This window comes from Shewanella electrodiphila, from assembly GCF_023283985.1.
Lineage (GTDB): Bacteria > Pseudomonadota > Gammaproteobacteria > Enterobacterales > Shewanellaceae > Shewanella > Shewanella electrodiphila.
The window spans coordinates 1-57,671 of the sequence record NZ_JAKIKU010000015.1; the positions used below are offsets into that span (position 1 = coordinate 1).

The 57,671-nt window shown below is 41.3% G+C and carries 44 protein-coding genes (1 of these 44 running past the window's edge); 20 read left to right on the forward strand and 24 right to left on the reverse strand.

What is annotated here, in order from left to right:
• The first annotated feature begins 30 nt into the window (after positions 1–30).
• From L2737_RS19505 to L2737_RS19530, 6 genes are all read left to right on the forward strand, one after another.
• A complete protein-coding gene (locus L2737_RS19505; RefSeq protein ID WP_248956831.1) occupies positions 31–10,107 on the forward strand; it encodes a T1SS-143 repeat domain-containing protein in 10,077 nt (3,358 codons plus the stop codon).
• A 93-nt stretch (positions 10,108–10,200) separates the two neighbouring features.
• Entirely contained in the window at positions 10,201–12,432 is a 2,232-nt protein-coding gene (locus tag L2737_RS19510; protein ID WP_248956832.1) for a type I secretion system permease/ATPase, read from the forward strand.
• Positions 12,429–13,742, forward strand: coding sequence for an HlyD family type I secretion periplasmic adaptor subunit (locus L2737_RS19515; protein ID WP_102529361.1), 1,314 nt, complete (start codon positions 12,429–12,431; stop codon positions 13,740–13,742). The genes L2737_RS19510 and L2737_RS19515 overlap by 4 nt, the downstream gene beginning before the upstream one ends.
• Before the next feature lie 18 nt (positions 13,743–13,760).
• Positions 13,761–15,056 (forward strand): TolC family outer membrane protein, encoded by a 1,296-nt coding sequence (locus L2737_RS19520; protein ID WP_102529362.1) that lies wholly within the window; start codon positions 13,761–13,763, stop codon positions 15,054–15,056.
• A gap of 1 nt (position 15,057) precedes the next feature.
• The gene (locus L2737_RS19525; RefSeq protein WP_248956833.1) at positions 15,058–15,678 is read left to right on the forward strand and encodes an OmpA family protein; all 621 of its coding nucleotides are present in this window, start codon (positions 15,058–15,060) and stop codon (positions 15,676–15,678) included.
• Positions 15,679–15,865: 187 nt separating this feature from the next.
• Positions 15,866–16,417, forward strand: coding sequence for a thioredoxin family protein (locus tag L2737_RS19530; RefSeq protein WP_248956834.1), 552 nt, complete (start codon positions 15,866–15,868; stop codon positions 16,415–16,417).
• A gap of 115 nt (positions 16,418–16,532) precedes the next feature.
• On the opposite strand, the gene L2737_RS19535 is transcribed toward L2737_RS19530, so the two are convergent.
• Both L2737_RS19535 and rhlB read right to left on the reverse strand, forming a co-directional pair.
• On the reverse strand, positions 16,533–17,468 hold the full coding sequence (locus L2737_RS19535) for a Ppx/GppA phosphatase family protein (RefSeq protein WP_248956835.1): 936 nt from the start codon (positions 17,466–17,468) through the stop codon (positions 16,533–16,535).
• Positions 17,469–18,767: an ATP-dependent RNA helicase RhlB gene (gene rhlB, locus L2737_RS19540; RefSeq protein WP_102529366.1), complete on the reverse strand. Its 1,299-nt coding sequence runs from the start codon at positions 18,765–18,767 to the stop codon at positions 17,469–17,471.
• Between the two features lie 144 nt (positions 18,768–18,911).
• Between rhlB and trxA the strand changes: the two genes are divergently transcribed.
• Both trxA and rho read left to right on the forward strand, forming a co-directional pair.
• Positions 18,912–19,238 (forward strand): thioredoxin TrxA, encoded by a 327-nt coding sequence (trxA, locus tag L2737_RS19545; protein ID WP_102529367.1) that lies wholly within the window; start codon positions 18,912–18,914, stop codon positions 19,236–19,238.
• Positions 19,239–19,591: 353 nt separating this feature from the next.
• Positions 19,592–20,857 carry a transcription termination factor Rho gene (rho, locus tag L2737_RS19550; RefSeq protein ID WP_102529368.1) on the forward strand — a complete coding sequence of 422 codons (1,266 nt, stop codon included), beginning with the start codon at positions 19,592–19,594 and terminating at the stop codon, positions 20,855–20,857.
• A 238-nt stretch (positions 20,858–21,095) separates the two neighbouring features.
• On the opposite strand, the gene nrfD is transcribed toward rho, so the two are convergent.
• The 4 genes from nrfD to L2737_RS19570 all read right to left on the reverse strand — a co-directional run bounded on the left by nrfD (position 21,096) and on the right by L2737_RS19570 (position 27,053).
• Positions 21,096–22,043, reverse strand: a complete 948-nt coding sequence (nrfD, locus tag L2737_RS19555; protein ID WP_229371494.1) for an NrfD/PsrC family molybdoenzyme membrane anchor subunit — start codon at positions 22,041–22,043, stop codon at positions 21,096–21,098.
• Complete coding sequence (locus L2737_RS19560; protein ID WP_102529371.1) at positions 22,040–22,612, reverse strand: 4Fe-4S dicluster domain-containing protein; 573 nt, start codon at positions 22,610–22,612, stop codon at positions 22,040–22,042. The genes nrfD and L2737_RS19560 overlap by 4 nt, the downstream gene beginning before the upstream one ends.
• Before the next feature lie 12 nt (positions 22,613–22,624).
• Positions 22,625–24,901, reverse strand: a complete 2,277-nt coding sequence (gene phsA / locus L2737_RS19565; RefSeq protein WP_248956836.1) for a thiosulfate reductase PhsA — start codon at positions 24,899–24,901, stop codon at positions 22,625–22,627.
• Positions 24,902–25,253: 352 nt separating this feature from the next.
• Complete coding sequence (locus L2737_RS19570) at positions 25,254–27,053, reverse strand: sensor histidine kinase (RefSeq protein ID WP_248956837.1); 1,800 nt, start codon at positions 27,051–27,053, stop codon at positions 25,254–25,256.
• A gap of 205 nt (positions 27,054–27,258) precedes the next feature.
• Here L2737_RS19570 and L2737_RS19575 point away from each other — a divergent pair, with 205 nt between their 5' ends.
• Positions 27,259–27,855, forward strand: coding sequence for a response regulator transcription factor (locus tag L2737_RS19575; protein WP_102529374.1), 597 nt, complete (start codon positions 27,259–27,261; stop codon positions 27,853–27,855).
• Positions 27,856–28,067: 212 nt separating this feature from the next.
• Here the strand turns inward: L2737_RS19575 and L2737_RS19580 are convergent, their stop codons facing one another.
• Together L2737_RS19580 and L2737_RS19585 are read right to left on the reverse strand one after the other, a co-directional pair.
• Positions 28,068–29,471, reverse strand: a complete 1,404-nt coding sequence (locus tag L2737_RS19580) for a DUF3644 domain-containing protein (RefSeq protein ID WP_248956838.1) — start codon at positions 29,469–29,471, stop codon at positions 28,068–28,070.
• On the reverse strand, positions 29,431–29,811 hold the full coding sequence (locus tag L2737_RS19585) for a hypothetical protein (protein WP_248956839.1): 381 nt from the start codon (positions 29,809–29,811) through the stop codon (positions 29,431–29,433). Before L2737_RS19585 ends, L2737_RS19580 begins: the two co-directional genes overlap by 41 nt.
• A 1,072-nt stretch (positions 29,812–30,883) precedes the next feature.
• On the opposite strand from L2737_RS19585, the gene L2737_RS19590 reads away from it, so the two are divergent.
• Positions 30,884–31,222, forward strand: a complete 339-nt coding sequence (locus tag L2737_RS19590) for a cytosolic protein (RefSeq protein ID WP_248956840.1) — start codon at positions 30,884–30,886, stop codon at positions 31,220–31,222.
• Positions 31,223–31,888: 666 nt separating this feature from the next.
• On the opposite strand, the gene L2737_RS19595 is transcribed toward L2737_RS19590, so the two are convergent.
• From L2737_RS19595 to L2737_RS19605, 3 genes are all read right to left on the reverse strand, one after another.
• Positions 31,889–32,626 (reverse strand): fumarate reductase iron-sulfur subunit, encoded by a 738-nt coding sequence (locus tag L2737_RS19595; protein ID WP_248956841.1) that lies wholly within the window; start codon positions 32,624–32,626, stop codon positions 31,889–31,891.
• Positions 32,626–34,614, reverse strand: coding sequence for a fumarate reductase flavoprotein subunit (locus L2737_RS19600; protein WP_248956842.1), 1,989 nt, complete (start codon positions 34,612–34,614; stop codon positions 32,626–32,628). Before L2737_RS19600 ends, L2737_RS19595 begins: the two co-directional genes overlap by 1 nt.
• 69 nt (positions 34,615–34,683) lie before the next feature.
• On the reverse strand, positions 34,684–35,424 hold the full coding sequence (locus L2737_RS19605) for a fumarate reductase cytochrome b subunit (RefSeq protein ID WP_153914164.1): 741 nt from the start codon (positions 35,422–35,424) through the stop codon (positions 34,684–34,686).
• 383 nt (positions 35,425–35,807) lie between these two features.
• Between L2737_RS19605 and prmA the strand changes: the two genes are divergently transcribed.
• The 3 genes from prmA to fis all read left to right on the forward strand — a co-directional run bounded on the left by prmA (position 35,808) and on the right by fis (position 38,158).
• Positions 35,808–36,689 (forward strand): 50S ribosomal protein L11 methyltransferase, encoded by an 882-nt coding sequence (gene prmA / locus L2737_RS19610; RefSeq protein ID WP_102529535.1) that lies wholly within the window; start codon positions 35,808–35,810, stop codon positions 36,687–36,689.
• Positions 36,690–36,862: 173 nt separating this feature from the next.
• Positions 36,863–37,831 carry a tRNA dihydrouridine synthase DusB gene (gene dusB / locus L2737_RS19615; RefSeq protein ID WP_102529534.1) on the forward strand — a complete coding sequence of 323 codons (969 nt, stop codon included), beginning with the start codon at positions 36,863–36,865 and terminating at the stop codon, positions 37,829–37,831.
• An 18-nt stretch (positions 37,832–37,849) separates the two neighbouring features.
• Positions 37,850–38,158: a DNA-binding transcriptional regulator Fis gene (gene fis / locus L2737_RS19620; protein WP_055023591.1), complete on the forward strand. Its 309-nt coding sequence runs from the start codon at positions 37,850–37,852 to the stop codon at positions 38,156–38,158.
• 472 nt (positions 38,159–38,630) lie between these two features.
• Here fis and L2737_RS19625 read toward each other — a convergent pair whose 3' ends face one another.
• Genes L2737_RS19625 through L2737_RS19640 form a run of 4 tightly spaced genes read right to left on the reverse strand, consistent with a single transcriptional unit; the run spans position 38,631 to position 44,042 of the window.
• Complete coding sequence (locus tag L2737_RS19625; protein WP_248956843.1) at positions 38,631–39,344, reverse strand: M48 family metallopeptidase; 714 nt, start codon at positions 39,342–39,344, stop codon at positions 38,631–38,633.
• A 2-nt stretch (positions 39,345–39,346) separates the two neighbouring features.
• Positions 39,347–42,595 (reverse strand): type I restriction endonuclease subunit R, encoded by a 3,249-nt coding sequence (locus L2737_RS19630; protein WP_248956844.1) that lies wholly within the window; start codon positions 42,593–42,595, stop codon positions 39,347–39,349.
• A 7-nt stretch (positions 42,596–42,602) separates the two neighbouring features.
• Entirely contained in the window at positions 42,603–43,253 is a 651-nt protein-coding gene (locus L2737_RS19635; RefSeq protein WP_248956845.1) for a hypothetical protein, read from the reverse strand.
• A 45-nt stretch (positions 43,254–43,298) separates the two neighbouring features.
• Positions 43,299–44,042 (reverse strand): hypothetical protein, encoded by a 744-nt coding sequence (locus tag L2737_RS19640; protein WP_248956846.1) that lies wholly within the window; start codon positions 44,040–44,042, stop codon positions 43,299–43,301.
• A gap of 217 nt (positions 44,043–44,259) precedes the next feature.
• Here L2737_RS19640 and L2737_RS19645 point away from each other — a divergent pair, with 217 nt between their 5' ends.
• Positions 44,260–44,415, forward strand: a complete 156-nt coding sequence (locus L2737_RS19645; RefSeq protein WP_248956847.1) for a hypothetical protein — start codon at positions 44,260–44,262, stop codon at positions 44,413–44,415.
• A gap of 164 nt (positions 44,416–44,579) precedes the next feature.
• Here the strand turns inward: L2737_RS19645 and L2737_RS19650 are convergent, their stop codons facing one another.
• From L2737_RS19650 to L2737_RS19685, 8 genes are all read right to left on the reverse strand, one after another.
• Complete coding sequence (locus L2737_RS19650) at positions 44,580–45,536, reverse strand: HNH endonuclease (RefSeq protein ID WP_248956848.1); 957 nt, start codon at positions 45,534–45,536, stop codon at positions 44,580–44,582.
• Positions 45,537–45,666: 130 nt separating this feature from the next.
• A complete protein-coding gene (locus L2737_RS19655; RefSeq protein ID WP_248956849.1) occupies positions 45,667–47,031 on the reverse strand; it encodes a hypothetical protein in 1,365 nt (454 codons plus the stop codon).
• Positions 47,032–47,092: 61 nt separating this feature from the next.
• On the reverse strand, positions 47,093–48,418 hold the full coding sequence (locus tag L2737_RS19660; protein ID WP_248956850.1) for a restriction endonuclease subunit S: 1,326 nt from the start codon (positions 48,416–48,418) through the stop codon (positions 47,093–47,095).
• Entirely contained in the window at positions 48,411–50,192 is a 1,782-nt protein-coding gene (locus L2737_RS19665; RefSeq protein ID WP_248956851.1) for a type I restriction-modification system subunit M, read from the reverse strand. The genes L2737_RS19660 and L2737_RS19665 overlap by 8 nt, the downstream gene beginning before the upstream one ends.
• A gap of 132 nt (positions 50,193–50,324) precedes the next feature.
• On the reverse strand, positions 50,325–50,966 hold the full coding sequence (locus tag L2737_RS19670) for a hypothetical protein (RefSeq protein WP_248956852.1): 642 nt from the start codon (positions 50,964–50,966) through the stop codon (positions 50,325–50,327).
• A 248-nt stretch (positions 50,967–51,214) separates the two neighbouring features.
• Positions 51,215–51,787: a YagK/YfjJ domain-containing protein gene (locus tag L2737_RS19675; protein WP_248956853.1), complete on the reverse strand. Its 573-nt coding sequence runs from the start codon at positions 51,785–51,787 to the stop codon at positions 51,215–51,217.
• Positions 51,788–52,281: 494 nt separating this feature from the next.
• The gene (locus L2737_RS19680) at positions 52,282–52,491 is read right to left on the reverse strand and encodes a helix-turn-helix transcriptional regulator (RefSeq protein WP_248956854.1); all 210 of its coding nucleotides are present in this window, start codon (positions 52,489–52,491) and stop codon (positions 52,282–52,284) included.
• A gap of 82 nt (positions 52,492–52,573) precedes the next feature.
• The gene (locus L2737_RS19685) at positions 52,574–53,332 is read right to left on the reverse strand and encodes a hypothetical protein (protein WP_248956855.1); all 759 of its coding nucleotides are present in this window, start codon (positions 53,330–53,332) and stop codon (positions 52,574–52,576) included.
• Positions 53,333–53,791: 459 nt separating this feature from the next.
• Here L2737_RS19685 and L2737_RS19690 point away from each other — a divergent pair, with 459 nt between their 5' ends.
• Positions 53,792–54,334 (forward strand): hypothetical protein, encoded by a 543-nt coding sequence (locus L2737_RS19690; protein WP_248956856.1) that lies wholly within the window; start codon positions 53,792–53,794, stop codon positions 54,332–54,334.
• A gap of 24 nt (positions 54,335–54,358) precedes the next feature.
• Here the strand turns inward: L2737_RS19690 and L2737_RS19695 are convergent, their stop codons facing one another.
• Complete coding sequence (locus L2737_RS19695; RefSeq protein WP_248956857.1) at positions 54,359–55,579, reverse strand: tyrosine-type recombinase/integrase; 1,221 nt, start codon at positions 55,577–55,579, stop codon at positions 54,359–54,361.
• Positions 55,580–56,030: 451 nt separating this feature from the next.
• Between L2737_RS19695 and L2737_RS19700 the strand changes: the two genes are divergently transcribed.
• The 5 genes from L2737_RS19700 to L2737_RS19720 form a co-directional block, all read left to right on the forward strand.
• Positions 56,031–56,291 (forward strand): helix-turn-helix transcriptional regulator, encoded by a 261-nt coding sequence (locus L2737_RS19700; protein WP_248956858.1) that lies wholly within the window; start codon positions 56,031–56,033, stop codon positions 56,289–56,291.
• Entirely contained in the window at positions 56,288–56,494 is a 207-nt protein-coding gene (locus L2737_RS19705; protein WP_248956859.1) for a helix-turn-helix transcriptional regulator, read from the forward strand. The genes L2737_RS19700 and L2737_RS19705 overlap by 4 nt, the downstream gene beginning before the upstream one ends.
• Before the next feature lie 172 nt (positions 56,495–56,666).
• Entirely contained in the window at positions 56,667–56,921 is a 255-nt protein-coding gene (locus L2737_RS19710) for a helix-turn-helix transcriptional regulator (protein ID WP_248956860.1), read from the forward strand.
• The gene (locus L2737_RS19715; protein ID WP_248956861.1) at positions 56,905–57,153 is read left to right on the forward strand and encodes a helix-turn-helix domain-containing protein; all 249 of its coding nucleotides are present in this window, start codon (positions 56,905–56,907) and stop codon (positions 57,151–57,153) included. Before L2737_RS19710 ends, L2737_RS19715 begins: the two co-directional genes overlap by 17 nt.
• Positions 57,154–57,188: 35 nt before the next feature.
• On the forward strand, positions 57,189–57,671 hold the 5' portion of the coding sequence (locus L2737_RS19720; RefSeq protein WP_248956862.1) for a YagK/YfjJ domain-containing protein. Its footprint extends 324 nt past the window's final position; only the first 483 of its 807 coding nucleotides appear in the window; its start codon is at positions 57,189–57,191; its stop codon lies off the right edge, out of view.

Here is a 57,671-nt window from a genome sequence, read left to right on the forward strand (position 1 = left end):
CAAGGGAATTCATTAACCCTTAACGCCATTGTGACTGGCGGACTATGGACGTTAGCTCCCCAAGATTTATCCACTTTTGATGATGGCTCGTTACTTGTCACTGCTGAAGTCTCTGATATCGCAGGCAACCCTGCATCAGCTGCTGCACAAATGCCTGTTGATATATTGGCTGATATTACTATTGATGTGGACACGGGTAGAGACTCTGTCATTAACCGCTTTGAAATGCTGCGCCTTGATTTCTCGGGTCAAGTTGATGATGTTGAAGACGGTCAAACCATTACTATTACCCTAACCGATAGCCTCAATAACCAACTCACTTTCAATACCACTGTCGTCGCAGGAGTTTGGCAAATTAGCGATGCTGATGTTTCATCACTCATCGATGGCAATATTAGCTTTACAGCGAATACTGTCGATATCGCTGGTAATCCCACTTCTGTCACAGCCATTGTCAGCAAAGATTCTCAAGCATCTGTGACCATTGAAGCGGTAGATGATGACAATACGCTTAATGCAGTTGAAGTCCCCAGCACAACTTTGCGCGGTGAGGCACTTAATATTGAAGATGGTCAAAATGTACTAATTTGGGTGACAGATTCAAATGGCACTAGATTGATATTTAATACCAGTGTTGTTGATGGTCAGTGGCAACTTGATAACCTTGATTTGTCATCATTACTTGATGGTGAACTCACGCTACGTGCATTAGCTGTCGATATAGAAGGTAATCCGAGCATTGGCAACAACACAGTAGCTAAAGATACAGCTGCCGATATCACTGTGGAAATTGTTGATAACGACGGCGTTATCAATGCCACTGAAATGACTCAAGTGGTTATTCAAGGTAGCGTCTCAAACGTTGAAGATGGCCAAATAGTTACCGTCAATCTCACCGATAGCCAAGGCCATTCATTGACTGTAACCGCTATCGTTACTGGTGGTGTTTGGACACTCCCAGCACAAGATCTATCAACCTTTGATGATGGATCTTTAGCAGTCACTGCTGAGGTCAGTGATGTAGCGGGTAACCCTGCATCAGCCACCACACAAATGCCTGTGGATATTATCGCTGATATCACAGTCGAGATTATTGACAATGATGGCGTTATCAATGCCGTTGAAATGACTCAAGTGGTCATTCAAGGTAGCGTCTCAAACGTAGAAGATGGCCAAACGGTTTCAGTGAACCTCACCGATAGCCAAGGCCACTCTCTGACCCTAACCGCCATCGTCACTGGTGGTGTTTGGATTCTCCCAGCACAAGATTTATCAAGCTTTGATGATGGCTCATTACTTGTCACTGCAGAGGTTAACGATGTCGCAGGTAACCTTGCATCAGCATCCGCACAAATGCCTGTGGATACTACCGCAACCATCACTGTCGAAATTGTCGATAGTGATAGTCTCATTAACCAAACTGAGCTTAGTGCAGTCATTGTCAGCGGTACTGTGACTAATATTGAAACTGGTCAGCAAGTCAAAATCACATTAACCGACGCCAACAATGTATCAACTGCCGTAACGACCACGGTCAATACTGACGGTACTTATAGTATTACAGCTCAAGACCTTGCAGCGATAGGATTTGTTGATGGCACCCTTACGGCAACCGCCACTGCAATAGATATTGCAGGCAATAGCGCAACAGCATCTGATCAAGTGCTCATTGATACTCAGGTGACTATCGATATTGATACTGGAGTTGATGGTTTTGATGTCGGTTTATTCACCTACGGAAGAGAATCGTCTCTTGCTGGAACCACCACAGGCGTAGAACAAGGCCAAACTGTCACACTAACGTTAACCGACGGTATTACTACCAAGACGTTTACCACTACAGTCAAAGCAGATGGCAGCTGGCTGTTTGACGACACTTTACATGTTGATGGTTTAAATCAGCGTTTAAGTTGGAAAATGGATGTCAGTGTTACTGACTTAGCTGGTAATACTGCGGTTGATGAAATGCCACAATTAGATATCCCTACTGATGGATATTTATATGAACTAGCACTCAACCTTTATAACCAAACCAATGCTGACTTCAGCTTCGATATTCCTGATGCAGAACTAAGCTTATCTGCAAACCAAGAATTTTTGTTGCGTAGCCAATCTAATGGCCAAGAATTAACCTTGGTTTTAGCTGCGGATGGTCAATCTTTCCAAGTATTCAGAAGCGGTGACAATGAATTAGTATTACAAGCCACATTAACAGGACAAGATCTCAACATTGCCTTATATCAACCGCTGGACAAAGTAACAGCAAATAACATATCCACATTGATTAGACTAGAAGGTCTGCAAACTGATCTTGACGGCACAACAGAACAAATCATTACTTATGCCATATTACACGTAAAAGATACTCCTGAGCTCGCCATAGATGATCACTTCACAACGGTTGAAGACACAACAATGACGGGGTCTATAACAGGTAATGATTACACCATTGAAGGTCCTCTAAATGTTGAAAACATCAACTTTAATGGTATGGATTACGTCATAGCTATTAATGCGCCTGCCGTGATTGATACAGGTAAAGGCGTCTTAACAGTCAACGCCAATGGTTTCTGGCAGTTTGTGGCTAGTGATAATTTGGATAATACAGTAGAGCAATCCATTAGTTTTGATTATACCGTCACCGACTTTGACGGTAGCATCGCTTATGCCACCAGCACAATTACGATTAATGATGGTGCTATCGGCACCATGGCTGATGCAAACTTTGCAACAGCAGAATCAACCATTAATGGTGTCAATACTGACAGCCAGTCATTTTCTATCACAGCAGGATCTGACTCACTAATTGCTTCAACTGTGGTTTTTAGTACTTTATCCCTAGTCCCCTTAAACTCATTAGGGTTAACCTCAAATGGGGACGCATTAAGCTACACATTGGCTGCCGATGCTAAAACCATTACAGCCACCGCCAATGGGGTAACCATATTTACCTTATCACTCTCTGCATCAAGTAATAGCGATGACCTCGATGTCACAGCGGTGATGGATTTAAAGCGCCCATTAGATCATGTTTTTACAGATAATTTAACTTTACAAACCTTAATCGATGCTACTGACTTAGACGGCAGTCATATAGATATAGGTAAACTGAGTTGGACTATTAATGATGGTAATTCAGCACTGATTGATAATATCGACACTCTGACTTTTGATGAAACCAATCTGGCAGGAACGCCTTTAATTCAAACAGGACAATTTGATATTAATGTCGGAGCTGATGCGATTAGTAGCTTAGGTTTTAATATCGATCAAATACCAAACTTAACAGCCGGTGGCGTCGCGGTAATTTTTGAACTATCGAATGATGGCTTAACTTTAACAGCTCATACAGGTGATATTTCAAATCCAATTTTAACGATTGTTATCGACAACGGTTGGAATATTGAAAGTGACACACTCTCTCATACATATACCACCACACTGAGCCGCCCTTTTGATCAAATAAACACCGACGAAGTTAATTTTGGGCTCATTATTACTGACTTTGATGGTGATACAACTCAAGCTCAGATGACACTAATTGTCAGTGATGATGACCCAGGGCAAATCAGCGTCATTGATATCGATATCAGCGAATTACCAAGCGTTACCGCTGGTGTTGATAATCGCACCACTGGTTTTATAAATATCAGCACAACAGGCGATCCTATCGTCAACATTAAGTTTGGTCTTGTGGATGGCGATTATGTAGTCGATGCTGATGGCAATAACCTGACCCAAAATGGCACTAATATATTCTGGGTACTGTCTGATGATGGCGCAGTCGCAGAAGGGCAAACACCTGATGGTAATGTCGTCTTTCGGATGAACTTACCTAGCGATATTTTTATTGATGCTGAAAGTAGCTCTGCGGTCGAATTTGATATGCATATGCTAGGCCCAATAGATAACAACACTGCTACAGGTACATTCACAACGATCAAAGTCGATGTTATTGCGATTGATAGTGATGAAACTGAAATCACCGGCCGTGTTGATATAGATATATTTGATGGAGAAACACCTTCTTTACCTTCCTCAATTACGTTAACTGTTAACGAAGGAGAGCTTGTCGACAACGCCAGCATTCTCAGTAGTGCGCAATTGAGCATGACCAGTGGCAGCGATGATATTGTATCGATTGAACTGACTGAGAGCTATAGCTTTGATGGCTACACCAGTAACGGCCAAGCCATTGTCTTAAGCGATAACGCCAATAGTAATGGTTGGTATGAAGCCATCCGTTCAGGAGATAACACAACCGTATTTAGAGTGCGCTTTAATGCTAATGGTAAAATTGAGTTTGAACAATTTGCAGCTATCGATCATCCGCTTGGTAACGGCGAAAATATTCAAACGTTAAGTTTTGATGTATTTGCAACTGACGCCGATGGTGATGAGTCAAATCAGCAAACGATTAATATTGACATAACCGATGACACCCCTGTTCAACATGACTCTGAATTGACCTTTACAGAGCAAGATAATACCGACTTCAGCGTACAATTATTCAATCAAAAACAGCAAGGCGCAGATGGCGCAACTGTCAGTAAGTTCATTTATGATGGCCAAGAATACGCTGCAGGTGACTCAGTCGACCTCTTTACTGATACCGGAGTCAAATACGGTACATTATTAATCACAGCCAATGGCCAAGCGGTAGTGTCGAGTAAAGTATTTGAATATGAGCAACCAATATATAGCGAAGTTGTTCAGGTATATGTTACTGATGCAGATGGCGATACTGTTATCGATAATTTAACCATTACAGCTAAAGACCAAACTGGCTCTGTTCGAATACTGAACCCCAATTTTGTTGAAGATACCCCCGCTAATCTACTGGTATTTGGATACCCAGGCGATATCGATGAAGGTGAGTTGATTCAAAGTATAGTCTTCAATACAGCATCATTAGCCGGAGGCACGTTAACATTAGATGGCATTCCAGTGCCTACAGATGGCGATGGTAATTACATTCTCGAAGGCATCAACTTATATATTAATGACTTTGGTGTTGCTATCCCTAGTGGCAACCTGCTTTACCACCCTGCAGAAGATGCTTCAGATGCTACCCTAAATGTTGAATTTGAAGTCACGGTTAACATCAACAATAAACCATCAATCACCACCCTAATCCCTGTTTCGATTGAATCCGTAGCCGATATTCCACAATGGGATGATACTAGCCAATTTGTCTACGATATCAAAGAAGATGCAGGAGCAATTGATATTAATGTTGAAGCCAGTACAAAAGATATCGTTGGAGCTGACAGCCAAGGCTCAGAAGTCATGACGTATGTCATAACTAATATCTCTTCAGGCTTAACCCTTAGCAGTATCAACAGTGATGGTAATAGCTTTTCTATCGCCAATGGACAAACCATCTCCGCAGATGAGTTAGCTCAACTTCAAGCTTTAGTCGGTGATGATTTAGCAGGGCAATTTAGCTTTGATATACAAGCAATATCTACTGAACCAGACAATAATGCGACTATTGATATTGCAGCTGAAACCATCATTTTCAATGTTAGTCCTGTCGCAGATTTACCTAGCCTAACAACAAGAGATATCTCCAGTGATGAAGATGTATCAATTGCTTTATACGACTTTCTTTTTGGTGAGCTTTCGGACAATTCTGGCTCAGAGAGTTTAGGATTTGAATTAACCCTACCTGATGGCTGGATAATCGATGCCCCTTCTGCGGTCAATTTAGGCAATGGAGTTTGGACGGTCGAATTTGACGATATCCTCCCAACCCCTCCTTATCTAGGAGCTATGCTAATTCCATTAGCTGATGCAAGCTCAGCCAATTTAGGTGAATTTGACATTACAGTCCGGAGCTTTTCAACAGAAACGGCACAAGATGGTATAGCCCCTATAGATTCAGTTCTGCAACCCAACCCGCATTACAGTGAGCCACAAACGCTTACCATTAGTTTAACTGGTGTCGCAAATGATGCACCGACAATTACGTCTGATGCCAGTGTTTGGCAAATGACTAATGATGGTAGTATTAATTCGGTCGTTCCATTCAACGAAGACAGTGACATTCCATTAAGCTTTACCTTAGTAAGCTCTGATGATGACGGTTCAGAAACTCTGAGTATTCGCCTGGTTGGTCTGCCTGAAGGGGCGTCACTTGTGGATGCGAATGGCCAAATCATCTATTTACCTGTTGTGGGATTTGAGTCAGGTCAGCCAGCGTATAGTGTGACAGCGGAAGTATTATCAACCTTATCCTTAAGGCCACCTGAAGACTTTAGCGGTCAAATAAATCTGACTTTATTCGTTGAAAGCACCGAGTTAGATGGTGATACAGCTGAGTATGAACTCAATCTTAATATTGATATCGCACCTGTTATTGATGAAACAGTCCAGTCACTAACCACAGTAAGTAGTGGTAAAGAAGATCAGCCTATCGTTCTCAATTTATCACCTGCGTTACTGGCTGATATGGATGGCAGTGAAACCATTACTGAGTTAACCCTCTTCCCATCAAGTGACGGCATCATTTTCCTCTTCGATGGCGCTGAGATTGTTGTCGGTAGTGCAGGCTTATTACTGTCAGAATTAACAGATGCAGCTAGCCCGACGTTAACTGATTTACTCAACTCTGGTCGTTTAGCAGTGCTGCCACCACAAGACGCTGACGGACCATTTACCTTAGATGTTAATTACCAAATCACTGACACTTCAGAAACCGGTCAGACCCTAATACAAGATATTTCAACTCAACTGTCCGTTCAGGTTGATGCCGTAGTTGAGATCATTACCCGTCTGCAAACTGATAATACTGTGCTGCATAGCACCGATGGGACACCTATTACCCTGACTGATGACATTGTATTTTTTGATGGTGATATAGACGGTTCTGAAGTTTTGGATTATATCGTTATCGTTATGCCCAGTGACGACGGTTGGTTTGTTACTCACCCGAATGGAGCGATCCATGATGGTGATGGTCTCTGGCTAATACCAACTAACGGTATGACAAGTGACACAATTCAGGAGCAATCCCAAGCCATTCTTGATGGCATGACGATATCAAGCGATCATGTCACTGGCCTTGAAACAATCACTGTTGAAGCAAGAGTGCTAGATAGAGACGATCCTGAGATCATTTCAACCAACATTTTTGTGCTATTTGAACAACCCACATCTGCATCAACCGCATCCGTAGCCACTGACCTACAATCCTCCACAATTGATGCTATTGAAGATAATGCGATTAGCTTTAGTGGTCATCTCAACTTATCCATCACCAGTGATAATAATGATGTCATAAGCTTTAGAGTGCTAGCCAGCGACTTACCTCAGGGCGGTTATTTTACCGGTAGTGACGTTATCGCCCTCTATGACAGTAGTGGCGAAAACATCATCGAATATGTCTTTACTACAGCATCCTTAAGTAACTTAGCATTACATAATATTTCTGAGGATTTTTCCGGTGATTTGACTATTCCTATTCGCATCATTGCCACAGACTCATTAAGTGGTGATACCAAAATAGATGATTCTCAGAATTTGGAAATTAATATTACCCCAGTGGCTGATGGTGTCACTCTGGAGTCATTAATTGATACCATGGATGAAGATGACCCTAAGGCCTTAGGGTTATTTTTAGCCTTCGCTGACACAGATGCCACCGCTAACACTGGTGGTGAAGAAAAAATCATTTTGGACGACCCTGCACAGCTATTTACCATTACCCTGCTCGATGGCGGCCAGCTCATTGATAACACTGGTTTGTTCCAGCTAAAATCTGGCACTGATGATACTTGGGAATTTACAGGTAACACCAATGTAGCATTAAACAATGCCCTAGCTTTATTGCAATTTTCACCACCAGAACACCTAAGTGGTGACTTTAGACTACTGATTTCAGGCACTGTCAGTGACACTGCAGATATTGATGGTGCTAATGTTATCGACAACGCAAACTTCAGCGATACTATAACGATTCAAGTCACCCCTGTTACTGATGCTGCAGAGGTGCCAGCAGATCTGATTATCATTAACGGTACTGAAGATACCAATATTGCCTTAACTGGTATCAATAGTTCTATTATCGGTCTGATTGATACCGACGGCTCCGAAGTGCAATACATCACCATTCAAGGAGTCCCAGAAGGCGCCACTGTTTATTACCAAGATGCTGGCGGTAATTTACAGCTTTTACCCAACAATGGTGCTGATGGAGGTCAGTTTAATGGCTCTCCTACAAGCTACTGGACCATTACCCCAGACCAACTCGATAGCATTGTCATCAAGCCACCACAAAATTTTAATGGCGATATGCCATTGTCACTTTCAATCATCACTCAAGAGTTAGGTACTGATGACTTCGTCACAACCTCTATGGACTTTTTAGTGGGTGTCAGTCCCGTCGCAGATGGTGTCCAAATAATCTCAGTTCCAGATGACTACAGCGCCATAGAAGGCGATGCTATCAAAGTCGAGCTAGGGGCTGAGCTAATTGACCTTGAAGGGCATGAATCCATTAGAGTCGAAGTGACGATTACTTCAGCAGAAGCGACTGCCCTCATCGATTTAGCAGGTATTGAAATTGATGGTCAATTTGCTGCATTAATTTCTGACGGGAATGGCGGATTTACAGCATCGCTGCTGGTCAATGAAACCAGTTTAGAGGAAATAAAAATCTTACCTGGTGAACTTGCATTCGGTACGTTACAAGTTGAGTTGGCACTTTCCAGTATTGATACTGCTGAAGTACTAGGCTCAAATGAAACAGATCAAAGCGCTGCACAAATAGTCAATTTCGAGATTGAAATACCCCCAGAAGTCGACCCACCGATTTGGACACAATTTGGCGATATTAATGCTTTAACTACCAACGATATCCCACTCAACCTTGGGCTTGAATTACAAAATCCAGCCCCAGGAGAGACTGCAAGCCTCACTATTTTAGGCGTGCCTGACGGGGCAACGTTATCAGCTGGGACCCAACAAGGTAATCAATGGATAGTCCCAATTGAGAGTGTTGCTGGCCTAATGATAAGCGGTGTAACGGCAGGTACCACTTTTGAATTAAGCCTAGACCCAACAGCAACACTTGATGGCGAATCTGCAGAAGGCGATCTAGAAACCATCACAATTACCGTTGATGATAACGCAGTAATGAACAGTCCAGCTGCCATGGCCAACTTTGCTTTCAATGATGCGAATACCGATGTAAATCCTAATAACCTTGAACCTATGACACAAAGCGCAGCCGTTTATGGTGTACAACTTGAAGATTTCCAACAGCAAGTCATGGAAGAAATGTATCAAAGGATGCAATTTGAATACATGAGGCAATATGACACGCCTTACCGTTATGTGTCGCCAATGGACCCTATTGACTCAATTATGCCAATCAATCCTGTCATTAATGATACAAGTACTCATATAAGTACTCATGCAAATACTAATGTAATTTCTAATGAAAATGCTTATGCGCAAGATTTCAGTACCCCAGCATCGCAGCAAAGCCTGTCAGCAAATGTCGAAGCTGCACCTATAGAGATTCAGCCTTTTAGTATTGATTTTAATCCCAACACAAAACCTGAGTATGGCTATCAAGATCCTATTGGCAGTGAGCTTATTGATCGTGAGCTTATTAGAATTGAGTTAAGCCCAAATAATCCTGTCGACGACATTACCCCGATTGAATTTACACTCAATCAAATCATGCCAATATCAGCACAACCAACAAGCTTAATTGCTACGAATGACATCATCTCAGTAGCCCAAAATTCAGCGTTATCCCTGATCAGTGTTGATACTCATTGGGGGGATAAACTTATTGAACAACCAGGATTTGGTTACATACAACCTATTCCTGATAGTTCACCGACTAGATTCTCACAAACAGATGCATCACACACAGATTTATCTCACACCAATAGTGCCTTTAATACTGAACTTAGCAATCAACCTAATGATGAAATCAATTCGCTAAATTCACTTACATCGGCCATTAAAGATTCCTTATCAAAACAAGAAACGTTAACCACCAGTTTTGAAAGTGAAAGTTATTTAAATCAATCAGAACTAGATGAAATCAATCAACTAACTCAACAGCAAACGCTGCTAAACCAAAGTTAAATATTTAAGTAACAATAGTGATAAAAACAATATAAACAGAGACATAAAAGCTAGATAAACAATAACAAAGATGCAAAGGATGAGCCGTCTATAATGTCAGCAAATGAAAGCGCTAAACAACAAGCTAATCATCAAGCCTTAATCAGTTTACTGACACTGATTAAGGCTCATTTTGGCCTGCCTATCTCCTCAGAAAGTCTTTCTAAAATCTTATCCGCCCATCCTATTAACAGCGGCGAAGAACAACGGGCACTTCAGCTAAGTGATTTACTCAAACAAATTAATGTTGATAGCGCGCCCCAAGCATTAAGCTTTAATCATTTAGCTTTGCCCGCAATCATATTTGATCAACACAACCAGGCCTACTTTGCATCAGAAAAACAGCAAGGCGCATTAATGCTTGTTGATATGCAAGGTCAACACACTCAAATAAATGAAAAACAGTTCGCAGCGCAATTTAAGTCCAAGTCAGCCCATTGCTGGTACATCAAGCCCATAGAACAACTTGATGAGCGCGGTACTGAACACCATAAAGACACTAAAAGGCATTGGCTTTTAGCGGCATTTGATGAAGTAAAACCCTTTTATGGCAGCTTTTTAATCGGCTCGTTAGCGATTAACTTGCTGGCATTAGTCACCCCGCTATTTACCATGAATGTTTATGACCGCGTCGTACCCAACCAAGCTATCGATACTCTATGGGTACTCGCCAGTGGCGCGTCAATTGCCATTGTATTTGACTGGCTATTACGCCAAGCCAGAACACGTTTAGCAGACGTTGCTGGTAAACAAGTCGATATCAAACTGTCATCAACCTTATTTGAAAAAGTCATCGGCATGCGATTAGAAAACCGTCCAGCTTCTTCAGGTGCTTTTGCTAAGCAACTGCAAGAATTTGACAGCATTCGTGATTTCATCACCTCAGTCACTCTCGTCACTGCAGTGGATTTACCCTTCACCTTATTATTTCTGGTGTTAATTGCTTGGCTTGGTGGTGTCATGGTGTTTGTGCCACTGACCTGCATGGTCGTGCTCATTTTGCTGAGTGTTTTCATGCAAAAGCGCTTATCAGTAACCATCGAAGAATCATCAAAGCTATCAACTCAGCGCCAAGCTCATCTTGTTGAAAGCTTAAATATGCTGGCAGAAATAAAACAAAATAACGGTCAAGCAAAAGCCTCGAGAGTCTGGAATGAAACCGTCAGCAGTCTAGCTGACTGGCAAAATGAATCTCGTATTAGCTCTAATACCCTTAGTCATAGCGTGATGAATTGCCAACAGTTAGTGTCAATTGGCTTAATCATCACTGGGGTATATCAGATCCACCAAGGCAACTTAAGTATGGGGGGCTTAATCGCCATCGTAATGTTAAGCGGCAGAGCTTCCAGCGCCATTAATCAAATCGCCATGTTGTTACTTAAATATCAGCAAACTCGATCTGCGATTACCTCCGTTGAATCTATTTTAGAGTTACCGCAAGAGAACCAACAGCAATCATTAAATGTGGCGCAATTCCCTTTCAATGGCAGCCTTAATCTTCGTGGTGCAAGCTTTAGTTACCCTGAACAACCCCTGTCAGCATTTAACGATGTATCTCTTGATATTAAAGCGGGTGAAAAGGTCGGATTTTATGGTCCTGCTGGTGCAGGAAAATCAACGCTCATGGCGCTGATAGCAGGCCAATATCAACTCAGTGAAGGTCAACTGTTTTATAACCAATTGGAAGCTCAACAATGGTCTGTCGGCAGGCTCCGTGACCATATTGGTTATATGAGCCAACAACCTAACTTAGTCTATGGCACAGTGCTTGATAATTTGCTTTACGGTATCGGCCAAGTGGATGAAACCTTGCTAGCACAAACCATGATGAGTACAGGCATTGATAAGCTCATGGATCGGCTTGGAAGCGGCCTTAATAGCCAAGTAGGTGAATTTGGTCGTCAGCTATCAGGTGGCCAACGTCAAGCTATAGCCCTTTGCCGTACCCTACTTCGCCAGCCGACTTTATTGATCCTTGATGAACCCACCAGCGCCATGGATGAACGCAGTGAAACCCAAATTATTAGCAGTTTAAAAATGAATACTCAAAACTGCACTATGCTCATTTCGTCACACAATCCAAAAGTGCTTAGCCTTTGCGACCGTATTATTGTGATGGATAAAGGTGCCATTATTGGCGAGAAATCTGCTGCCGAGTTACTTGAACCTAATAAACGTCGTATCAAAGCGGTTAACGTTCGCAACACCAGCAACACAAAGGCTCACACTTCAAATACAAGTGCTTCAAAAACGAATACCTCAAAGATAAGTGAGGTGAAATCATGAGTGCAAACTTACATATCAAACACCTTGAAGGAGCTAAACGAGCCAACCGAGTCATATTACTCACATTTGGTTTACTCTGTTTCACACTCATTTGGGCAGCTTTTGCGACATTAGAAGAAGTTGTCGTCGGTGAAGGCAAAGTGGTTCCCGCCTCTGCAGTGCAACAAATTGAGAGTTTAGACGGTGGCAGTTTAAAAGAGATCCTTGTTAAAGAAGGCGATACCGTCATCGCAGGACAAACCCTATTAGTTATCGATGAACTCAGATTTGCTTCAGCATTTCATGAAGCCAGATTAAATAGTGTGGCGCTTAAAAACCAACTAACTCGACTCGAAGCCTTACTCGATAGTGTCCTTATTGATGACACCCAAGCATTATGGTTTTCACAAGTACAAATTACCCCACAACAGTTTGATATTGCCGACAGCTCAGCAAACAGACGATCACAGGCAATATATAACTCGCAGCTATCTCAATTAATTTCACAGCTAGATCAAACCGCCCAAATAGTTGAGCAAAAACGCCAAGCAAAAGAAGAAGTGAACATTAATATCAATGCTCAGCGCAGTGGGCTTACGATGGCAAAGCAAGAAATTCGCATGACCCGTGAGGCTGTTGGTGAAGGCGCTGTAGCAGAGTTAGAGTTATTAAAACTTGAGCGTGATGCAGTAAGACTGCAAGGAGAATTATCAGCATCACAAGCCAGTGAAAGGCAACTTAAAGCCGCCATTAGTCAAGCAGTGGCAGAGCGCCGAAATGTCGCACTCGATTTTGTTAACCGCACCACTGATGAGCGCAATAAAACCAGTAATGAATTATCTGCATTAACCGAAAATATGAAAGCCCTAGCCGACAGGCTGGAACGCACCCAAATTACCAGTCCTGTTTCGGGCAGCGTGTCTAATATTGTCGTGCGATCAGCAGGGCAAGTGGTAGAACCTGGCCAAGTACTCATGGAAGTCGTCCCTCAAGATGACCAACTCATTATCGAAAGTCATATCGCGCCAAAGGACATTGCTTTTGTTCATAAAGGCTTAAAAGCAATGGTGAAATTTACGGCTTATGACTTTGTGATATACGGTGGTATTAAAGGTGAGGTCATATACGTCAGCCCTGATGCACAACAACTTGAAGATGGCACAACTTACTATGAAGCCCATATTCAAACTGATGAAAACCAACTGAACGGCTGGCCAATTATTTCAGGCATGCAAGCCTCAACCGATATTTTAACTGGCAATAAAACCGTCTTAAATTACTGGCTAAAACCGCTATTGCGGGCCAGAGCAAATGCGCTACGAGAACCGTAAGGTAAAGGTAAGGATACTATGCAAAAACTGTTATTCATTTCTGCTTTAGTAATATCAACACAGGCACAAGCACTGACGTTGGAACAATCAGTAGCAGAAGCGATAAATCACCATCCAAGGTTGCAGCAAAAATATGCCAGCTTTGAAGCCGCAGTTCGTTATAAAAAAGCCGCTGTGGGTGATTATCTTCCTCAAGTTAAACTCTACGGTGGTGTCGGTTACGAAGAAGTTCGATATAACAGCGGCCAACGAGTTGATACTGATCTAAATCGCACCGAACTCGGCGTTAAAGTATCGCAATTATTGTTTGATGGGTTTAGAACAACCTCTGAAATTGACCGCCTTGAATTTGAACAAGAAGCCGAGCGATTTGGCTTGATTTCAGAAGCTGAAAACTTGTCACTAGAAGTCGCCACCGTTTACTTAAACCTAGTCGAAGCAAACCGTATTGTCGGCCTCGCTGAGCGCAATATTGAAGAACATAAAGATATCCTTAAGGATATCATTTTACGTCAAAATAAAGGCTTAAGCAGTGAATCTGATGTCGCTCAAGTTAAAGCGCGCGTGGCAACCAGTCAATCGGGTTATCTCGCAGCACGCAATCAGCAAATGGATTTACAAGCTAAGTATTATGATCTTGTCGGGCAACTTCCGGTAGATTTATATAATGCTAAACCTGACTTTAATTATGTGCCTACCTCATTAAAATTAGCGCTTGAACAAGCAGTTAAGAATCACCCTGAAATCGATGCAGCAATCAATGACACTCAAGCAGCCTCATCTCAATATGAGCGCGAAAAAAGTGATTACTGGCCTAAGCTATCAATCGAGTTACAAGCCAACAAAAATGACAATATTGGCGGAATTGAAGGCCCTGATGAAGACGCCAGAGCCATGTTAATGCTGAGCTATGATTTGTATAACGGCGGCTCAACCAATGACCGAGCAGAAGCCGCAGCTTGGCAAGTTCAGCAAGCTAAATCCATTCGTCAGCAAACCGAAAAGCAAGTGATAGAAGGCACTCGTCTAGCTTGGAATTCATACGAATTTGTCGGTCAGCAACGTAAATTCTATCAAGTAAATGTCGATCAGGCTGTGCAGGCAGAACAAGGCTATCAACGCCAGTTTGAACTTGGCAGACGTTCATTGCTTGATGTCCTCGATGCCAAAGTCGAAGTGTATCTTGCGCGCAAAAACTATCTTAGTGCTTATTACAATTATCACATTGCGGCCTATCGCTTAATTAACGCGACAGGGCAACTGATCGAATCATTTAGGGTCGACACCCCTAACCAATGGCAAGAGGAGAAGTAACATGAAATCAATTAACTTACTGCCACTTTGCCTACTTGCCCTAACACTCAGCGCTTGTATAGAAACACCGCGCCCAGCCCTTGTTGAACAACAAAGTCGTGATTTATACGATTTGGATACAGATGGTGTGATTACCGCACGCGATCTGTGCCTAACTACTCCTGATGGTTCAGTTATCAATAATGATGGCTGTGAAAGCTCAACCACAGTAGAAAAACAAGCCAGTAGAGTGGTGATGTTTGAGTTTGATAAGCACACGTTAACCACTTACGAATCAGAACGATTGGCAAAAATGGTCAATGCTGTTAAACATTATCAAGATGCAAGAATATACTTAATCGGTGACACCAGCCCTGAAGGCAGTGATGCCTATAACCATGAACTCGCTAAAAAACGCGCCGCTGAAATCACGCGAATAATCGTAGCCCAAGGCATTAATGAGCAACAAATTACCTCGCAAGTATATTTTGAATCTAACATGATCCCAAATGCCATCAGAGGTCGCGAGCATCGCTTAGTTGCAGTTGCTAAATGGCAGGAGTCAGGTATTGAAAAAGCTTGGCATATTTTTTCAACAGAAAAAGTAGCTAAACCTAAGCCAAGTAAAGCTACTGGCATATAATATAAATAAAAAATATTATTAAAAATGCTGCCATGCTGGGTCTTTTTTTGATTACAGGGCAAGTTCAAAGTTATGTTTGAATTATTGCCCTTATCAGTGATCTAGCTAACACGCCGAGCATATTCGACTTCACTAACTTACGCCGAAATGATTGAATTATTGTATTCTTCATTCATGAGGCCTTATCATGCATAAAAGCGTTAAAACATTACTAGCCACAACGGCTCTATTTTTCAGTAGTCATTTGATTACAGGTACAGCAGTAGCAAACAGCGGCTGTGCATTTGATGAAGAGCAATCAGGCTTCATGGCGACATGCAGCGAGGAGAAACAAGAAGTGATTATCACTGGCATTGTTGAAATTTCAGCACTTGAAAAAGATTTACCAGGTTACGCAGCAGAGTACGAAAACTACCAAACTAATGCAGATGCCATTTCAGCATTAAAAGCAATCGACACGCCAACTAATGTTGTCGTTATTATCGGTACTTGGTGCCCAGATTGTCACCGTGAAACACCAAGATTCATGCGCCTTATTGAAGAAGTTGCCAATCCAAATATCACCGTCACATACATCGGTGTAGATCGCAGCAAATTAGATCCAGAAGGCTTAGCTGCTAACTATGAGTTCAGCCGTATACCAACCTTCATCGTAGAGCAAGACGATAAAGAAATTGGCCGCATCATTGAAAGACCTGAAGTGACTTTAGAGCAAGATTTACTGAACATCATTAAATAATCAGTATTTAAATATCTGATTTATTGATCATCAAAAAGGGACGCTAACGTAAGTTAGCGTCCCTTTTTTGTATTCTTTTACTGCTGTTTTTGGGTAATGAAAACGATGAAATAGCTTATTCAGTTTGCTCAACTCGTTCAGCTAACATGGTCAATACGCCTTCTCGCAGCGCACCGCCAGAAAGGTTAAGCGACTCGATATCCAGCAGTTCAAACAAGGCGATTAAAATAGCAATACCTGATGCAAACGTTGGTGCTTTTTCTACAGATAAACCCTGAATATGATGCAGTGACTCATTTTTTTGCGCTAAAACCTCATCACGAAAACGGTATAACACCTTTAAGGTAATGATTTCTGATAATTCACGATGATTAAGCACAGATACAACCGACTGTACTGCGCCAGAGGCGCCTACAACGCCTTGCCAACCTAATTCCCTCAATAACTCGCTATGCGGTTCAAGAGCCTTTGATACGGCTAATTTGGCTTGTTCGAAATGATGAAGTTGATAAGGGACTTGATTGAAAAACTGCTGATTAAAGCGAACACAGCCAAAGTCTAAACTGGTTTTAAATAGCACCTGATTGCCATTACCGATAATAAACTCAGTGCTAGCACCACCAATATCAATCACCAAACGTTGACCATCACCTTCAGTGGTGGCTGCCATACCTTGATAAATGAGTTCAGCTTCACGCAGGCCGCTAATCACCTCAATAGGATGACCTAAAATCGGTAACGAGCGTTGATGGAATTCTTGGGCATTTGAGATAACACGAAGGGTTGCTGTTGCAAAAACAGCGACATGTTGCTGAGCGACTTGATGCTTTTCAAGCATCTCAGCGAACATGGATAAGCAATCCAAACCACGTTGTAATACTGCTTCAGCTAAGCGATTATCCTCGCCAATACCTTCTGCCAAACGCACTTTCTGCTTATATTTAGCAATAATTGTTGGCTGGCCATCCAATGTTTGGGCAACCAACATATTAAAGCTATTTGAGCCAAGCGTTATCGCGGCGTAACAAGGTAATGTAGCTGAACCAGTCATTTACGAGTGTCTGCGATTCCTTTGAGGTGGACGACCACCACTGCGATGTGCACCATTACGATTGCCACCGTCACGACCACGCGTCGTAGGGTGCTTACGATGAATACGCACAGGAGGCGGTAAATCATCAAGTAATGCTTCACGATCGTAATTCGTCACAGGAATTGAATGTGATATATACGTTTCAATTGCAGGCAGGTTCAGTGCATATTCTTCACATGCAAAACTCACCGAAACGCCTTTTTGACCCGCACGACCGGTACGGCCAATACGGTGAACATAATCTTCACAATCATCTGGTAAATCATAGTTATACACATGAGATACATCAGAAATATGTAGACCACGAGCAGCAACATCCGTCGCCACTAATAAATCAAGTGCACCTGAAGTAAATTGCTCAAGAATACGGATACGTTTCTTTTGCGGCACATCACCTGTTAGTAAACCTACGCGATGTCCATCACCTTCTAACCATGACCATACCTTTTCACAGCTGTGCTTGGTATTTGAGAAAATGATCGCTTTTTCAGGCCAATCTTCTTCTAGCAAGGTTAATAACAGACGCATTTTGTCATCTGTTGAAGGGTAGAAAATTTCTTCTTTAATGTTCTTAGATGTTTTTTGCTCAGGGGCAATTTCAACTTTCTCAGGATCATTCATATGATCATAAGCCAGTTCTTGCACCTTCATTGATAATGTTGCTGAATACAACATGTTCAAGCGAGACTTGGCATCAGGCATACGTCTAAACAAGAAACGAATGTCCTTAATAAAGCCTAAATCGAACATACGATCAGCTTCATCAAGTACAACCGCTTGAATTGAATTCAAACTGATCACACCTTGACGAACATAATCGATAATACGGCCAGTGGTACCGATAAGAATATCAACACCAGCATCAAGTACTTGACGTTGAACATCGTAACTTTCGCCACCGTAGACAATACCGACCTTTAAGCCAGTATGTTTTTCTAATAATTTGGCATCTTTTGCAATCTGAATCGCTAATTCGCGAGTCGGCGCCATAATAATTGAACGTGGCTGATTAATTTGTCGCCCTTCTGGTATGGCAACCGATAAAAGATGGTTAAATGTGGCAACCAAAAAAGCCATTGTTTTGCCAGTACCTGTTTGTGCCTGACCTGCAATATCTTTTTGTTGCAATAAAATGGGAAGAGATAACGCCTGAATTGGCGTACAAAATTCAAAGCCATTTTCGTTTAAAGCCTGAATTACCTCTGGTTTCAAAGGGAAGTCAGCAAACTTTTGGGTAGATAAATGTGTTTCGCTCATAGCTCAAGCATACTCGTTAGTGTTGCAAAAAAAGACTTAATCGTTTGAAATAGCCCACACGTTTACTTGAAAACTATTTAACCGCCCCAATATACATGGTAAGCCATTAATAAACTAGCAATGGTGCCAAATCTGGAGATTTACATGAGCGATAAAATTGTATACCTAAGCGATGACAGCTTCGAAAATGACGTCATTAACTCAGAATTGCCTGTATTGGTAGACTTCTGGGCTGAATGGTGTGGTCCTTGTAAAATGATTGCGCCAATCTTAGACGACGTAGCTGAAGAGTACGCGGGTAAGATCACTGTAGCTAAACTTAACGTTGACCAAAATAATGTATCACCTGCTAAGTACGGTGTACGTGGCATCCCGACATTATTAATGTTCAAAGGCGGCGAGTTAGTTGCCACTAAAGTAGGTGCATTATCAAAGACTCAATTAAAAGAGTTTATTGACGCACAAGCTTAATCAAGCCTCTCATTAAAATGACAGCTGTTGATTGAAAGTTGAATATTATTCATAACGAGCTAACACGGTTAGTTCGCTATTGTTTAAAAACTAACAATATTTAGTTAACTCAACCGATACACCTTATGACATTGCTGCGCATTTTAAGCTTGAAAAGTGATAATCGGCACAATATGTGAACAATTTGTGCCGATTTTTCGCTAAAATTCTGGACGTCATGCAGATATAGTGCTAATTTATTCATCAGATTTTTTCAACTAAACTCCTACTCGCTTTTCAATCACACATTTCTACATTGTTCTACCCTTTGATTGATTGCGGTAAGCATCGTCGCGTAATACAAGACCCCCAACATGAATTTAACTGAATTAAAAGACACGTCTATATCAGACCTAGTTTCACTAGCAGAAAGCATGAAATTAGAAAATATGGCCCGTGCTCGCAAGCAGGACATCATTTTCTCCATTCTGAAAGCCCACGCCAAAAGCGGTGAAGATATCTTTGGTGGCGGCGTATTAGAAATCCTCCAAGATGGCTTTGGATTTTTAAGAAGTTCGGATGGTTCTTACCTAGCTGGCCCAGATGACATTTATGTCTCACCAAGCCAGATCAGACGCTTCAATATGCGTACCGGTGATACCATTTTTGGTAAAATCCGCCCACCAAAAGACGGTGAACGCTATTTTGCTCTGCTAAAAGTCAACGAAGTTAACTTCGACAAACCTGAAAATTCTCGCTCTAAAATCTTATTCGAAAACCTTACCCCACTGCATGCTGAAGATCGTCTACGTATGGAACGCGGTAACGGTTCTACTGAAGACATCACTTCACGAATTCTTGATTTATGTTCTCCGATTGGTAAAGGTCAGCGTGGTTTGATCGTTGCACCGCCAAAAGCAGGTAAAACCTTACTGCTACAGAACATGGCGCAAAGCATTACCCATAACAACCCAGAAGTGGTGTTAATGGTATTGCTAATCGACGAACGTCCTGAAGAAGTAACCGAAATGCAGCGCATGGTTAAAGGTGAAGTTATTGCTTCTACTTTCGATGAGCCAGCATCACGTCACGTTCAAGTGGCAGAAATGGTTATCGAGAAAGCCAAACGTTTAGTTGAGCATAAGAAAGATGTCGTTATCTTATTAGACTCAATCACGCGTCTTGCTCGTGCTTACAACACGGTTATCCCATCATCAGGTAAAGTACTTACCGGTGGTGTTGATGCCAACGCACTTCATCGTCCAAAGCGTTTCTTTGGTGCTGCTCGTAACATCGAACACGGTGGCAGCTTAACCATTATCGCAACAGCGCTAGTTGATACTGGCTCTAAGATGGATGAAGTTATTTACGAAGAATTTAAAGGTACAGGTAACCAAGAGTTACACCTTTCTCGTAAAGCAGCTGAAAAACGTGTTTTCCCTGCAATCGACTTTAACCGTTCAGGTACACGTCGCGAAGAAAAACTCACTACGCCAGATGAACTGCAGAAGATGTGGATTTTACGTAAAATCCTTAATCCTATGGATGAAGTATCAGGTATGGAATTCCTTATCGATAAATTGGCTATGACCAAAACAAACGATGAGTTCTTCACTGCAATGAAGCGCGCTAAAAGCTAACGCACTTTTTGCTTTCAAAAAAACCACCTTCACGGTGGTTTTTTTATGTCTATTTTCTGCCATTTTAAAACATCGATAATCTAGCTCATTAGTTTTGACAGCCATTGTGAGTAACGATTACTAAGGTCACTTGTGATTGTCAGTTGCAAAGGTCGCTTGTAATTGTCACTTGTAAATAGCAACAAAAATGCCGCTGTCTCTATAAAGCCAGCGGCATTGTCATTTTAGTTTTACCAATCTAACTAATATAACTTTGGCCTGCATACACCACGAAATGTCGTAGTGCTAACACTCCTAAAATCGTGCTACAAGAAACCGTAATTAAAAAGCCCTTAGTATGACGCCATGACTTAGGTGCTAATGTACTAGCAAGTACAGGGACCACCAGACCAAGTCCGACAACACCTAGCCAGAATACGCTAGCCCAAGTCCCAGTCGTAATAGCCGCTGTTGCCGCCTGAGCTGCTGGACCTGAAAAGTTAAGGCCAACAAACAGCAAGACTAAACATAAGGCTTCATTGAATGCGACAGGGTATTCAATGCGGTGTACTTGCTCAATACAGTCAGACTCTTTTTTACTGAAGAACAAGGTGGCCACTAAGATATTACCCGCCGACCCCACAGACAGCGCCGATGCTAAAAATAACGCAGGTAACACAGCGGTATTTAAAATCGGGTAGCTAATTAACGCAGAGAGTAAGAAACCAGTGTAAATCCCAACTCCTATCGCCAGTACAAAAATCAGCTTATTCAGACTATTTTCAAGCTTGCGACACACCTTTACCACACCCGATAACCATGGCGCATATTGCAGTAACGGTTTTTCAAAAACTAAACCTGCAAATACAAATACCAGCGGGATATAAAATAATAACGCTAATACCCCCCAAGCCATTACTGAAGTAAAGTTGTAGTTGAGTAAAATATGATAAAACTCAAATGGCTTAGTCAAGTCAAGCATTAACAACGCCATACCGACACAAATAGAGATCGGTCCAACAACAGCTGCAGCCTTGATAACTGGTAAGCCTTCAGTGGGTAAGCCACGACTTTGCCTGTACCATTTAAGCCCTATTGCCACCAGCATTGAACCCGCTGATAACCCTGCCATAAATAAGTAAACTGCGATTATCCAGTTCCAAACGACTGGATCATATTGCTCCATTGAGCCCCAGATATTATTCATGCTTTGATCCCTCCTTTACGGCTAGGAATGCGATAAACCCTTGGCTCTGTGCCTAGATTCACTTTTTGTTGATAATGATTTTTAGTGTCTAATAACTGACTGACTTCAGAAGTTAAATCATTGGCATCACCAAAAGTCAGTGCTTGAGTAGGACAAACCGTGACACAAGCTGGCTCTTCACCGCGAGCTAAGCGGGTTTCTTTACAAAAGTCGCACTTGTCTGGCACTCGGGTTTCAGGGTTAATAAAGCGCACTTTGTAAGGGCAAGCAGCAACGCAATACAAGCAACCAACACACTTGCCTTCATTGATAGACACAATGCCATCATCATTGACGTAGGCTGCGCCAGTTGGGCAGACTTTCACACACGGAGCATTCTCACACTGCTCACATGAAACGCGATTATATTTAAAATGAAGGTGAGGAAAGTTGCCATAAGGCCCCTCAACGCGAACCTGAATACGAGTCACTGACTCAGGGACATTATTTTCACTGCGACAAGCGACATTACACGCTTGGCAGCCAATGCACTTGTTTTCATCGTGCACAAGGACATAACGTTTAGTCATAATGAACTCCGATTAAATCTTGGCTATTTTGACGCCGGTAGTGTGCAAGTTCATGCCAGTAACCGGAGACGTAACGTGAGGAAGTAAGTTGCCGCAATGAATACCTTTACCGGTAGCACGTGCAAGCTCTTTGTTTTTAGAACCGCAGCCCATATAAGCAAATACGGTGTCTGGGCGAATACCAGGCGTGACCAGAGCATGACCCTCTTCACTGCCAGTGTCGTTGAAAATTCGAATCTTATCACCGCTAGAAATGCCCATGTGTCCGGCTGTAATTGGATGGATCCAAAGGGCGTTATCAGACATCAAATTCGCTAAGATAGGTACATTTTGAGTCGCACCATTGGTGTGAACGGCCACTTTACCTTGAATGAAAAACAGCTCATCAGCTTTTTTCATAGTCACTTCGCGATATTTAATCACCCCGCGGCCAGGCGCCATTTTTTCGACCTTATTAGAGCTCAATTCAATCTTGCCTGAAGGCGTTTTGAAGCTCAGATGACTGGCATAAGTGGAATCTTCATCAGGTGTAATGGCATTGGGATATTCAGACACAAACGTATTTACCATGCTTGGTTCACGCAGCATTAACGGTTTACCGTAGCTGACCCAACCATCACGCTTAATCTTGTCTAATAATTTAACGTCTTTGTTCACTTGGAACATCTGTAAGGTCTGCATATTTTCCCAAGGGAAGTATTCACCTTGACCTAATTTGTCAGCCACCTCTTTCCAGATCTGCCAGCTTGGTTTGGTATCACCAATGGTATCTACCACTCGTTGACGCACGTAATAAGCAGGGTTTTTACCTGACTTATCTTTAATTTCTTCATCACGTTCAAGATAGGTTGATTCTGGCAGGAATACATCGGCGTAAGCTGCGCTCTCAGTAATGTACAAGTCACAAGCCACCACAAAATCTAACTTCTGCATTGATTCAACAATGCGCGCTCTATCTGTCATGGTTTGCATTGGATTAGTACGGCTCATTACCCAGCCATGAAGCTGATACGGCACAGCATCAAGGGTTGCATCCAGAATTGTTTGATAAATTCCGCCTGATGACCACAACATGGAATATTGCTCATCCACCATATCGATACGCTTCGCTTCGATTTTAGGCAGGTTTTTAACCCCTGGCTTAGATAAGGTTGGTGCAACCGTTTCACCAGCAAACTTATTATAATTCGACGCTTTTTTACCGAAGTACAAACCACCTTTACGTTCAATGTTACCCACCAGTACATTGGCAGCGTATAACGCACGGCGCATTTCAAACTCTTCTGTTGTGAATGACGAACGATGCCCGAAATCCACTAATACATGTGGCGCTGCAGCTGCGTATTCATGGGTTATACGGCGAATATCTTCTGCGGGTACATCACTGATCGCTTCAGCCCACTCTGGAGTGTAGTTTTTAACTTCTTTAGCAAATTCATCGAAGCCTTCGACGTATTTTGCGACAAAATCTTTATCGTACAAATCATCATGAATAAGCGTATGACACATGGCCAACGCAACCGCGACATCAGTGCCTGGCTTAATCGCGTACCACTCATCAGCTTTGTCTGCCACGATAGAAAAGCGCGGTTCAAATACGACTAGCTTTGCGCCCTTTTCCATTTGGGCATTCATCATTCCTCGAGTTTCAGACATGTTGATGCCTTCATACAAGTTATGACCAAAATTGATGATGTACTTTGAATTACTTAAATCACGCTTGATTTTGCCACCAAAAATGGCTTTAGCCGCAACCACATAACCCGCAGGACACGTTGAGGCATGGGTGAAAGTATTAGGACTACCAAAGGATTTTGCTAGATGGAAAAGATGGCCTTCAAGTGAGCCTGATTTAGACGAAAAAGCAACTGACTCAGCACCGTGTTTGACTTTAATTTTATTGAGGTTTTCAGCAATCAGACTATAGGCTTCATCCCACTCGATTTCTGCCCATTTACCTTCACCACGTTCACCCACTCGCTTCAGCGGTTTAACAATACGTTGCTTATCGTAAAGTAAACTATGACCAGCACCACCGCGAGCACAAACTGCACCACCAAATGATTTGGCTTTTTTATTACCGAGAATGGATACGTTTTTGCCGTTAACCACTCTGGCTGATATTGGACAGCGTGTAGAACACATTTCGCAACTACTTGCGATAGACTCTTCACTGCCTTGAACTGTGACACTGCCTAAGGCGGCAATCGAGCCGGGCAAAGCAGCAAGGGCACAACCTGCGGTACCTGCGCCTGCGCCTTTGATAAAGGTTCGCCGATCTAGTTTCATGGTGTATCTCCCAAATGACAATAATGACCAAGAACATAAAACGGCATACGCATTATCCAAAAAACTGGATTGCCAAGCTGTTAAGCTGTTCTAAGGTTTTCATCATTCTCACTCAAGGAAATCACCTTGAATATTGTGGTAAACCACATACTCACTCGTCTACATCGTGCATTGTGATTGGGTTCACGGTTTAAAAAACCGCCTACTGCAATCACAAAATAACGCTATTGTGGTTAACCACATATTGCTAAAAAATATGAATTAATGCACAAAACTAGCGTTTATCGGCTATCAATCAGCGTATTTACGATCTCTTATTACGCATTTATATTTAGCGCTCAAATTCACTCAGTTAACTCACAACTTTTTGCTGACTGCCCCTCTTCTTTAATCCCAACGTGGCCACACAACCTGTTATCTCATCTTCACGATTATCTAATCTAAAAGTACCTTCGTGTTCCTTCATCACCTCATTACAAATTGCTAGCCCTAAACCTAAACCATTTTCTTTAGTAGTAAAAAAGGTCGCCATTAATGCGTCAGAGTTTTGTGGTAGCCCTGGTCCATTATCAATAATCTGCACATCTACTTGATGCTCTTTAAAATGCATCGAAATAACAATTTTACCTTGTGCTGGCTTTGATTGAACTGGCTGGGTTTGTTCACTGATGGCATCAATACTGTTTTTGATTAAATTAATCAGCACTTGCATTAAACCAACACGATCAGCGGTAATAAAGAATGGTTCGCCTTGGGTATTGGTATCAATGCGAATATCGTTTCTCGCTAACTCAAGCTTTAATAACGAAATACTTTCGTCCACTAAGGTCAAAATATTCACATCAACCATCACGGCTTCTTTACGCTTTAATAACCCCCTGATTCGATGCACCACTTCACCCGCTCGCGTAGATTGTTGATGGATCTTACCGAGTAATTCGATGGCGGTGTCTTTATCCATTTGGTGTTTATTCTCAAGGCGCATTAATGCTCCTTCGCTATAGCTGGTGATGGCCGCGATAGGCTGATTTATTTCATGGGCAAGCCCTGCACCAATCTCGCCAATCATGGCAGCACTTTGTAACTTCTCTAGCGCAATTTCTTGTTGTTTTAATTGCCTTTCTGATGCCACTAACGATTCACTTTTTTGATGAAAACGATACTCAATCCATAAGTGATAAACCGTCGCGACCACAAATAAGAAAACAGCCAATATGCCCCAATGTCGATTATCTTTAAGCCATTTTAATAACGTATCCCAACGATTAACGTCAGAGTTTTCCACATGCAGTTCGCTAAATAATTGAATCACTGCTAACTGGCTGATAGGCGACGTCCAGCCTTTCAGCTGAGCCGTAATGGCTGCGGGATGTTCTGAAGGCAACTTCATCAAAGCTTGGGTTATAGCTTTGCTAAGCTCATTATCAACACTCTCATTGGCTGCAAACGACCAATTAGGATAGAGGTGTGTACTGCATTGGCAATCAAAGCCTTTGGGCTTACTTGGGTTTAATATTCTATATTCTTCGGACTTAATTAACCCACGCGCCACCATATCTTCAAAGGTACATAAAGGCGTGATTGCAGCATCTACGTTACCATCACGGACCTGATACAAAAGTGGGTCTAGCGGAAAACCTAAAAAGTGTATTTCTTTAAAATAGTTTTTAGAATCCATACCTAATTTGTGCATTAAACCAATAGTGGCTTGATAGCCGCCTAATGCATGAGGATCGCTCGCTGCAACCGATTTGTTTTTCAAGTCATACAAAGTACGGTATTCACTATCAGCTTTGACGATAACAGCAGATCCAATCGCAGAAGTCGCACCGTTATGACGACGAGAGCGCATAGTGGCGAGCCAAGATAGCGGGAACTGATTAGAAAGATAAAGGTATTGCCCAGGGTTGGTGATAATGAACTGAATCTCCCCCGACTCCATCGCTTGGTTTAGCGCGACAAAGTTACCAGGATAGACGTTAAAATGCGTGTCTGGCACTTGTTCATTAAGATAGTCCATCATCGGAGTCCAACGCGCGATAGCTTGTTGGTCTCCCCAATTAGCTAACACGCCCACATGTAGCTCTTGGGGTTTTGCCCATGCAGAAGAAATATAGCTCAATAGTAAAAAGCACACGATAATTCGTAGCACAGTAAACGCCTTAATTAGAGAAGTTTAATAAGCTTACGATAGAGCAACAACAATGCAACGTGATGCAATTCATGCTTTATATAAAATTAGTTCGCTTATCGATTCAAACTGAGATATCTATCAATAATACATCTACTTTTCGCAAAGAATGACTCTGATGAGCAATGGCGAAAGCCATTGTAAAAAACCACATTGAGGAACGGTTATGCTAAATGACATTAACGGCCCTGTATATCTCGTCGATGATGATGAAGCCATTATTGATTCCATTACTTTTTTGATGGAAGGTTACGGCTATAAGCTGATTAGCTTTAACTCAGGAGATTTGTTCTTATCCTCGGTCGATCTTGCTACTGCTGGTTGCGTGATTTTAGATGCCAGAATGCCCGGCCTTTCTGGCCCAGAAGTGCAGCAATTGCTGACTGAAGCCAACAGCCCGTTGGCTGTGATTTTTCTGACGGGACACGGCGATGTCCCGATGGCTGTCGATGCATTTAAACAAGGCGCATTTGATTTCTTTCAAAAGCCTGTACAAGGAAAAGTGCTATCCAACTCCATCGAAAAAGGACTGCTATACAGTATTCGCCAACACTGGAAAATGCATCACTTAGCCTTGATAGATGGACTGTCTGAACGTGAGAAACAAATTTTTAAACTGGTTATTGCAGGCAATACCAACAAACAAATGTCCAATGAATTATGCGTTGCGGTCAGAACCATCGAAGTTCATCGTTCAAAACTAATGGATAAACTTGGGGTGCAGAATATTGCTGAATTAATGAAGCTAGCGCCTTTGGTTTAGCGATATCTACCGAGGTCTTCAATCAATAAAGTTTGAAGCTTATTTTTTGACAGAAATTGGATAGAGTCAAAGCCCTTAAAGTGATGAGTCTCAGTAGTGAAAATATGGCAAGCGGATATTCGGTAACGCTTTGCTAAGCGGCAAAAAATTGTTGGCTAAAATAGCGACGCAGGAGTAAAAGCCAACTGTTTTTTGTCCTTTTGAAAGACTTGTTAAATGGCTTGTCTGCGTACCCTAGCAAGCTCTTCTTTGTTTCTTAATTGCCTAATTAAAAAGTCAGCCCAACGCCGTGAATACAAGTAACCGTCAAATCCTTCAACATATGCAGCATACTCACCCTTGTAGGTAGTGACAAGTTCACGCGGTCTAGCGTTATAAAACTTCCAACACTTTGTATGTAACGTAGGATTAAAGTCTTTTATCTTTTCTTTTACTATCGGAACTACTTTACTTGGTTTTAATTTAAATGGTGACTCAATACCCTTAATAAAAGCTACACCTTGTTCATAGTTTTCCATTTCATCATCGTTGAGTTTATTTACATTTATAAACTCAACTGCTAAATCAGCCGATTTAGCATGATTTCCGAGTTTTGGGACTAGGAAAGCTCTTATTCTATATTTTTGACTCTCTAAAACTTCATCTGACAAATCATTTTTATATGTTTCCATATACTCACGTACAACGCGATAATTTTCAGTTTGAAATTGTTTTAATGCTTCCAATTGCGCTTGTTCCGATGTTCGTGTTAGCTGCATAGCTATGGCTAGTCTTGCCATTAGTGCATGGCTATCCCCGAACTCTTCAACCAGTAAATTCTCAAAATTATTTAGCGCTGATTGGCATTCACCGCTAGTAGCAAGATCAACCGCAGGCAGACTTCTATGCTCAATCTTATTTCTTAGTCCAATTAGAAAATTCAAATTTTTGGTTTCTGGGTTATCTTGCCCTCCCCAATATTCAGTGCAACAACGAGATAACTCCCAAGCTTTTTCTTCGCCATCAATGAATGTAGGGTTTCCTTCTTCATCGAGATAAAAATAGTTTTCTGATTTTTTCTCGAAAATAGCATGAAAGAGTGCTGTGTAAGCTATAACAATATTGACTATGAAGCCATATGTCTTAAATTCTGTATAAGGGTTGTTGTATGTTGATACAGCTAATAGTGCAAATTCTCTTGCCTTGTGAAGAAGTATACTCTTTGAAGATTGATTATTAGGATCTTGTAGTTTTTGCGAGTGTATAAGACTAAACTCGTCTTTACTCAAATAGATCAGCCCTGTAGATGTATATTGACTACCATCTCTTTGAACGAATTGATGCCACCTTTTAGTAGGATATGTTCGACAACTACTAAGTGCCCAGCCTGATGCTTCAACAAGCTCAGCCATTGTGAAAGCTTCTCCTGCTTTCTCTTTTGCTAACATAAAATCAAAAGCTAGCTCTACTCTTTGATTCCGATTCAACGACATACTCCCTGAGCCATTTAACGCCTTACTAAGCTGCGCGAAATTGTTGGCTAAAATTGCGAGGAACGAAGCTAGCCAACTGTTTAGCGTCCGTTTGAGTAACTTGTTAGTTGCCTTTTGCAAACTGCCAAAAGTCTCTGTTTGCATATAAAACCCAATTTAAACTTTTTGGCACCATATAGAAATAAAGAATTTCGGTATCGCTTTGAAAAGAATTAAAGTTAGCCCAGTTTAAATCTAGCTGTTCAGTTAACCTTTTAGTTAAACCTGAATCTTTGTATATCCGTTCGAAAGACTCAAAGACAAACACTGTATCGTTATTTTGATACTCTAATAGGTTTGAGAAAACCTGATTAAATTGATCTTCAGATAACCAAGGCTTCAATTCTGAATTGGAGTTTTTAGTGATTTCCCAAAAATTAGAAGTAAGCTTTAATTCTTGGTCATTTTCAGTATCGATAATCGATTTCAAACCATCAAAATTCAACTGTGACTCCTAAGCCAACTAACATTTGTATAGTGCGCATGCGCGTTTATTTGGCAAAGCGCGCATGCACATTTAATAAACCTATTATTTAAGCCTTACTAAAGTAAAGCTATTGATTTATAAGCACTCTACCAGAGTGGTATTGGATAAACGAGCACAAATATGTGCAAAGTGAGCATTGAAATTGATGCCTTATCAGAAGTAATCAGCAGTAGTCACTTATCGATTAGAAAAAGTTGGTCTACTGGCTGTTACTTATCTTTACTACCTATCATTTGAAACACGTTTTGGGGCATAAACGAGTTACCCGTTTATGTGTTGCACTTCATCTATATTGGCTCAATTACTTAAGACCATCACTTCAATCTAATCCATTGCCTGCCGCAGGCTATCGTGCAAGCACGACTGTGACACGCTGCAAGTTCATCCCTGAAAGCTCGGCCATGACGTCCATGTCATGGACGGTCACAGCCGTGCTTACACCCGAATTTTCATCTCTTCGATTTAACTGTATTCATGACAATTTAAAGAGCTAAAAAGCTCAAGTTTTATAGGTGTTTCGATCTTCTAAGAATGCACAATTTGAATTGAGGTAAGCAAGAAAATTACGTGAGTCCAGACATGGATGTCTGGCTAGCTTTCAAGGGGAAGGGACGCCCCATCGTAAGCGTTAGTGATTTTTGTAGCTTGCCGAAGCGGACTCAAAATGAAGTTAAAAGCTGGATGATTCTCCGTTGGAAATTTTGCTGTTTAAATTTCGCCGGAGCTGCGGGGTGTTCTAAGAGGGAGTCGCAGTTCACTCCCTTTTAGTCTGGTGTGGGCGAAGCGCCACGACTTTGATTTAGACGTTGACCTAGACTTTGATTTAGATGTTTATTCGAATCTAGAAATCAGTAGCTAACGAAAGCTGCTAACAAGTATTGAGGCAAAAACGTGTTTCAAGTAGACCGAGTGAATGTCTAAAAATTTCACCGAATTACTACCTTTAGCAACTAAACCTCTACTACGTTCTCCCATGATAGTGATAAAATCTCTGCATCAGAATTATCCAGAAACTAGGTATTTATAAACAATGTTTATCCATCATGTTAACGACATCGACTGGCTAGTGATTACAGCTTTTGAAGAACTGAAAACGATGTTTATCGAGGAGGCTGGTGCTATCCCATCTTGCTTCTCTAGCGCCAGTGAATTGAGCCTAATTGATCAAGCCAAGCGCACTTATGGATATTTGCCTACACTCAGCGGCGTAATCACCGATACTGGTACATTTCAAAGTCAGGATAACGAAGAAGATTTAAGCCCACAGCTTGCCTGCCTAGTTGAGGGACGTGGTCGGGTGTTTATCTATCATGACGGTTTTGTGGCATTTGTGGATGACGAACAAACCTTTATAACCCGAATGGACTGAAATTATTCAATAAGCTGAAACTCGCATCCCTAGCAAGAAAAAGAGTAAAAGCGAGTTACAACCTCTAACTTTATACTTCATTTATTTTAGCTTTATTACAGAAAGGCATGGCTCAATCTAATCCATTACCTGCCGCAGCGTTTTATGCAGATACATCCATATTTTCGAGGGTATTAACGCATCTACGCTGGGATTAGTGTCTCTTCGATTTAACTGTATTCGCCACTAATAGACACAGAACAAAACCTTTCAGAATCAATTTGAATTGAGGTCATCGAGAAAAGGACGTGAGCTTGGCATGGATGCCAAGTTAGCTTTCGTTAGGCCACGGACGGCCTATCGGAAGCGTTAGGCCTTTTCGGCAACGGCCGAAGCAGGCACACATGAAGTTTGAAGCTGGATCGAACCCCATCGAAAATTATGCGTTTTTCAGCATTTTTCGTCTGGGGCGCTGAGGGTTTCCAAAGGGGCGCAAGCGCTTTGCCCCTTTGGTCTGGTGTGGGCGAAGCGCCACGACTTTGGTTTGTTCAAATAGCAGTCAAGGAATAAGGCAAAGCTTATTCCAAATGCCAACCGCTATTTAATCAAATAGTTAATAACCAAGCCCATCAACAAAAAAGCCGCTGAACATTGCTGTTTAGCGGCTTTAAAATGTTTAGCTGTTAATTAACAGCTAACAATCGTTTGCGCCATTTTACGGCGTAGGTAAGCAATTTGCTGCATATGCGGTAAATCTTTCGGGCACGCATCCTGACAACCTAGTAAGGTCATACAACCAAACACGCCATCTTGATTACCAATGACATGATAGAAATCTTCAGCGCTACGGGTATCACGGCTGTCCATTTCAAAGCGGGCGATTTTCATCATACCAACCGCGCCAACAAAGCTGTCTTTCATTTGCTTAGTTGCACAAGCAGATACACAGACCCCGCACTCAACACAACGTTCTAACTCATACAGTTTAGCTGCTTCAGCAGGATCCATTGGAGACTCTAAGCGATGGATATCAATATCATTCGCATCAGGTTGTAGCCACAACTGTAAACGCTCAGCAAGCTCGCGCATAAACTTGCCAGTGTTAACCGATAAGTCGCCAATCAGCTCAAAACCTGGCAATGGCATCAGCTTAATTTTTCCATCAGGGAAATTAGCCGTTAGCGTGCGACAAGCCAAGGTGGGTTTGCCATTAATCACCATAGCACAACTGCCACAAATACCCGCACGACAAACAAAATCAAATTGCAACGATGGATCTTGCTGCTCACGTAACAAGTTCAATGCAATAAACACCGTCATGCCTGGGGCTTCGGTGATCTCGTAAGTCACCATTTTTGGTTTGTCGTTTGGATCTTGCGGATCATAACGAAAAATTTCAAAACTAATCGTACGTGGGCTAGTCATTACTTCTCTCCCGACACAGCAATCGTGTCACTTAATCTTTCATTACGAGGACGTAATGTTTCAGGTAAATCAAATGGCATAATGGCCGCTTGTTTATCATAACGATCTGCGTCATCACCCAGCTCTGCAAGGATGTCAGCGATTTGAGTTTCACGTTTTGCAGTATCAGGGTGCGCTACGGCATTATCATTACCGTAACCACGATAACCTGGTGGTAATTCCATTTTCATCACATCAAGCTGCTCGTAACTTAACGTCGGCTCCAATGCATTTTCATTAGGCCAAGTGGATAGCGTTCGGTTAAGCCACTCTTTGTCGTTACGTTGTGGGTAATCTTCACGGGCATGGGCACCGCGGCTTTCTGTACGCGCGTTAGCGCCACAGGCAACGGTTAAAGCAACACGTAACATACGCGGTACGCGCAATGCTTCCACTAGCTCAGGGTTGGCATGACGTTTCTTACACTTAAGGCCGATATTCTTGCTGCGCTGCAGTAAGTCCTTTAACTCGGTAATGGCTTTTTCTAGCTCAATACCATTACGGAAAATGCCTACGTAATCCATCATAATGCGTTGCATGGCAAGCTTAATTTCAAACACATTTTCAGTGCCGTCGCCTACGAGTAAGTCATCAATTTCAGCTTGTAACTTGCTCATGCTGTTATCAATCACTTGAGTGTTTATTTCAAGCGTATTTTTCTCACAATAATCGGCCACATATTTTCCGATAATCATGCCACCCACAACGGTTTCAGCCAGTGAATTACCACCTAAGCGGTTAAAACCGTGCATATCCCAACAGGCTGCTTCACCGACACTGAATAAGCCTGCCAGTTGCGGGCTTTCACCAGTTGCATTAGTGCGGATACCACCCATAGAATAATGCTGTGTTGGCCTAACTGGGATCCAATCTTTTGCAGGATCAATCCCTAAGAAGTTTTCACAAATCTCTTTCACTTCACGTAAGTTGGTTTCAACGTGTTTGCGGCCAAGCAAAGTAATATCGAGCCATAAATGTGGCCCATAAGGGCTATCAACCCCTTTGCCTTTTCGCATATGTTCGGTCATGCGACGAGAAACCACATCACGTGATGCGAGTTCTTTCTTTTCAGGTTCATAATCTGGCATAAAGCGATGACCATCTTTGTCACGCAACAAGCCACCATCACCACGACAGCCCTCTGTGGTTAAAATCCCCACAGGCACAATCGCTGTTGGATGGAACTGCACCGCTTCCATGTTCCCTAACGTCGCAACGCCGGTATCCAATGCCAATGCTTGGCCGATACCTTCACAGATAATTGCGTTAGTAGACACTTCATAAATACGGCCATAGCCGCCCGTAGCAATCGTGGTCGATTTACCAATATAGGCACGTAGCTCACCCGTCACTAAACAGCGTGCAATCACACCGTGACAGCGTTTGCCATCATGGATAAGCGATAGTGCTTCAATGCGCTCATGAACAGGAATGTCCATTTCAATGGCTTTGTTATCAACGGCATATAACAGTGAATGTCCGGTGCCATCAGCGGTATAACAGGTACGCCACTTTTTAGTGCCGCCAAAATCACGTGCATTGATTAAACCATGGGCTTTTTCAGCTTCAGTAATGGTCACCTTTTCAGCATTCACCACCACTTGGCGATCGCCCGCGGTAATACGCGACCAAGGTACGCCCCAATTAGCCAGTTCACGCACAGCTTTGGGCGCACAATGAGCAAACATGCGCGCTACGTCTTGATCGCAGCCCCAGTCAGACCCTTTTACGGTATCTTGGAAATGAACATCTTCATCGTCGCCCATCCCTTTAACCGTATTGCCAAGGCTGGCTTGCATGCCACCTTGTGCTGCAGCTGAGTGAGAACGCTTCGCAGGAATTAGCGATAGCACGACTGTGTCTAAACCACGCTCTTTTGAAGCAATAGCCACACGTAAACCAGCAAGGCCTGCGCCGACGACTAATGAGTCTGTATATATAATTTTCACGGATACTCCTTAAATACGTTATGAGCCATGAATGCAATGCACTCTGGTTCATCTACAACTCGTTAGTCTTTAGCTCGGCACAAATGGAGTCACAGGTAACTCCAATGATTGACCGATAAAAATATAAGTAAGCAAACTAGCGATACCAATAATCATCAAGTACACCACCATTACTTTGGCAAGCTTTAATGCCGCCATGCGTTTAGTGGTAATGCCCCATTTAATGGCAACGCGATACAAACCAAACATGGCATGAATGACCACTGCAGGAAGCAGCAATACATAAAGCATCCACACATCTTGGTGATAAACCCGCTCAGCGGATAAATGCGGTCCGATTTCAGGGTTGGTGATCATGTCAAATAAGTGCACTGGCGCGAGGAAGAATAAAAGAAAGCCAGTGATCAACTGCCAAAACCAAATTTTAGTATCTTGGTGAGGCATAATCGTCATTTGGCTGCGCAGTGCTCGCCATTGTTGAATTTGGGCAGGGAATCGTCTTAATGCAAACAGAGCATGCACTAATACGACGATTAACATAAATGCCGAGACGAATTTAGTCGTTACAGGAAAACCTTGTCCGTTGTCACTGAACATACTGCCTTCAAGAAAATGCGCCACATGATAAAAGGCATCTTTGCTGATCAAAATGCTCGATTCAAAATGCAAATGCATAATAATGAAAAAGCCTAACAACAACCCGGTAGCACTTTGTAATTTATCGGCTCTGGCTGCCCAAATCGGGTTCAAATACCCTTTTGACGAGACGTCATGAATCTTTTGTGTTTGAGTTTGCGATGAAGCAGTCATAGTTTCCATGCCTGTTAATGACACATTTCTGGTAAATTTAGCTTATCAGCTATCCCTATTTCTCCTTGGCCATAAAAATTAAATCGTGATCAAGCTCACTTACCATTGATCGTCTTTTAGAACTTGATCACAATCACAAATTGTTCAAATTTAAGAACTCAAAATTTTGCTTATCTTTCATTAATTTATAGTGACATTCAAACAAAAGTGCGAGTTACACTGATTTCGTTATGAATATTAATAGGTTAATCATTAACCAGTCGTTAAAAGTGCTAAAACAAGCCTTTCGATGCAAATATGTAATATTTCACTATCAAATGCTGCTGTTTTAGCCTTCAAGCAGGTACAATACGCGATTAAATTATTCTCATAGGAAAAACTCCATGCCTTGGATTCAACTTCGCATTAGCACTAACAGCGACCACGCCGACGCACTCGGTGATCTTTTAATGGAGCAAGGTTCTGTATCAATTACCTATGAAGATGGTAAAGACACCCCTATTTTTGAGCCTAAGTTAGGTGAAACGCCACTTTGGCAAGACACCATAGTGATTGCATTATTTGATGCGGGCACTGACTTAAGTCCAACAGTGAGTTTTTTAGAAACTCTGCCTTATTTAGGTAAAGGGTTTAAACATAAAATTGAACAAATTGAAGACAAAGACTGGGTTCGCGAATGGATGGATAGCTTTCACCCAATTAAATTCGGCCAACGCTTATGGATATGTCCAAGCTGGCGCGACATTCCTGAGCCAGAGGCAGTCAACGTCATTCTTGATCCTGGTTTAGCTTTCGGTACAGGCACCCATGCAACAACGGCGTTATGCCTTGAATGGTTAGACGGTTTAGATCTTTCAGATAAAGAAGTCATCGACTTTGGTTGTGGTTCGGGCATTTTAGCCATCGCCGCCCTTAAACTTGGCGCGAAAACCGTAACGGGTGTTGATATTGACTACCAAGCAATTGATGCATCGACTGCCAACGCTGAACGTAACGGCGTTGCAGATAAGCTTGCTTTATACTTACCAGAAAACCAACCAGAGAATCTGCAAGCCGATATCTTGGTGGCTAACATCCTTGCTGGCCCACTTCGCGAGTTAGCACCACTGATTGCAGAAAAAGTGAAAACTGGCGGAAAATTAGCTTTATCAGGCCTCTTAGAAGAACAAGCAGAAGAAATCTCACAGTTTTATAGCCAATGGTTCATCATGGATGAAGCGGCTCACAAAGAAGACTGGAGTCGCTTGACAGGTACCCGCAAATAACGGTAAAGGCAGCGCATCCCTTATGGCAGCTAGATCTACGCATAAGGGAGCGATGACTACTCTCCAACTAAAAGTCAAGTAAAAAAGTTACATTTAGTTCATTTATTGACCTTTTCAGGAAGGCAAAAAAGGGCTAATATAGCGCCCCTTTGACGAGCAAGGTGAATAACGCAATGCAAATTGGCCCGTATCAACTGAAGAATCAGCTGATTGTGGCACCAATGGCAGGTGTCACCGATCGCGCTTTTAGAAACCTCTGTTTACGCTATGGCGCAGGTCTAGCGGTTTCAGAAATGCTTTCATCGAATCCTGAAGTTTGGGATACCGATAAAAGCCGCCAGCGCATGATGCATTCTGGCGAAGAAGGTATACGTTCAGTACAAATCGCAGGTGCAGATCCTGAATTAATGGCAAACGCAGCTCAGTTCAATGTTGAACAAGGTGCGCATATCATTGATATCAATATGGGTTGTCCAGCGAAAAAAGTGAATAAAAAGCTCGCAGGCTCGGCATTAATGCAAGATCCCCAGCTAGTAAAAGAGATTTTACAAGCTGTAGTTAGTGCAGTTGATGTTCCTGTGACATTAAAAATTCGCACAGGTTGGCAACCTGAACATCGTAATGGTGTTGAAATTGCCCGCATTGCAGAAGATTGTGGTATCGCTTCGCTCGCCGTTCACGGTAGAACGAGACAATGCATGTATAAAGGCTTTGCCGAATACGACACTATTAAAGCAATAAAACAAAATGTCTCACTCCCTGTTGTTGCCAACGGAGATATCGACAGTCCAGAGAAGGCTAAGTTCGTCTTAGATTACACTGGCGCCGATGCTGTAATGGTAGGACGTGGAGCCCAAGGCAGACCGTGGATTTTTAGAGAAATCCACCACTACTTGGAAACAGGTAAAAAATTACCGCCAGTTGAGGCGAGCGAGCAACGAGAAATCATGCTCGAACACCTTAACAAATTGTACGAATTGTACGGCGAATACAAAGGTGTCCGATTTGCCCGAAAGCATATGGGATGGTACCTAAACCAAGAAGAACAGCGACAGTTCCGTGCTGACTTTAATAGGCTTGAAACCGCTGAACAGCAATATTCCCTAGTGGAATGTTACTTTGATGAATTAGTAAATTTTTAATATAAAGAGCAGAATAGAATGTTTGATCAGACAACTACTAACACAGAAGTTCACCAGCTAACCGTAGGTAAGATTGAAACCGCTAACGGTACTATCAAGCCACAACTATTACGTGACGCAGTTAAGCGTGCAGTAACAAACTTCTTCTCTCAGTTAGACGGTCAAGAAGCGTCTGAAGTTTATGAAATGGTTTTAAGTGAAGTTGAAGCACCACTACTAGACATCATCATGCAACACACTCGTGGTAACCAAACACGTGCTGCAAACATGTTAGGTATCAACCGTGGTACTTTACGTAAGAAATTAAAAAAATACGGCATGAACTAAGAAGTAATTCTTAATCTGTTGTATTAAAACGGGTTTCTCAGCAATGAGAAGCCCGTTTTTGTTAACTTGCTACTCAACTTGCTACTCAATGAATCGAGCTTGATATCACCTGTTACACCCTTAATTGGCTTTACCCTCCCCTCTATTAAGCTGAATCCAATATATTAATAGAATATTTAAATGATCCATTTTTTTGTTCACACGAAAAACATTAACTTTATTATTTTTATACACTTATAATGAAAAATCAAAAAAGGATCATAAAAGCTGTTCCGTTTCGTTTTTGACCATTCCCCCACCTCAGCTATGATCCTGTTGATTTAGAGGTTAGGTGAGCATGCCTTCACTAGAAATTACAGTGAGTAATCAAAATTCAACTTCTTATTATTTTTTTCAAAAAAACTTATAACGCTCTGCTCAAACATGATTTTAATACCTTTCAATTAATATTTTTTTGTGAAAATAATTAAAACTACACAACCAGCCTTCCCGAATTAACCTTGAGCCATTCTTTGTGCTCAGCGTAATCAGGCATTACCCGTTCTACTTCTTTCCAGAACTTAGGGGAATGGTCGAGCAGTTTAAGATGACATAACTCATGGATCACCACGTAATCCACAACGCGGTTAGGAGCCATCACGATAATCCAATTAAAGTCGAGTTCGCCTTTAGGGCTGCAGCTCCCCCAGCGGCTTTTAAATGTTTTGATATCAACAGACTTAGGCTCTAATCCCATTACTTTTGAATAGCGCCTCACCTTCTCTTTAATTTTTCGTAAGGCGTTGAGCTTGTACCAACGGATTACCGCATCACGCACCAAGTTGCTGCGCTTTGCTCCATCAGGCAATGTCGCTACTAAACGGCCTTGGTAGAGCTTAACGGGAACATAGTCACCACAAACAACCTTAAGGCGATAATTACGGCCTAAATAGGCATAGGCTTCACCAGAAACAAACTCTCTGGTGCTGGCAGGGAGGGATGAATCATGTAGTGCGATTTTTTGAATTATCCATTGACGCCTTTCTGCCACCAGCTGGTGGACACGTTCAATATCAAGCGCCTTTGGAACAACAATTGACACTAAGCCATCTTCTATTTTAATCGAAGCAGTCTTTATTCTACTGGTGCGAATAACTTCAACTTGAAGTCCATTAACCTCAATTGGCTCAGGCTTAATAACACTCATCGTTATTTATTCCCAAACTTGGTCTTCGCTAATTCCATAAAACGCTCTTGTAGTATTAACACTAATGGTTTATCACCAAATGGTTGATCTAGTACTGCGCGTTTAATTTCTTTCTTCATGCGCTTTACTTCATCTTCTTTACTGAAAAAATCGATAATTTCAGTCGCTTCATCAAGCATCGCCACCAGCGTTTTCGTTGTTGACTTAATCGCATCATGCACAGTCTCATCTAACACATCACCATCACTAGCTTGTGTAACTTCTGCTATCAAAATACCGTAAAAAGCATATTCAGTTTCACTCAGTCCAACATCATCTGCAGCCTGTTTATGAGTACTCGAGATATCGCTAGAAAACTCAAACAATAATTCACACTGTTGCGCCCATTTCCCGTGTGTTTTTTCAATAATATCGCGAAGACGTAGACTTAAAGATCGATAATACTCAGGGTCTTCATCAAGATTAATAGTGATGTGATGCTTTATAGCACTTTCGATTTCGGATGCTTTCGACTCATCAGATTTAGTGGGTTTAATGCTTTCTTTAAAGTTAGCTGCTAATAGGTCTACAGGAGGAATTTTAGGGTCAATACCCGTACTCAAGATATGTTCATCCACCAGCTGGCGAACCTTCTCACCAATCTCATGCATATCTAACCCAGCATCACGATATAATGTTTTAGAGGCATTATGAATTTTACCCAAAAGCTTCATATCAGAGATAAAAGGGGCTGCTGCGGCATCTGGTAAAATCACATTTAACTGCTTACCAAATTGCTTAAATGCCATATCAAATTGCGCTCGGACAGACTCATCCTTCAAAATAAGTACATAATCATCTATATCATCACTTTTCACATCTTTAAAAAAAGACATTGCAACAGTGTGCTTCGCCTTTAGTTTAGGAATTTCATCTTTCAAACTTTGAATCGTTCCTTCAACATCTTCGCTACTAAACAATTCCAATGCTTCAGTCAGATGAGTCGCTAGGCCATGATAATCGACAACATAACCACAGTTTTTGCCTTTATAAGTTCGATTAACTCTAGCAATGGCTTGCATCAAGGTGTGTTCTTGTAGTTTACGGTCGATATACATAACCTGAGCAATAGGTGCATCAAAGCCAGTTAACAGCATATCTTTAACGATAAGAAAGGCGGTGTTATCAAATTTACGGTTCTTCTCTTCTGTGCCTTTTTTATCTAGACCAAACGGTTTTTTAAAATTTGCAATGACCTGTTTTTGTCTGACTTTATCAGTGTATTGAGCAATATAAGCTTCATCGTTGTGATCACCCGATATAATCACTTCAGACGGAGGTGCATCAAGCTCATCTAGGGTCTTTTTAAATATGGCTGCGGCATGGCGACTACCCACTACAATCATCGCTTTAAACCCATCAGGGCGAATATGCTCTCTATAATGCTTAATTAAGTCTATACATACCCAACGGATACGAGCTGGCGCTTCCCTTACAGCACGTTCAACACCGTACTTCTTTTTAATTTCACGCTGTTCTTCTTCACTATACTCGCCGAAATATTCTTCAAACAGCTTGTCCAGTGACTCTCCTGCTACTTCTGATATAACTTCACGCCCTTCGTACAACAGCTTAACGGTTGCACCATCTTCAACAGCCTGGTTAATTTTATACTCGTCAATATAGCCACCGAAGGCTTGCCCCATTTTTTGGGTTTTAAGCAACGGCGTACCAGTAAAACCAATCTTGGGCGCATTAGGTAATGCCGCATTAATGGTCATTGCCAAACCGCCGAATTGGGTACGATGTGCTTCATCGGCAAGTACAATAATCTTGTCACTCGGATTAAGGTCGGTAAAACCTGCAGCTACTCCTTTTTGTTTTGCTTGTTCTTTCTCCGTCTCTTTCTCTAAGTCAGAAAACTTTTGCACCATCGCAGTGACTAAATCAGAACTATCTTTTTTAAGTAATTCTTTTAATTGCGCTACTGAACCAGCGTTATAAACCGTTTCGCCTTGAGCATCGCGGAAGGTATTAGAAAGCTGTTCATCCAGCTGAGTTCTATCAGTAATAAATACTAGTTTGTATTGTTTTAACTCTGGGTCTCGGCGCATCTTAACTGCCAACATCACCATGGTTAATGACTTACCACTACCTTGGGTATGCCAGACAACACCTGATTTCTCTTTTCTATCAGTGCCACTCTTTAGTCTTTCAATAACCTTATTTACCGCACGATACTGCTGATAACGAGCCACTTTCTTAATCAAGCGTCCATCATCAGTTTCAAACAGAATAAAGTTCTGCAGAATATCTAAGAAGTTAGTTTTGCTAAACATGCCAGCTAACAGCCGTTGTTGCGCGGTCACATGAGTAAGCGAGTCGTAGTTGGCTGGTGACTTGTCATATTGCGTAGAAGACGGTTGATACTGAGCAGCAGGCTCTGCCACTTTTTGCAATACATCTGGCGACTCAAGTTCATCTTCAGTGGTTAAAGCATCTTCAGGTTGTTCGATGCTCATTCGTGAGTTTAAGCCGACAACATTGCCCTGCAATGATTGTTGCGCTAACTGCTCATCGCTGAAAGGGTAAGCATCTTTCCAGTCACCATAATGCTGTGCGCTTGAGCTGATGGTGCCAACCTTTGCTTGGTCACGACAGCTAGAAACCATGAGCTGGTTATACCAAAACAGTTTTTCAGCGCCCTCATCATCTTCACTGTGACGCAAATTTGCATAGCGACGAAGTTGATTAATACCTTCGCTCATCGGGCTGGATATATAGGGTGACTTACATTCAATGACGGCTAGTGGAATGCCATTAACAAAGCAGACAATATCAGGAATAATACGCTGATTAACGCCTTCAATTTTGAATTGGTTTGTGCAGATAAACTCGTTGTTTTCAGGCTGTTCAAAGTCCACCAGCTTAACCGTTTGCCCTTTACGGCCTTTGCCTAAGTCCTGCTCTACAGACAAATAGCTAACTAAGGTTTGATAAAACGCATGGTTATATTCCATTAACGCCGCATGGTTAGGATGAGTCACTTCGCGAGAGACTTTGCGCAGGTTCTCATCACTGATCCAAGGATTAATCCGCTTTATCGCAGTCTCAAGGCGTTTAACTAACACCACATCACGCAGGTAAACTCTCTCTCCATTCATATGCTCTGGAGACAGTTCTTTACCAGGAATATAGTGCCAACCTAAGCTCATTAATTGCTTAATGACTGGGGCTTCTACTTTATCAAATTCATTATTTTTTATAGCCATATACTACCTAAACAGATTCCAATGAAAGTGATTTAGCTTGCTCAACGGTAATATCAATAAACTCTTGCGCCCTTGCTATTAGCACATCAACTGCGCCATCTTTCATTAAGTCAGCCAATGGAACCTCAAAACCACAATAGACAACTGCAGTGTCTGGATCTTTAATTGGCTCAGGTGTTTCACAAGCGGGATGATTCTCACATTCATTCCAAACATTATGATGCCAGTTACTTTCGGAGTTTTCGCATGGTGCGTAAACGCTAATTTTTAGAGTACTTTTAGCATCACCAACATTTTGGGGAAGATTTAGCGCATCAGGCTCAGCTCCATTAGCTAGGTCCGACTTCACCACGGTATCTGTTTCCACTAAAAACTCCACCAAGTACTCACCCACTCTTACCTTGTTATTATCTTCAACATGCTTAAAAACATAATAAGTTGATAATGCAGGTAGCATATCCCACCCCCAACGGTCGAAAGGGTTTGTTGAAAGTTGTGCTGGACGTCCAAACTCTTTAGGTGACCATGTGTAGAAATCCACATCTAAACCTTTAGCTATTTGTTCAATTGAAGGTAATAAGCGTTGGTAAAACGCTGCTAACAATCTATGTGCGGTACGTACTTGAGTAAAAAGCTCATCCGTTTCCATGTTGGCCATGCTTAATCCTTTAAATTGGTTTGAATTAATTTTAGTTTTAATCTGTTAATTGAATGATGCTTCAAACAGTTCAGCTTTAAGGTTCAATTTAGGTAACGAGCTAACGTTGAACTGTGACCATTTAAAAGGTGATACCTGTAAACCGTAAAGACTTAATCCTTCTAAAATATCCTGCAAAATAAATCTATCTTGCTTAGACACTACCGTTTTATCGCCCATGCCATCGTCACTGGTTAAAGCAATGATATGCTCGGTTACGCTAGTCCACTCCAATGCAGCAACCGCTTTTAAACTATCCACTTTTGCCAAAAGAGGAATCGCCCAATCTCTCGCATCAGCTTGCCTAATTCGGCCTATAGCCAAAAAGTACAACGGTTTATCTTGGCCTTGCTCTGATTGAATAAACGACTCAATTTCTTTTTGCCATTGCTCAAAATATTGGTCTCCACCCGCTGGTGGTTTAACCTCAACAATAATATTGCACTCATCAAAGTGAAAAATAGAATCAGGTTCAACTTGGTTAGTGCCAGAAGAGTGCTCATGAATATAACGAGGCCAATAGCTAATGCCTTTAAACTCACCAAACCCATCAGGAATAACGCCTTGATACCTCTTAAACCAGTGCTTAAGCAAACAAGCCTGCACAGATTCTGATAAATAAGCAAAGCGCTCAAATACTGTAGAGGTGAGTAAGTCCTCACGAGTTTGAAAAAGGCTAGACCAACTCACCGACTCATCTTCATTATGTTCAATGCGTCCAGCTTTACCGTGCAAAATCGCTTTTAGCATATTATTAATCCCTTAATTTCAGCCCTTTAACTTAGTTATCGATACTACACTTAGTTACCTACCGAAACAGCCAGTCAACTCTAGATAACTTAAAAAAGATTGAAATTATTGCAATTTGGACAATCTCCCCCCCACTGCAAGCACAAAATAATTTGTCATTATCTCAGTCGTTAGCAGGGGCTTCTGCTAATAAAACTAAAAATTTGGAGATACAAAAATGAGTAATAACAAAACCCCAATGACACCAGAAGCAGCCGCTCGCATTCAAAGCGCGACAGCTCAGAAAGGCAATGTAGCTAAAGACAGCTTTGCAGCAAAAGCTCAAAGCGCAGCGGCTAAAAATTCAGGTAATGGTAAACAGGGAGGTAAATAATATGTCTAAGCATGACGATGATAACCGCAGCAACCAACTTAACCCAAACAACGATGAATACTGGGGTAGTCGCGGTGAAGATGAACGTCCTGAAGATTGGGAAGATCAGCTTGAGGACTAGTTAAAAAAATGCAGGTAGCTTCTGAGTCACCTGCTTTATATGATTATTTTAACCATCGCTCAAAGACGTATTCATAATGGTAAAGCAGGTACTTTTCATGCTCCGCTTTCAAACCTTCTACGTTCCGTTTATTAGGGAAAATTCCTAGGTAATAAAGATCATCTTCGGAAATTTTATCAGAGATCAGCATTTCACCATTCACTTGAAAAGTTATCAGCCCCAGATCAAAAGCTGTATCTAACCCAGGTGTTAACAACAAACCATTATGCACATCTAGTCGCTCTTTATTATCTGAGTCTGCCCAAGGCTTAATATGCGAAGCTCTTAATAATGAGTGAGTTTCACATCCTGTTACCGCGCATTTATTCCAGTATTGAATAAGCTGTTTTCTGAAACGCCCCTGACCGACACGGCTTTTAAGTACTGCTTCTTTCTCCGTTTCACTGGCACTATCAGCTTGATTCAAGTCATTAGATAACTCTGTAATAATATCTCTCTGTTCTACGGTCCCTTTTAAGCTTTTAATGAAGCGTTTCCCTTCACTGTCTGGCTCGGGAAATGGTATTTTTTTTGATGACTTCTCGAATATAGCCGACAATTTTAAGCGAATCTCATCGGCTGTTTGTTGATGAAAAGCCTTATCGGCTAAAGGCCAATGCTTGTAACCATCAACGCTTACCTTTTCAATCCGAGCTAAATCATCCCGCGATACCAGCGCAATACGGTCTTCAGAGATGAGCAAAGCTTCATCAATATCGACCTCTAAGTCTTTTATCCAGATACCACAATAAAATGGTTCACCATACTCATCTCTTTGCGCCTCAATACGCAGTCCAGAGTAATCATAAAGTAAACTATAAGCACCATCGTTACCAAATATAGCTTGCTGTAAATTAGAAAAATTATATACAGGTCGCCAAGAGATTCTTTCGCTACATACACAGCTTTGCAGTTGGTATTTTTCATTGTCTACAATGCGATCAATAACTAGTTTTTTCATAATATTCCCTTATCTAAAATTGTCCCTTCTCGTGTTTCCCCTAAATAACGCAAGCCATAGTTTGGTGCGAAAAGTTCAGCAGAATTCAAACACAACCGCTTAAGCCCACAATGACCTGAGCGGTTTTTCACTAATCAATATAGTGATTAAGGCATGCCTGATAGTAGCGATCATAATCAGCTAAAACCTGTATAAGCTCATGCTCTACGTCAGCTGGATTAGCATAGTCTTGTTTACTTGCCTTGAGTAACTGCTTAATTTCTTTATCTATACTGATGGCAATGCGGCACACCATACGTATTGGAGCACCATTAGACTTACCTGCATATCCAGCAAGATTATCCAAAAACTGATTCAACAAGTCATCACTTGGGCTGTCTTTACCACTTCGCCAAGACCTTAATCGGTCATACTGCTTTTGACTTAATTTATGAGACTCTTCTTTACTAGAATCAACCTCTACAGGGATAAAGCTTGCCATTTTTCTATAGCCTATCGATCCCACTAATTGCGACACCTCATCCTTTAACTCGTCCAGAAGTGCACCAAAACAGCTTTTAATCTGTGGCTCGCTAACATACGCATTGAGCGAGCGACACAAAATGCCTTTTTGGGCTTTCATCTGTTCAACATCTTTTGTATAAAATAGTTTTAGTCCCACCTCAAAGCTCGCCATCGCCCCAAAGTAGAAATCAAAGTGTAGCGCGAAGTAACAACGCAGATACGATAACTTATCGGTATCTGTCATTAGCTCTTTATTCACCTGTTGCCCATCCATCGTCATACGACTTATAACTTTGGTAAGCTCACTCAATCGCGCCTTTGAAACTAATGAGTGCTCAGACCATAGAGGCATATACTGCAGCCATGCAGACTTTAGGTTCTTATCATCAATATATGATGCATCAGTTTGCCGCTTTGTTTCCTCGCGCTGACATACATCAGCGTCACAACGCTTGCTTATATAATCAAACAGTGGATAAAACTCATGGCTTAGGTTGACGCTCGCAAATTTAAAACCACTTTCAAACGAATTAACATTCATAATCCAATCAGCCGCGGTAGAACTCACTTTTGATGCTCTAGTCACATACTCCATAGTCTGGCGACTTTGAGAACTAAAAAATGGCGCAGCGATTACCTTAAGCCAACTTAAAAACTTACTTGCTGAAACGACCGTAGTCCCTTTTCTACTAGCTAAGCTATAACGTCCACTACGTGACATTTTTAATGTTACACCAGAATAATCCTCTACGGTCGATAAGGTATTTACAAAAGAAAATCGTCCACCTAAACGTTTCCCCACGGTCTCAACCGAAGGGAGAAATAAAGATTTCATATCGACACTATGAAGTCTGACTTTTTCACCTTGCTCTTGGCACTGTTGAAGGTAGTCTTCGATATGCGTTAGGAAGTCGGTATCCATTTCTTTAGATTTGTTACCGCAATTGATTTCAGTCGGTTGACTTGATTGAGGTAAAGCGTCCTTGCTCATGGTTATCCTTGCTGTTGTGCTTAATGTGGTTTGTTACTCAATAGCTAAATTATGCGACTTGTTAATCGACTTGCACCCGCACCTTGCCCGTGAGCAGATCTTGCATCAAGGCTTTTTTGAGTGACTGCTGCTTGAGCAATAATTCCTCTTTACTTCTAACTGCCTCTGATAAGCTGTTATGTACCTGATTAATTTTATTTTGCTCTTGAATTGGAGGGAGCGGCAACCACAGCTCTTTCAAGGTTTTAGAGCTAATTGACTCCATAACCCCGCCTTGAGACTCATTTTTAAACTGTAGCTTTACCCAATCAGAATAATTTAACTGCCAGCATACGAGTGTTGAAATGTACTTTGTTTGATCAAAGGTCATTGTCCAAACATGCTTTGATGATAGAGCTTTCCCAAGTCCCTTAGGAACAACACAGGAACGACCTACGGTTCCCATGATAGTAATCATCACATCATTTTCTTTAACTGCATATCTTTTTAGCTGCTCAAACTTCTCATCAGTTACATACCGCTTAAATTTATTTTCAAATCGCTCAATATGCACATTATCTATGCCTAAATATGGGTGACCGTTGGGTACTAATTCATGTTTAAGTAAAGCGCTACCAAATGGACCACTTCGCATTGAGTTTTTTGAACTTTGCAATAAGGACTCAAGCTGAACGCAACCCCAGCTCTTGGGGATTCTGCCGACGGGTGAGTCTTTGAACTCGCTGTGCGGGATGTAACTCGCTCCATCGCCTGTGCCTTGCTTAGTGCCGACACCACTCTTTTCAGAAGGAAGCAGCAGCTCTTGCATCATGGCGGTTTTAAGGTCTTTAAGCTTATCGATTTGCGCTTGGGTCTTTTCAATCACCTCATCCACTGACGTCAAAATCACAGCAATCTTTTGCTGTTCAGGGAGTGGGGGGAGAGGTACTTTTAGGGACACCATATCCCTCTGAAATATATGAGGCACAGAGCTTCCTGATACCTTTTCTTTAACTAACGTTTGAAAACTATCACCTTGTAAATAGTAATAAATGAATTTAGAAAAAAAATCATCATTAGGACGGACTAACATCATTGTACCGTTAATTGTTGCAGGACCAGGCATATTCTCAATGAAGCCTAGCCTGCCAATAGTACCGTCTTTAGATATCACAACATCCATTTCTTTAAGTTGAATCTCCTGAGATTCGTCATATCGATACTCTGAAATATGGTCACAGTTCCCCCAATCAACCGATAAACCTTTAATATGCGTTCCAGCAATTAAGTATGGGCCATTTTCAGTATATTCAGAACTGCTCAGCCCTCTCCAGCCAATTCTTGCTTTAATGTGAGCGTATTCTCCAAGTACCACTTCAACCCAACGTCTGGGATATAAATTACTCATAACCCAGCTCCTTCAGATAGCCTTGCATCACCTGCTCAGCTGTCGCTACTTCTGCATCCAGCTGGTGCAGAGATACTTGGTACTTGTCCCACCAGCGCTCTAGTTGACCTATTATAAGAGCCGCCGCAGCCGCACTCTGATCCTGCTCAATACTCTCTACTCGCTCAGGGCTGCTTTCTACACTTTTCTCAACGTGAGCGCGGATCTGTTCTTTGGTCTCGATTTCGGCTTTAAATGCGTAATAGCCATCATTGGCTTTATCGAACACAGCCGAGACATCGAAGCCTTTGAGAATTTCTTCTTGGATGTATTCATCTTCAACTTCACGTACTGGAATGCCGCCGTGCAAAATGGCGCGTACATCGAAGATCTCTGCTGGTGGCGAGGTGTCGGCGTAACGGCGAATGTTGAGGTTGTAGTCATTCTCGGCAATTTCACTTAGCTCAACCACTTTTGAGTAGCGTGACAGCTCGGTGTAGTTGTCAAATGTCTCGACTATCTTGGCGATATCTTGTGGGCGCAGTTTGTTTTGATTCTTGCCTTCTTCAAATTCAAGCTCGCTGTTGATGAACAGGACTTTGCCTTTGCGAGCTGCTGGCTTCTGCTTATTGATGATTAGCAAACACGCTGGAATGCCTGTGCCGTAGAACAAACCTGATGGCAGACCGACAACCGCTTCAAGTAAGTCATCTTGTAAAATGCCTTGGCGAATGGCTTTCTCACTTGAGCCACGGAATAACACCCCATGTGGCATCACTACACCGACCATACCGTCGTTATTAGTACTGGCGATCATGTGCTGCACAAAGGCTAAGTCACCCGCATCTTTTGGCGGCGTACCGTAAGGGAAACGACCAAAACCGTCATTGTCGCATTCTTCCTTACCCCACTTTTTAAGTGAGAAAGGCGGGTTAGCGATAACGCGGTCAAAATGCATTAGCTCACCACCTTGGGTATGCTTAGGCTCACGCAGAGTATCGCCTTTACGAATATCGGCACTGTGGACGCCATGCAGGAACATGTTCATCTTACAGATTGCCCAGGTATTCAGGTTCATCTCTTGTCCGAATAACGACAAGTTAGCGGCGTTCTCACCGTGGTTTGCTAGGTAATTACGGGTTTGCACCAGCATACCGCCCGAACCTGAGGTTGGATCGTAAATACGCATACCCGCATGTGGCTTAAGCAATGCCACCAGCAGCTGCACTACTTCTGATGGGGTATAGAACTCACCGCCCTTTTTACCCGCGCTGTCGGCAAACATCTTAATCAGATATTCGTAAGCCGTACCCAGCATATCTGGGCGCTCAAAGTCGGCATTGCGTAAACGGTGTTGATTAAAATGCGATAATAGGTCTTGCAGCTTCTTATCTGACAGCTTGTTTTTAATGTTGAAGTCGATAGTGACTAACACGCCTTCAAGGCTAGAGTTATGTTCTTCAATCGCTTCGGCTGCGGTATTGAGCGCCTCACCAATGTTGTGCTTTAAATCTTTAAGCGCTGACCAACGGGCAATCGTTGGCATAAAGAAGGTATTGTCGTACTCATCTTCATCTTCCGCTAACGCTTCTGCTTGCGGCTTTGTCTTACCTTTATCGAGGTAATACTGAATCACTTTTTCACGTTCTTCATCAAAGGCATCAGACAGACGCTTTAAGAACATCATGCCGAAGATGTAGTCTTTAAATTCAGACGCATCCATATTGCCACGCAAGATATCAGCGGTTTCCCACAGGAAAGATTCAAGCGTTTGAAGCGTGAGTTTGTTAGTCATTGATGTACCTAAAATTAAGGTGTAAACCTGTTTAGAAAGCAGGTGCTATATTGCATTCGATTCTACGATGTAGTTGTTACTGGGGCAATGAGGATAATGGCTGTTAGTGATTTAACAGCCATTTTATTGATGCTATTTACTATTACGGCTCCATGAATCATATTCCATTCCATGGCGACCATATGCCGAGCGACGGTATTTATCTTGTGGGAGCCCAAAAGGACTGACCTGCTCCTCCAGTGGATTGTTAGCTAAATAAGCTGCTATAACTGGGTCACTACTTTTAATGGCTAATGCTTGCTTAAGGTTACTAGCATCTTGTTGAGTTAACTTTTGTTCTTTTTTCTTGAGTACTTTTTTTGACTTTTTCCTTTTCACTTTTTGTTTTGGCAAAGCTAAGCGATTTTTTTTATTCGCTGGATTTTTAGTACATCGGATTGATATATGTGTATTTAAAAATTCTTCAGAAGCAAACTTAATACGGCAATGTGGGCATAGGTACACAACTGATGTTTTATTTTTATTGATTGGTACAGGCTTTTTTAAAACATAGGTAAACCTATCCACTTTATCTCTATCAATCCCTTGAGATATTGGTTTTGAAGTCTGTATTTTCTGTGATGGTGTTTTCGACAGTTTTAACTTCTTGTGCAGTATTGCTTGTGGACTTTTAGGACACTTAGACGAAACATGTGCAGCCAGTCGCTTTTCATCTTTTAATATGACCGCACAAAATGGGCAAGTAGGCTTAAGTGACTGCTCTAGCTTAATCATTTTAGGCTCTGTTGCAGGTGTTGAGTCGCTACTAATCTGAGTTAAGACTTGCTTAGAATGTGACTGTCTCACCCTGCAATCACTAGTCAAATGGGCATGATATTCTCGCGAAGGCACTCGTTTTAAACATGAAGGGCATACTTTAGAAGACATTAAACACCTCAGGCTTGATAGAACAATCAGTATAAGCCCAAGTTGCTTAATATTAGCTGAACACCTAAATGACTTTCAATATTAAAGAGTTAGCACTATAACCGTTTTAAAGCTTTTATTCGGCTAGTGCCATAATTTTTGGTTTGTAATGGACACTTACTTTTCCCTGTTGCTTTGGCGAAGTAACTGATTCGATAAATCACCTTCCACCAATTGCTGTGGTTGTCTCGGCTGACGTTATAGTAGCAATTCTTTGGTACGTAGCTGCTTCCTGCCATTTCGTACCAAACCTCACCAATAATTTCGAGAATTGATTTGGGATAGTTGATAACACGACCATCGAAAAACATCACAAAATGATAATGTTGAGCATCACTGGTTTCTTGTTCTCTAACCCAGGCATATCCGATACGAACAAAATTATATTTATTCTTTTTAAATCGATATTTTAATCTATCGAGAAACTGAGTTATGCGCTTATTATTTTCGTTGTAAGAATCTTGGCGCAGATCAAAGCGTAATACATGAACACGTTTGTAATGGCTAAGCATGTTAAAAAACTGGGTGAGCATACTTTTTGCCATCGCCGTGTAAATACCAGATGGTTTTGAACTGACTAACCAATCTTGACTATTAAAATGCAGGATTCTGGAGTAGCTGATATACATAACAACACTCCCTACTTTGTAATACCTAAAGCGGCAGATATTATGAAATACCCCCTTAGATACTGCGGTGTAAAATAAGCAAACAGCAATTGTTTATGTGTTTGTGACTCATGTAATTTCAATTTGGAAGGTACATAAACCCCAAAATGTTGTTTTAGTTTGTTTGCCAAATAAAAACACATATAAAACCCATTATTTCTCTTTATTTTCAAACTACTAACAGTTAAACAAATCATGGTATCATTTCCAAAACCTAGGGCGTCTGTCGCCAAACTTACAACCTTAGGTTAGATAGCAATATGGCTCCTTAAGGAGCCATATCTTTAATTAATTGTTCAAGTTAATCATCATTGGCAGCTTCTAGTGGTGCTTTCACACCGATGAATTGCCTTAGCCAATAAAAACCTTTTCTGGTGGTAATTCGGTCAAGTTTGTATTTTTTGAGCATGATTTTGAAATTACCTCACCTTTTACAATTTCTACATTATTTAAACTCAACAATCATCATTTGCGGCATCACCTAAAGTGCCATTGATAAATTGCTCATGTAAATCAGCTCGATACCGCACGCATCGTTTGCTATATCGCGTACCTTTTGGATAGCGCCCTTCTGTTTCTGCTCGCCAAAGCCATGTACGGCCAACACCTAAAGATTCACATACCTGTTTTTGTGTGAGTAATCGCGCTAGAGGTTTAATGTTCATTTTATTGATTCCTTACTGTTCCGTTTTGTTTCTCCAGAGCACAATAAAATAGGACGCAATAAAATAAAAACAGCTAACGCCGTTAGGTGCTTTTTGTGTTTCTTTCAGCTTTAGGTGGCTTAACTATCCCCTTCTGTTTTAAAACGTATTTAATTGCATTGATGTATGGGCGGTCATCCGTTTCATAATCAGTTTGATAGGTTTTTCTGAGCCCTCTAGCCAAGTCTGTATAGTATTTTTTAGCAACTGCTGTTTCACCGATAGATGCGATAAGGCTATCGATATGCTCACTTGCTGCAGATCTAAGCACTTCAGTATGCTCTGCAATAGCATCTTTACGATTTTGGGTATTGGTTACTTTTTGCTGTTTAGCCTGCGCAACAGCTTTAATGACAGCACCTTGGTTTTGGCCAAGGTCTTCTGCTTTACCCGCTATGTCTAAGAAACCAAACATAAGGTCTACCAAGATGGACTTATTTATGGGTAATTCTTGTGATGATGGAGTGAAGGGTGATTTGAAATTGGGGAGTGGTATATCTCTTGAGATAACGCTTTGTTTGATGAATTTTAAATCTTTAAGCACATCAGTCTCAACCTGCGAGTCAATCATATGTTGGTTAGCTTCTAGGGCTTCCATTATCAGGTTATCTTTTGATTCACCCTTTTTATTGCAGAGCTGATCAATGACATCTTCATAAGATTTTATTAGCCATGAAATTTGCAGCAGCTGTTTCGCTTCTATCTGCTCAATACTGTTCTGGATGATCTGTTTTTTGCTTGCTAACCTTTCTTTTCTAACCGCTAAATCTGCTAGCTCACAACCTTTGTTTTTAAAACTCATTTAAGCAACCGTCTAACCTTCAAAGGGTGCAGACTGTACAACCAGAACACGACAGACACAAACGAGAACAAATACATAAAATTCATGAATTTGTGTTTATTTTCAGATATATGACATAGCTCATATATCTCATATATCTCACAATTACCCCCTTCATTCACACTTCCGCGCTACAAAAATCAGGTATCTCTATAAATTTAAATGATATTGACCATTTATAAGAAGATGTTAATTATTTAGCATAAGCATATTAGAACTGAGTCATTGCTGGGATTTTATAAGGCTTAATCACAGATATTTATTGGTAGAAATAGTCAAAGTTGTGAACTAAATAACAATCGTATATTTCCATTGTGAGAATATTTGGTAGGCAATGAGTTTTCAGATCCATTTGCAACTAACCTAAGTGGAATCATCCTTCCATCATTACAATATATGATTAACCAAGGACTATTAAACATGCTGTTTTATGATATCAAATGCACCGCGTGTGATTATCAAAAATGTAGTGTGGAATTTTGGGGAGTAAAATCATATTTAACTGAAGCTGGTGATAAAATCGATCTCAAGGGGGTCATAGGTTGGTGTTTTGATTGTAACTCACTATCAATAATTGAAAGCCTTAATGATCGCGAGGCTATTGAAGCTAAGATAGCACTTCATTTAAAAACTAAGCCCAAAGGATTAAAGCACTTTTTACAGTCCTTGTTATCATCTAATTACAGATATGACTTAGCTAAGATAAATATGCTAGCAAAGCGATTGAACATCATTCAATTACGTAAAGGAAAAGAGCTCTGTTTAAAATGTGGGTGTCAAAATGTGCGTTACTTTACTCAAGATGAAGAGAAAGCAATGGCACAGGATGCTCAGATGATAACTGAACACCCTAATTGTATAAATAACGGCAAGTTATACTCTAAACGTGGTTTTTATATTAGCGTAGCAATAGCCCCACAATTTTATAACCTCAATGGTCAGCAAATTGAAGGTTCTAAATAAATAGGATATTTAAGCATCTTAACCTTACTGATGCCTTAAAGACTCTATCTTTTCATGCCATATAATCAAAGCTTCACGTTTTTCAGGTAGGTACTGACTTCTGTTGTATATTCCTGCCACACCCTGGATTGCATGACCTAATATTGCTTCAACAATATGAGGCGCAATACCTAAATCATTCATACCTGTCGCAACTGTTCGTCTTATATCGTGCAATCTCCACTTGTCGTTGTGATCAAGCTTTTTCCATATAGACCCACCCCATGCACTGACTGCAGCAGACTCTTTCAACTCACCTAACATGTACTCATTATCACTACTTGCCACCAGCGATTTCAAAAACTCGACCAGTTTAGGCGGAATAGGACGTTTTATATCACCTGTTAAGCCCTTTTCGATATCTTTAGCACTCGCTTTGTTATGCTCCGCAGGAACTGTCCAAACAAGATTGTCGAAATCCCATTCAGTAATTTTAGATAATCGAACCTCTTGAGAGCGGCAGCCAAAGCTAGTCAATAAAATAAGTAAATTACGGTAGTAAGGGAACATCTTTCCATCATCAATCCATTTAATTAATTGCTCAAATTCGTCCCAGTCACCATCTGCAATTAACCGCCTAGAGCGCTTAGCTTGTTTTGTCCCGCCAACACTATCCATATCTAATTCAAAAATATCACGGTGTACATCATAACCTTGCTTTAAGCAGAACTTTAGAGCTTGTTGGACATTCCGAAGAACATACGATGCTGCAACAGGATATTTATGAGCACGTTCCTCAAAACATGTTAGCCAATGAGATTTTGTTATATCCGCTATAGGTAGTTCACCCACATGGGGCAATATCCATACGGCAAACTGTTGCTCGTGTTTTTCAGCATTAACCCTCTTTCGACTTGCATACTTCTTTACCCAATGTGATAACGCATCTTTGACTGTAATTGGGTTAAAAGTATTTTCTCTATCCAACTTAAATTCATTCCTTGGATCAAGACCATTAGCAACCCAATTCCTACACTTATCACGCTCCAATCTTGCACTTTTTAAGCTCATAGACGGGTAAGCGCCTAAAGATAACCAGAATTGATTTTTAGCATTAGGTAATCGAAACCTAAACAACCAAGTGATACCGCCAACTTTACTTACTCTGGCACTTAAACCGAGCCCATCTGCAAAAGTTAATTGCCCTTCTTGAGGCTTATTCAGATATTTATACAGTTGTCGATCTGTTAGTTTGTTTTCAGCCATTGCAGTCCCCGAACATCGCAAGTTGCTACTCAACTTGCTACTCAATGAAGTGAGCATAACCTAAAACAAGCTAAAACCAAAGAGAACAAACATAAAACTTAAATCAATTAAAACATAAAGATACAGTACAAATAAGAACAAACAAAAAAACACCAAAAACATAAATTAATTAATACAGAATGAACTAAGAAGTAATTCTTAATTTGTTGTATTAAAACGGGTTTCTCAGCGATGAGAAACCCGTTTTTGTTAATATGTACCCCCATATGTACCCCCGTTGTTTTGTAGGCTAAAGCTCATAACCTTCTTTTCATACTCAATACAGTATTTTTAACATAGCCTCTCAACCAGCTAATTAAGTTCATTCCACCTTCGATCCCCGAAAATTTTATTTTCTAATTTCCTTAGATAAAAATACCAGCTCAATACAAATGGAAATCAGGAAATACCAATGAAACAAGTAGATTTAAGCATCACGGATATTTTTTCAGCAGATAATTTGAAACTTGACAGATTTGTCAAAGAAAAGGAAAGACTGCTAATAACGAAGGTTAGCAGACCCCAAGCCTTCCAACTGGAAAGAAATGGCGAATTCCCTCTACGTAGACGTATCTCAAACCGTTCTGTCGCATGGTTATTATCAGAATTACTAGAGTGGGTGAACTCACGCAGCACAGTTATCAGTGAAACAGAAAAAGGAGCATTGCAATGACTTCTACACTCAAGTTAAAAGGGACGGTTCAAGTAGATTTTCAACCTCTGATAACAATCAAGCAAATGAGTAAAAAGCTAGATATAAGTCGAAGCACACTTTATCGAAGAGTGAAGGCTGGTTTAGTAATCGCACCAGTAAAGAGAAACAACCGAACTATTGGTTGGGATCCAGAGTTAATACAAGCATACACCACAACCTAATGATTTAAGCTGGTGGCCATAGATCATGGCCACTTGCTCTCCCCCTATACCTAGAATAATCTTACAAAATCGATTCAAAACGCTTCAGTGCCCAAAAATTTTATTTCCACTTTTAAATTAAACACAATCATTACTTCAGCCCTATAGGCCAATTGAAAACGAGGTAATACAAATGAAAACAAGTCTATTCAGCCCCCCTGCCCACGATGACTCTCAAGATCCAATAATCAAAGAGCAACTACGCCAATTTATAACCGCAGTCAGCAGATCTCATGCCTTTCAACTTGAGCGCCGATCGCTATTTCCAAAACATATAAAATTTGGCGATAACTCCATAGGATGGAAATTGAACGAAATACTTGCGTGGGTTCACTCTCGTCCAACAGTAAAATTTAACCAAGGTGAGGCTGATGATGGGGCAGCATAATCATAAGAGCGGAGCCAATAAAGAAACCAGACTTTGCCAACAGGTAGCTTCAAGCCACCAGCCAGAAGCTGTATTAAACAGTTCACAAATAGCGAAACGACTTGGAAGAAGCACAAAAACTATTGGCGCTTGGCTAAGATCGCCAAACAATAATCTCAAAGCATTCAAGTGTGAAAATGAATGGCATGTTTATCAATCAGATTTTCAAAGTTGGGAACAATCGTCACACTAACCTAAATAAGCACGCCTCAGGATAAGCTTACACATATGGGCATTAAGTTGCCCATATTTATATTATTAGTGACACAAGTTGGGCTGTTCTATCCACTTTTAACACCAATAAAATCGATAAAAGCCACCTCGAACGCTCTTTTAATCAAGCGTTTAAGAATAGGTGGTTATAATTTTTTAACTAGGTTTTTAAATATTATTATGATGCTTTGCTTTAATGAAAGATTATTTACCAATAAGATCTTTAACTATTCAGCTTCTCTTCCACAAACTAAAGATGTTTGCCTAGGTGGCCGTGGGTGGAAAGTAATGCTCTTTGATAAGGGGATTAATTTAAACTTATTGAAGAAAGTCTATAACTGTTTTACTGGTTACCTTTCTAGACATTCAAAAGTACTCGCTATTCGCTTCGATATATCTCTAATAGACTCACCGAACAACAATAAAAAAGTAAGTAAAATTATGAGTAATATTAAGCAAAAACTAAACAAACATTATGGTTCTAAAATATCTTATGGC

Bases quoted from the DNA above. Each gene is read 5' to 3' on its own strand.
- L2737_RS19510 (WP_248956832.1), top strand. From the start codon at position 10,201: ATGTCAGCAAATGAAAGCGCTAAACAACAAGCTAATCATCAAGCCTTA.
- L2737_RS19515 (WP_102529361.1), top strand. From the start codon at position 12,429: ATGAGTGCAAACTTACATATCAAACACCTTGAAGGAGCTAAACGAGCC.
- L2737_RS19520 (WP_102529362.1), top strand. From the start codon at position 13,761: ATGCAAAAACTGTTATTCATTTCTGCTTTAGTAATATCAACACAGGCA.
- L2737_RS19525 (WP_248956833.1), top strand. From the start codon at position 15,058: ATGAAATCAATTAACTTACTGCCACTTTGCCTACTTGCCCTAACACTC.
- L2737_RS19530 (WP_248956834.1), top strand. From the start codon at position 15,866: ATGCATAAAAGCGTTAAAACATTACTAGCCACAACGGCTCTATTTTTC.
- L2737_RS19535 (WP_248956835.1), bottom strand. From the start codon at position 17,468: ATGACTGGTTCAGCTACATTACCTTGTTACGCCGCGATAACGCTTGGC.
- rhlB (WP_102529366.1), bottom strand. From the start codon at position 18,767: ATGAGCGAAACACATTTATCTACCCAAAAGTTTGCTGACTTCCCTTTG.
- trxA (WP_102529367.1), top strand. From the start codon at position 18,912: ATGAGCGATAAAATTGTATACCTAAGCGATGACAGCTTCGAAAATGAC.
- rho (WP_102529368.1), top strand. From the start codon at position 19,592: ATGAATTTAACTGAATTAAAAGACACGTCTATATCAGACCTAGTTTCA.
- nrfD (WP_229371494.1), bottom strand. From the start codon at position 22,043: ATGAATAATATCTGGGGCTCAATGGAGCAATATGATCCAGTCGTTTGG.
- L2737_RS19560 (WP_102529371.1), bottom strand. From the start codon at position 22,612: ATGACTAAACGTTATGTCCTTGTGCACGATGAAAACAAGTGCATTGGC.
- phsA (WP_248956836.1), bottom strand. From the start codon at position 24,901: ATGAAACTAGATCGGCGAACCTTTATCAAAGGCGCAGGCGCAGGTACC.
- L2737_RS19575 (WP_102529374.1), top strand. From the start codon at position 27,259: ATGCTAAATGACATTAACGGCCCTGTATATCTCGTCGATGATGATGAA.
- L2737_RS19580 (WP_248956838.1), bottom strand. From the start codon at position 29,471: ATGCAAACAGAGACTTTTGGCAGTTTGCAAAAGGCAACTAACAAGTTA.
- L2737_RS19590 (WP_248956840.1), top strand. From the start codon at position 30,884: ATGTTTATCCATCATGTTAACGACATCGACTGGCTAGTGATTACAGCT.
- L2737_RS19595 (WP_248956841.1), bottom strand. From the start codon at position 32,626: ATGACTAGCCCACGTACGATTAGTTTTGAAATTTTTCGTTATGATCCG.
- L2737_RS19605 (WP_153914164.1), bottom strand. From the start codon at position 35,424: ATGACTGCTTCATCGCAAACTCAAACACAAAAGATTCATGACGTCTCG.
- prmA (WP_102529535.1), top strand. From the start codon at position 35,808: ATGCCTTGGATTCAACTTCGCATTAGCACTAACAGCGACCACGCCGAC.
- dusB (WP_102529534.1), top strand. From the start codon at position 36,863: ATGCAAATTGGCCCGTATCAACTGAAGAATCAGCTGATTGTGGCACCA.
- fis (WP_055023591.1), top strand. From the start codon at position 37,850: ATGTTTGATCAGACAACTACTAACACAGAAGTTCACCAGCTAACCGTA.
- L2737_RS19625 (WP_248956843.1), bottom strand. From the start codon at position 39,344: ATGAGTGTTATTAAGCCTGAGCCAATTGAGGTTAATGGACTTCAAGTT.
- L2737_RS19630 (WP_248956844.1), bottom strand. From the start codon at position 42,595: ATGGCTATAAAAAATAATGAATTTGATAAAGTAGAAGCCCCAGTCATT.
- L2737_RS19635 (WP_248956845.1), bottom strand. From the start codon at position 43,253: ATGGCCAACATGGAAACGGATGAGCTTTTTACTCAAGTACGTACCGCA.
- L2737_RS19640 (WP_248956846.1), bottom strand. From the start codon at position 44,042: ATGCTAAAAGCGATTTTGCACGGTAAAGCTGGACGCATTGAACATAAT.
- L2737_RS19645 (WP_248956847.1), top strand. From the start codon at position 44,260: ATGAGTAATAACAAAACCCCAATGACACCAGAAGCAGCCGCTCGCATT.
- L2737_RS19650 (WP_248956848.1), bottom strand. From the start codon at position 45,536: ATGAAAAAACTAGTTATTGATCGCATTGTAGACAATGAAAAATACCAA.
- L2737_RS19655 (WP_248956849.1), bottom strand. From the start codon at position 47,031: ATGAGCAAGGACGCTTTACCTCAATCAAGTCAACCGACTGAAATCAAT.
- L2737_RS19660 (WP_248956850.1), bottom strand. From the start codon at position 48,418: ATGAGTAATTTATATCCCAGACGTTGGGTTGAAGTGGTACTTGGAGAA.
- L2737_RS19665 (WP_248956851.1), bottom strand. From the start codon at position 50,192: ATGACTAACAAACTCACGCTTCAAACGCTTGAATCTTTCCTGTGGGAA.
- L2737_RS19670 (WP_248956852.1), bottom strand. From the start codon at position 50,966: ATGATTAAGCTAGAGCAGTCACTTAAGCCTACTTGCCCATTTTGTGCG.
- L2737_RS19675 (WP_248956853.1), bottom strand. From the start codon at position 51,787: ATGTATATCAGCTACTCCAGAATCCTGCATTTTAATAGTCAAGATTGG.
- L2737_RS19680 (WP_248956854.1), bottom strand. From the start codon at position 52,491: ATGAACATTAAACCTCTAGCGCGATTACTCACACAAAAACAGGTATGT.
- L2737_RS19685 (WP_248956855.1), bottom strand. From the start codon at position 53,332: ATGAGTTTTAAAAACAAAGGTTGTGAGCTAGCAGATTTAGCGGTTAGA.
- L2737_RS19690 (WP_248956856.1), top strand. From the start codon at position 53,792: ATGCTGTTTTATGATATCAAATGCACCGCGTGTGATTATCAAAAATGT.
- L2737_RS19695 (WP_248956857.1), bottom strand. From the start codon at position 55,579: ATGGCTGAAAACAAACTAACAGATCGACAACTGTATAAATATCTGAAT.
- L2737_RS19700 (WP_248956858.1), top strand. From the start codon at position 56,031: ATGAAACAAGTAGATTTAAGCATCACGGATATTTTTTCAGCAGATAAT.
- L2737_RS19705 (WP_248956859.1), top strand. From the start codon at position 56,288: ATGACTTCTACACTCAAGTTAAAAGGGACGGTTCAAGTAGATTTTCAA.
- L2737_RS19710 (WP_248956860.1), top strand. From the start codon at position 56,667: ATGAAAACAAGTCTATTCAGCCCCCCTGCCCACGATGACTCTCAAGAT.
- L2737_RS19715 (WP_248956861.1), top strand. From the start codon at position 56,905: ATGATGGGGCAGCATAATCATAAGAGCGGAGCCAATAAAGAAACCAGA.